Origin of the sequence: Geobacter anodireducens, from assembly GCA_001628815.1 — a bacterium.
Lineage (GTDB): Bacteria > Desulfobacterota > Desulfuromonadia > Geobacterales > Geobacteraceae > Geobacter > Geobacter anodireducens.
Window position 1 is genome coordinate 2,159,286 of record CP014963.1, and the last position, 57,671, is coordinate 2,216,956.

Annotated in this window: 42 protein-coding genes, 1 tRNA gene, 9 pseudogenes and 1 CRISPR repeat array (2 of these 53 cut by a window edge); of the genes and pseudogenes, 25 read left to right on the forward strand and 27 right to left on the reverse strand. The window is 59.6% G+C overall.

Going from position 1 to position 57,671, the window contains the following annotated elements; translation table 11 throughout:
• The 7 genes from A2G06_09865 to A2G06_09895 form a co-directional block, all read right to left on the reverse strand.
• Positions 1 to 503: the 5' portion of a prolipoprotein diacylglyceryl transferase gene (locus tag A2G06_09865; GenBank protein ANA40545.1), read on the reverse strand. The gene continues 280 nt to the left of window position 1, outside the view; only the first 503 of its 783 coding nucleotides appear in the window; the start codon lies at positions 501 to 503; its stop codon lies off the left edge, out of view.
• 648 nt (positions 504 to 1,151) lie between these two features.
• Complete coding sequence (locus A2G06_09870; protein ANA40546.1) at positions 1,152 to 1,715, reverse strand: hypothetical protein; 564 nt, start codon at positions 1,713 to 1,715, stop codon at positions 1,152 to 1,154.
• Between the two features lie 36 nt (positions 1,716 to 1,751).
• The gene (locus A2G06_09875) at positions 1,752 to 2,096 is read right to left on the reverse strand and encodes a histidine triad nucleotide-binding protein (protein ANA40547.1); all 345 of its coding nucleotides are present in this window, start codon (positions 2,094 to 2,096) and stop codon (positions 1,752 to 1,754) included.
• Positions 2,074 to 4,248, reverse strand: a complete 2,175-nt coding sequence (locus A2G06_09880) for a nuclease SbcCD subunit C (protein ANA40548.1) — start codon at positions 4,246 to 4,248, stop codon at positions 2,074 to 2,076. Before A2G06_09880 ends, A2G06_09875 begins: the two co-directional genes overlap by 23 nt.
• Positions 4,248 to 5,378 (reverse strand): nuclease SbcCD subunit D, encoded by a 1,131-nt coding sequence (locus A2G06_09885; protein ANA40549.1) that lies wholly within the window; start codon positions 5,376 to 5,378, stop codon positions 4,248 to 4,250. Before A2G06_09885 ends, A2G06_09880 begins: the two co-directional genes overlap by 1 nt.
• A gap of 13 nt (positions 5,379 to 5,391) precedes the next feature.
• Positions 5,392 to 6,183 (reverse strand): hemolysin, encoded by a 792-nt coding sequence (locus A2G06_09890; protein ID ANA40550.1) that lies wholly within the window; start codon positions 6,181 to 6,183, stop codon positions 5,392 to 5,394.
• A gap of 11 nt (positions 6,184 to 6,194) precedes the next feature.
• Positions 6,195 to 6,623 (reverse strand): transcriptional regulator, encoded by a 429-nt coding sequence (locus A2G06_09895; protein ID ANA41647.1) that lies wholly within the window; start codon positions 6,621 to 6,623, stop codon positions 6,195 to 6,197.
• A 210-nt stretch (positions 6,624 to 6,833) separates the two neighbouring features.
• Between A2G06_09895 and A2G06_09900 the strand changes: the two genes are divergently transcribed.
• The 4 genes from A2G06_09900 to A2G06_09915 all read left to right on the forward strand — a co-directional run bounded on the left by A2G06_09900 (position 6,834) and on the right by A2G06_09915 (position 9,152).
• Positions 6,834 to 7,184 carry a hypothetical protein gene (locus A2G06_09900; GenBank protein ID ANA40551.1) on the forward strand — a complete coding sequence of 117 codons (351 nt, stop codon included), beginning with the start codon at positions 6,834 to 6,836 and terminating at the stop codon, positions 7,182 to 7,184.
• Positions 7,171 to 7,614, forward strand: coding sequence for a response regulator (locus A2G06_09905; protein ID ANA40552.1), 444 nt, complete (start codon positions 7,171 to 7,173; stop codon positions 7,612 to 7,614). Before A2G06_09900 ends, A2G06_09905 begins: the two co-directional genes overlap by 14 nt.
• 82 nt (positions 7,615 to 7,696) lie before the next feature.
• Positions 7,697 to 7,783, forward strand: a tRNA-Leu gene (locus A2G06_09910).
• Positions 7,784 to 8,429: 646 nt separating this feature from the next.
• The gene (locus tag A2G06_09915; protein ID ANA40553.1) at positions 8,430 to 9,152 is read left to right on the forward strand and encodes a hypothetical protein; all 723 of its coding nucleotides are present in this window, start codon (positions 8,430 to 8,432) and stop codon (positions 9,150 to 9,152) included.
• A 157-nt stretch (positions 9,153 to 9,309) separates the two neighbouring features.
• Here A2G06_09915 and A2G06_09920 read toward each other — a convergent pair whose 3' ends face one another.
• The gene (locus A2G06_09920; GenBank protein ID ANA40554.1) at positions 9,310 to 11,097 is read right to left on the reverse strand and encodes a hypothetical protein; all 1,788 of its coding nucleotides are present in this window, start codon (positions 11,095 to 11,097) and stop codon (positions 9,310 to 9,312) included.
• A gap of 245 nt (positions 11,098 to 11,342) precedes the next feature.
• On the opposite strand from A2G06_09920, the gene A2G06_09925 reads away from it, so the two are divergent.
• Positions 11,343 to 12,032, forward strand: a complete 690-nt coding sequence (locus A2G06_09925; protein ANA40555.1) for a hypothetical protein — start codon at positions 11,343 to 11,345, stop codon at positions 12,030 to 12,032.
• 1,255 nt (positions 12,033 to 13,287) lie between these two features.
• Entirely contained in the window at positions 13,288 to 13,479 is a 192-nt protein-coding gene (locus A2G06_09930; GenBank protein ANA40556.1) for a hypothetical protein, read from the forward strand.
• Positions 13,480 to 14,672: 1,193 nt separating this feature from the next.
• Here the strand turns inward: A2G06_09930 and A2G06_09935 are convergent.
• A complete protein-coding gene (locus tag A2G06_09935; protein ANA40557.1) occupies positions 14,673 to 15,455 on the reverse strand; it encodes a FeS-binding protein in 783 nt (260 codons plus the stop codon).
• A gap of 43 nt (positions 15,456 to 15,498) precedes the next feature.
• Positions 15,499 to 15,894, reverse strand: coding sequence for a hypothetical protein (locus A2G06_09940; GenBank protein ID ANA40558.1), 396 nt, complete (start codon positions 15,892 to 15,894; stop codon positions 15,499 to 15,501).
• 504 nt (positions 15,895 to 16,398) lie between these two features.
• Between A2G06_09940 and A2G06_09945 the strand changes: the two genes are divergently transcribed.
• The 9 genes and pseudogenes from A2G06_09945 to A2G06_09985 all read left to right on the forward strand — a co-directional run bounded on the left by A2G06_09945 (position 16,399) and on the right by A2G06_09985 (position 20,689).
• On the forward strand, positions 16,399 to 16,764 hold the full coding sequence (locus A2G06_09945) for a diguanylate cyclase (protein ANA40559.1): 366 nt from the start codon (positions 16,399 to 16,401) through the stop codon (positions 16,762 to 16,764).
• 15 nt (positions 16,765 to 16,779) lie between these two features.
• On the forward strand, positions 16,780 to 17,190 hold the full coding sequence (locus A2G06_09950) for a hypothetical protein (protein ID ANA40560.1): 411 nt from the start codon (positions 16,780 to 16,782) through the stop codon (positions 17,188 to 17,190).
• 24 nt (positions 17,191 to 17,214) lie between these two features.
• Positions 17,215 to 18,209 (forward strand): annotated as a pseudogene (locus A2G06_09955) (arsenite transporter).
• A gap of 21 nt (positions 18,210 to 18,230) precedes the next feature.
• On the forward strand, positions 18,231 to 18,587 hold the full coding sequence (locus tag A2G06_09960; protein ANA40561.1) for a hypothetical protein: 357 nt from the start codon (positions 18,231 to 18,233) through the stop codon (positions 18,585 to 18,587).
• Positions 18,580 to 18,972 carry an iron-sulfur cluster assembly scaffold protein gene (locus tag A2G06_09965; protein ANA40562.1) on the forward strand — a complete coding sequence of 131 codons (393 nt, stop codon included), beginning with the start codon at positions 18,580 to 18,582 and terminating at the stop codon, positions 18,970 to 18,972. Before A2G06_09960 ends, A2G06_09965 begins: the two co-directional genes overlap by 8 nt.
• Positions 18,969 to 19,253: a hypothetical protein gene (locus A2G06_09970; protein ID ANA40563.1), complete on the forward strand. Its 285-nt coding sequence runs from the start codon at positions 18,969 to 18,971 to the stop codon at positions 19,251 to 19,253. The genes A2G06_09965 and A2G06_09970 overlap by 4 nt, the downstream gene beginning before the upstream one ends.
• Positions 19,254 to 19,429: 176 nt before the next feature.
• Complete coding sequence (locus A2G06_09975) at positions 19,430 to 20,332, forward strand: ATPase (protein ID ANA40564.1); 903 nt, start codon at positions 19,430 to 19,432, stop codon at positions 20,330 to 20,332.
• Positions 20,329 to 20,574: pseudogene (locus A2G06_09980) on the forward strand (hypothetical protein). The gene A2G06_09975 and the pseudogene A2G06_09980 overlap by 4 nt, the downstream one beginning before the upstream one ends.
• A gap of 5 nt (positions 20,575 to 20,579) precedes the next feature.
• A pseudogene (locus tag A2G06_09985) lies at positions 20,580 to 20,689 on the forward strand (hypothetical protein).
• Between the two features lie 39 nt (positions 20,690 to 20,728).
• On the opposite strand, the gene A2G06_09990 reads toward A2G06_09985, so the two are convergent.
• The 3 genes and pseudogenes from A2G06_09990 to dnaE form a co-directional block, all read right to left on the reverse strand.
• Positions 20,729 to 21,472: a pseudouridine synthase gene (locus tag A2G06_09990; GenBank protein ID ANA40565.1), complete on the reverse strand. Its 744-nt coding sequence runs from the start codon at positions 21,470 to 21,472 to the stop codon at positions 20,729 to 20,731.
• 114 nt (positions 21,473 to 21,586) lie between these two features.
• On the reverse strand, positions 21,587 to 22,546 hold the full coding sequence (locus A2G06_09995; GenBank protein ID ANA40566.1) for an acetyl-CoA carboxylase carboxyltransferase subunit alpha: 960 nt from the start codon (positions 22,544 to 22,546) through the stop codon (positions 21,587 to 21,589).
• A 37-nt stretch (positions 22,547 to 22,583) separates the two neighbouring features.
• Positions 22,584 to 26,049, reverse strand: a pseudogene (gene dnaE / locus A2G06_10000) (DNA polymerase III subunit alpha).
• 331 nt (positions 26,050 to 26,380) lie between these two features.
• On the opposite strand from dnaE, the pseudogene A2G06_10005 reads away from it, so the two are divergent.
• From A2G06_10005 to A2G06_10035, 7 genes and pseudogenes are all read left to right on the forward strand, one after another.
• Positions 26,381 to 27,282 (forward strand): annotated as a pseudogene (locus tag A2G06_10005) (diguanylate cyclase).
• Positions 27,283 to 27,285: 3 nt separating this feature from the next.
• The gene (locus A2G06_10010) at positions 27,286 to 28,350 is read left to right on the forward strand and encodes a magnesium and cobalt transport protein CorA (GenBank protein ID ANA40567.1); all 1,065 of its coding nucleotides are present in this window, start codon (positions 27,286 to 27,288) and stop codon (positions 28,348 to 28,350) included.
• 153 nt (positions 28,351 to 28,503) lie between these two features.
• On the forward strand, positions 28,504 to 29,085 hold the full coding sequence (locus A2G06_10015) for a photosynthetic protein synthase I (protein ANA40568.1): 582 nt from the start codon (positions 28,504 to 28,506) through the stop codon (positions 29,083 to 29,085).
• Positions 29,082 to 30,785: a cytochrome C gene (locus A2G06_10020; protein ID ANA40569.1), complete on the forward strand. Its 1,704-nt coding sequence runs from the start codon at positions 29,082 to 29,084 to the stop codon at positions 30,783 to 30,785. The genes A2G06_10015 and A2G06_10020 overlap by 4 nt, the downstream gene beginning before the upstream one ends.
• Positions 30,786 to 30,802: 17 nt before the next feature.
• The gene (locus tag A2G06_10025; protein ANA40570.1) at positions 30,803 to 31,156 is read left to right on the forward strand and encodes a hypothetical protein; all 354 of its coding nucleotides are present in this window, start codon (positions 30,803 to 30,805) and stop codon (positions 31,154 to 31,156) included.
• A 265-nt stretch (positions 31,157 to 31,421) separates the two neighbouring features.
• Positions 31,422 to 31,679: a hypothetical protein gene (locus A2G06_10030; protein ID ANA40571.1), complete on the forward strand. Its 258-nt coding sequence runs from the start codon at positions 31,422 to 31,424 to the stop codon at positions 31,677 to 31,679.
• A 119-nt stretch (positions 31,680 to 31,798) separates the two neighbouring features.
• Positions 31,799 to 35,710, forward strand: a complete 3,912-nt coding sequence (locus A2G06_10035) for a laccase (protein ANA40572.1) — start codon at positions 31,799 to 31,801, stop codon at positions 35,708 to 35,710.
• Positions 35,711 to 35,904: 194 nt separating this feature from the next.
• A CRISPR array of direct repeats spans positions 35,905 to 40,083; the repeat unit is 29 nt; unit sequence CGGTTCATCCCCGCGCATGCGGGGAACAC.
• Between the two features lie 74 nt (positions 40,084 to 40,157).
• On the opposite strand, the gene A2G06_10040 is transcribed toward A2G06_10035, so the two are convergent.
• The 13 genes and pseudogenes from A2G06_10040 to A2G06_10100 all read right to left on the reverse strand — a co-directional run bounded on the left by A2G06_10040 (position 40,158) and on the right by A2G06_10100 (position 52,831).
• Positions 40,158 to 40,463, reverse strand: a complete 306-nt coding sequence (locus A2G06_10040) for a type I-E CRISPR-associated endoribonuclease Cas2 (GenBank protein ID ANA40573.1) — start codon at positions 40,461 to 40,463, stop codon at positions 40,158 to 40,160.
• Complete coding sequence (locus A2G06_10045; GenBank protein ANA40574.1) at positions 40,444 to 41,364, reverse strand: subtype I-E CRISPR-associated endonuclease Cas1; 921 nt, start codon at positions 41,362 to 41,364, stop codon at positions 40,444 to 40,446. Before A2G06_10045 ends, A2G06_10040 begins: the two co-directional genes overlap by 20 nt.
• 64 nt (positions 41,365 to 41,428) lie before the next feature.
• Positions 41,429 to 42,037 carry a type I-E CRISPR-associated protein Cas6/Cse3/CasE gene (locus A2G06_10050; GenBank protein ANA40575.1) on the reverse strand — a complete coding sequence of 203 codons (609 nt, stop codon included), beginning with the start codon at positions 42,035 to 42,037 and terminating at the stop codon, positions 41,429 to 41,431.
• Positions 42,024 to 42,704: a type I-E CRISPR-associated protein Cas5/CasD gene (locus A2G06_10055; protein ANA40576.1), complete on the reverse strand. Its 681-nt coding sequence runs from the start codon at positions 42,702 to 42,704 to the stop codon at positions 42,024 to 42,026. The genes A2G06_10050 and A2G06_10055 overlap by 14 nt, the downstream gene beginning before the upstream one ends.
• Positions 42,705 to 42,706: 2 nt before the next feature.
• Positions 42,707 to 43,801, reverse strand: a complete 1,095-nt coding sequence (locus tag A2G06_10060) for a type I-E CRISPR-associated protein Cas7/Cse4/CasC (GenBank protein ID ANA40577.1) — start codon at positions 43,799 to 43,801, stop codon at positions 42,707 to 42,709.
• A 27-nt stretch (positions 43,802 to 43,828) separates the two neighbouring features.
• A complete protein-coding gene (locus A2G06_10065; protein ANA40578.1) occupies positions 43,829 to 44,272 on the reverse strand; it encodes a type I-E CRISPR-associated protein Cse2/CasB in 444 nt (147 codons plus the stop codon).
• Positions 44,256 to 45,775, reverse strand: a pseudogene (locus tag A2G06_10070) (type I-E CRISPR-associated protein Cse1/CasA). The gene A2G06_10065 and the pseudogene A2G06_10070 overlap by 17 nt, the downstream one beginning before the upstream one ends.
• Complete coding sequence (locus A2G06_10075) at positions 45,772 to 48,423, reverse strand: CRISPR-associated helicase/endonuclease Cas3 (protein ANA41648.1); 2,652 nt, start codon at positions 48,421 to 48,423, stop codon at positions 45,772 to 45,774. The pseudogene A2G06_10070 and the gene A2G06_10075 overlap by 4 nt, the downstream one beginning before the upstream one ends.
• Before the next feature lie 105 nt (positions 48,424 to 48,528).
• Positions 48,529 to 49,053 (reverse strand): DNA polymerase III subunit epsilon, encoded by a 525-nt coding sequence (locus A2G06_10080; GenBank protein ANA40579.1) that lies wholly within the window; start codon positions 49,051 to 49,053, stop codon positions 48,529 to 48,531.
• A gap of 253 nt (positions 49,054 to 49,306) precedes the next feature.
• The gene (locus A2G06_10085) at positions 49,307 to 49,951 is read right to left on the reverse strand and encodes a transcriptional regulator (GenBank protein ID ANA40580.1); all 645 of its coding nucleotides are present in this window, start codon (positions 49,949 to 49,951) and stop codon (positions 49,307 to 49,309) included.
• Positions 49,952 to 49,984: 33 nt separating this feature from the next.
• Positions 49,985 to 50,167 carry a hypothetical protein gene (locus A2G06_10090; GenBank protein ANA40581.1) on the reverse strand — a complete coding sequence of 61 codons (183 nt, stop codon included), beginning with the start codon at positions 50,165 to 50,167 and terminating at the stop codon, positions 49,985 to 49,987.
• Positions 50,164 to 52,154 (reverse strand): annotated as a pseudogene (locus A2G06_10095) (ferrous iron transporter B). Before A2G06_10095 ends, A2G06_10090 begins: the two are co-directional and overlap by 4 nt.
• 239 nt (positions 52,155 to 52,393) lie before the next feature.
• Positions 52,394 to 52,831: a transcriptional repressor gene (locus tag A2G06_10100; GenBank protein ID ANA40582.1), complete on the reverse strand. Its 438-nt coding sequence runs from the start codon at positions 52,829 to 52,831 to the stop codon at positions 52,394 to 52,396.
• A gap of 370 nt (positions 52,832 to 53,201) precedes the next feature.
• Between A2G06_10100 and A2G06_10105 the strand changes: the two genes are divergently transcribed.
• Entirely contained in the window at positions 53,202 to 54,023 is an 822-nt protein-coding gene (locus tag A2G06_10105; protein ANA40583.1) for a hypothetical protein, read from the forward strand.
• Here the strand turns inward: A2G06_10105 and A2G06_10110 are convergent.
• Positions 54,007 to 54,681 (reverse strand): methyltransferase domain-containing protein, encoded by a 675-nt coding sequence (locus tag A2G06_10110; GenBank protein ID ANA40584.1) that lies wholly within the window; start codon positions 54,679 to 54,681, stop codon positions 54,007 to 54,009. The two genes, A2G06_10105 and A2G06_10110, sit on opposite strands and share 17 nt — an antisense overlap.
• A gap of 316 nt (positions 54,682 to 54,997) precedes the next feature.
• Here A2G06_10110 and A2G06_10115 point away from each other — a divergent pair.
• A pseudogene (locus A2G06_10115) lies at positions 54,998 to 56,622 on the forward strand (chemotaxis protein).
• 414 nt (positions 56,623 to 57,036) lie between these two features.
• Positions 57,037 to 57,671, forward strand: a pseudogene (locus A2G06_10120) (3-hydroxyisobutyrate dehydrogenase); it runs 225 nt beyond the window's last position.

Consider the following 57,671-nt stretch of genomic DNA (forward strand, 5'->3'; position numbering starts at 1 on the left):
CGGGGCACTCCGCCGCCGCCGGGGAAAATGATTCCCCACGGCACGTCGGTCACCCTGCCGTAAAGCTCGCCGTTGATGAAATTGCCGAGCCTGCCGAGTCCCAGCCCAACGGGGGCCGCCGGTGCACAGATGTCGGCCAGCAGCGGAAATCCGATCTTCTTTTGCCGGGCCACGTATGCACCTGCCAGAATCACGCCCAGGAGCCCGCCGTGAAACGACATGCCCCCCTCCCACACGGCGAACAGCTTGAGCGGGTGGGAAAGGTAGTAGGACAGGTTATAGAAGAGAATGTATCCCAGGCGTCCGCCGAGGATAACGCCGATTGCCAGCGAGAAGATCACATCGGCCACGTCGTCCTGGGTCAGGGCGAGGCCACGACGGTTGGCGGCACGCCTGACAATGAAATAGGCGGCGATGAACCCGAGGATGTACATCAGGCCGTACCAGCGGAACTCCAGATGCCCGATACGGAAAAAGACCGGGTCAATATGCGGGAACTGCATGTCGCTCCTCTTGAATTCGAAGTTCACTTAACCTATCAGACGGGGGGAGTACTGTCAATTGACGCTCCACTGACAACGGCATTCCTTCACGGCAAACCGTATTCATATCATGCTGATATACTTGGATAATTTTTTACCCCCTTCCACTTGACAGCCCGGAGAAGGCGTTTACAATTCATAGTAAAAGGTCTTTGAAAATTGCTCTGGGAGGCAGGTACTGACCGGTTGAGGGACCTGACGGTTAAGCACACCATTACGCATCCGGGTTCAGACGTGTTGAGCATGCCCGCAGCACTGAGCAAGCCTGAAACGTTTCCCCGGGGGAATCTGTACTCAAGGTCAGAGGGTCCAGCGGTTTACGGCTGTCCCGGAGCAAAAAACTGATTGGCGTTCAGGGAATGGCGCCTCGCGTGTATCTCTCATCCGTCAGGCGCGTCGCAACCGCCACAAAGAGGGGAAGCACCAGCTGCAGACCGTGACGAACGGTCGCCAAAGAGCGTTCGCCACGGCGTAGCCACGGCTTTCACCGACGGACATGGGAAAGCATCCCCGCTGAACGCCAATTGCAGTGAAAAGCCCGGAGTGGTATCTCCGGGCTTTTCTTGTAGAAGGTAATTGCGTCGCCACACGGGTCTGGGTGTGGGTGGCCTATTTACGCAGTTCCAGCGGCACCCCTGCCCTGGCGGCGCTCTCTTTCAGGGCCGCGAGTTTCTCCCTGAGCCCTGCCAGCTTTTCCTCGAACCGCTTCACTTCGGTCTGGGTTCCCAGGTATTCGCCGCGGCTCATCTTGGCGGGATTGGCCAGTTTTGCCTTCCGGTCGGCGAGCTCATTCTCGTAAAGGTGGATATCGTTCCTTAGTTTGCCGAATTCGGCTTTCCAGACATCCTCCGGCGTGCCGCCGTAAACCGGTTTTTTCTCCTTTTCGGGCTGCTGAGCCGGTTTCTCCTGCGGCTCGGGCGCCCCCCGCGACGGGACGCCTTGCCCCTCCGCCGGCGCCTTCGGCTGAATGCCCTCCTCCACCGATTCGGTAACCTCGGGCGACACGGAACCGGGATCGGAGATGACCGTCACCTTCTTGCGGAACTTCTTGGGAACCTTGCCCGGATCCTCGGTGAAATTCACGGTTCCCCGCTCATCAATCCACCGGTAGGTTTCGCCCATGGCGGGCTGGGCCAGAACGGCGACAAGAAGCAGCATCATAATGCTTTTCATCAATTGTCCCCCTCTCGCGGAGCGTTTCGTGGACCGCTATCCCGGCGGCCATCCCAGGTGGCGACCGGCCAGCAGATGAAAGTGAATGTGGAAGACCGACTGACCGGCGTCAGCGTTGGAGTTCTGGACGATCCTGAAGCCCCGCTCCTCGACGCCACGCTGGCGGGCGATTTCTGCGGCAACGCGGAACACGCGGCCCACCAGCCGGTCATCCTCGGGCGCAAGGTCAAGGGCATTGACCACGTGTTTCTTCGGGATCAGGAGAAGGTGATGGGGGGCCACGGGATTGATATCCTCAATGGCGATCATGTCCTCGTCCTCATACACTTTTTTCGCGGGGATCGTCCCGTCGACGATCTTACAGAAGATGCAGTTGTCCATCCTGCTGTCCTTTCGTGTCGATCTTGATCCGGTGCCAGAGATCCGCACCCCGTGCCTTCAGGTAGCGTTCGTCGTGGACCAGGAGGATCACCTGGTGATCGGAGGCTGCGAGGTTGAGCGCCGTCAGGGCCGCGGCCCTGCGCTCTTCGTCGAAATGTACCAAAGGGTCGTCGAGAAGAAAAGGCAATTTTCGGCTGCGGGAAAGGATGCCGCCGAGGGCGAGCCGCGTGGCGAGATAGGCCTGATCCTGGGCACCGCAACTCAGGGCGCCCACCGGGCGAGGAGTTCCTTCGACGCCGATGGACAGGGTAAAGCCGTCATCCAGGATCGCCTCGCGGTATCTGCCGGCGGTGAGATTGTACAGCTTTCCGTTGATCTCGCTACCGAGGCGCGACAGATAGGTGGCGCGGTACTCGTCGAGGGTTTCGCGCAGGAGGTCGACCGCGAGCCGCAGCGCTTCCACCCGCCGCACGAGGCGGATTTCGCGGGCCTTCAGCTCCTCGCCCTCTTCCGCGATGGCCTCCGGATCGAGACTCCCCCGGCGCACCACCGCCAGTTCCTGCTCCTTGACGAGGCACAGCCTCTCCTTTTCGGCCACCTCGCTCTCAAGCCGCCGCATCTTTTCCTCAGCCCCGGCGTACTCGCGGGGGGACATGACCGGAAATCCCCGCCCGATCAAAGTCTCCATGCTTTCACGGGTCACGGCCAGTTCCCGGGCCAGTTCGGCCTCCTGGCTCCTGATGCCCTCCAGGGGCGGAAGAACCCCAAGGGCGCTCTCGATCCGGGACAGCTCCCCTCTCACCTCTGCGGCGCGGTCGATTTCGCGCAGGATATCGTCGACCCGCAGGGGGTCGAATGTTCCCAGCCGCGTTTCCAGTTCGGCCTCGGTCCGGTCGAGTTCTTCACGGAGCCTGACCGCATCGGCGGAGAGGCCGTCGATGCGCCCCTGAATGCGGGCCGTCTCGGCGGATCGAGCCTGACCGGCGCGCACCGCGCGCACAACAAGGAACACCGTAACGGCAAGGGCGCACCCGGCAAGGGGCAACCATGCCAGGGGCAGCAGAAACCACGCCCCCGCAGCAGCCCCCCAGAGAAGGAGAGCCAGGACCAGCGCCGGCGCCTGCAGGACGGGGCCGGCATGCGTCCGGTCGGCGCTCAGGCCCGCCAGCTCCCTCTCAAGTACCGCCAACCGCTCCGAACCATCGGTCCATGCTTCCAGCGTCCTGGCAAACCCGTCGGGAAGTCCGGCCGCCTCGCCCAGAGATGCAAGCCGCTCTTCAACCGATTGCCGCTTCGCAATGAGAGCCTCGACCTTTTCCCGTTCAGCCCGGATGCGGTCGTAATCCTTGCGAAGCGCCTCTTCCCGGGCGGCTGCCTCGTGATATCTGCTCACCCGCTCCAGATAGCGCTTTCCCTTGTCCAGATCCTCTCGTCCCGCTGCCACGGCGGTCCGCAACTCGGCAATCGTCCCATCCAGGGCGGCAAGCTCCGACACGGCACGACTCGCCTCGCGCCATTGCTCGGCCAGGACCGCCATGCGCGCACGGACCTCTTCAAGCTCCCGGTCCCGCGAACGGCCGCCGGGGCGCCTGGTCAACTCGAACAGTTCCTTCTCCAGGCTCTCCACCACCGCATCGTAATCGAGCTCCGCAAATCCCGACAGGAGCTGCTTGATGCGGGTGGTAAGCCCCGCGTCACCCTCGATCCGCAGGTCGCGCTGCCCGACGTAGACTGAATTGCGGAAGATGTCCCCTTCCGCAAATCCCCATACGTCCTCGATCTTCGACAGGTATTCCTCGCGCTCGCTGCTTCTGCCCAGGGGGGAGACCTTGCCTTCGAAGCGCCAGAGGGTCCTCTCCCCCCCGCGCTCGACAGCCTGAACCCGGTCGGAGAGAAAATCGCGGGCAATGGTCATTTCGCGGACGTTGTAGGCGAAGCTCACCCGGGCTTCGCACCGCTCGCCGCCTGCCCAGGGCACGAAGCGGTCCCGCTCCTTGCGAAAACCGAAGATGGTTCCGGAGATTGCCGCCACGAGCGTCGACTTGCCCGCCTCGTTGCGTCCGTAGACCAGATTCATGCCCGGCCGAAAGGTGAACGACGCACCCCTGAACCGGCCAAAGGCGGGGAGTTCGACCCGGCTGATCCAGAGCATCAGTTCCCCCCTCCGCGGCTGAACCGCCCCATGACGAGCTTGAGGGCGTCGCGGCACAGTTCGCGCTCGGCGTCGGAACCTGCGGCGTCGTACCGTTCATGGATCTTGCGGATGAACAGCCCCCGGATCGAGTCCTCCCGCTCCATCCGCTTCACGTGGCCGCTGTCGTAGAGATCGGTTTCGTCCACCAGTTCGAGCCAGGCGAAGTTTCCCTTTACCCGTCCGGACAGATTGGCCGTGTCCAGGGGCTCTTCCACGGTCCCGCACAGCCTGACGCGCCCGATGGTATCGGAAGAGCCGAGACGCGCCAGTTCCGCTTCAAGGGCTGCCGGCTCGGCAAAGAGCGAGGCGTCGACGCTGAACTCCCGGATGATCCGTGTCTGCACCTCGACCCGCTCGACCGAGGCATTGCCCGGCGCCGCCTCCACGATCAGGGCGTAACGGGGACCGTTCTCGCCGAACTTCTTCCCCTCCGGCGAGCCCGGATAGCAGGCAATGACGCGCCCCCCCTCCTCCAGGCAGGCGGCGTCATGGTAATGGCCGAGCGCGATGTAGTCCAGGCCGAGTTCGGCCAGGTCGGCAACGGAGAAAGGGATGTCCTTCTTGCGCATCTCCCACTCGGGGTTCCCCTTGAGGGAGCCATGGAGGAGCCCCACGTGGATGCCGCTGCCAGGGCGGCGGCGCATGGATTCGAGTGCCTCCCGCGAACGGTCGGAACGATAGGCGAAACCGTAGAAAAAGACCGTCTCGCCACGGATGTCCAGCCGCAACGGCTCGCCCACCACCGGTTCCCGCAGGATATGGGTGCCGGAAAACTGGTAGCGGCTGTAGACGCTGTCGGCCGAGATGATGTTGTCGTGGGTGCCGGGGATCAGGACTACCCGTACCCCGCGCCCCTCAAGCCTGGCAAAGGCGTCCTGCACGTGCCCCACCGTCTCGGCGCCCGCCGATGCTGAGTCGAACAGGTCGCCCGCCACCAGCAGGCAGTCCACCTCACGCTTGATGGCGAGATTTACGATCCGGTCGAAGGTTTTGAGGAAGTCGCGACGACGCTCACGGCTGAGATCCCCGAACGTGCGCAGGGGTGAGTCGAGATGCAGGTCGGCGGTATGGAGGAATCGGATGGGCATGGCTGATAGCGGATTACCGGTTATGGGGCGGGGCTTCCCCGGCCGCCTTTTTCAGGTGGATCAAAAACTCGCGATTTCCCTTGGGTCCGAGGATGGGAGATTCGGTCACGCCGAGAACCCGCAGGCCCAATCCTTCGGCAAGGGCCACCACGTCGGCGATCACCCGGCGATGCTTCTCCTCGCCGCGCACCACGCCTCCCTTGCCGACCTCTCCCCGTCCCACCTCGAACTGGGGCTTGATGAGGGCGACAATGGCGCCCTCATCCCCGATGAGCCGCAGGGTGGGGGGCAGGACCTTGTCGAGGGAGATGAAGGATGCATCGATCACTGCCAGGCCGGGAGTCTCCGGCAGGGAGCCGGGCTCCAGATAGCGGATGTTCGTCTTCTCAAGATTCACCACACGGGGGTCCTGACGCAGTTTCCAGGCCAGTTGCCCGTACCCCACGTCAACGGCATAGACCTTCCGGGCGCCGCGCTGGAGCAGGCAGTCGGTGAAGCCGCCGGTGGAAGCACCAACGTCAATGGCGGTCATGCCCGTCACGTCGATGCCGAACGCCTCCAATGCCCGGTCAAGTTTGAGTCCGCCCCGACTCACGAAGGGGATGTCCTCACCTTTGAGCCGGATTTCGGCGGCCACGGGAACCTGGAGCCCGGCCTTGTCCGCCAGGTGATCGTTCACCACCACCTGGCCGGCCATGATGAGCGCCCGGGCCCGCTCCCGCGACTGGACGAGCCCCCGGTCGACCAGAAGCTTGTCGAGGCGCTCCCTGTTTTTTGCGGCGTGCGTCGGTGATGAGGCTGTCATGGACTGAAGTTCTACGGCTTGCTGTACGAGGGGCAATCCTCGGCGGCCAAGGGAAGAGAGTCAGCGGGCGATTGATATGCTTTTTTCCGCTCCGCCCTCCGGTGCCGGTTGAGCAGCCGGATAATTTCCACCACGAGCGGCAGATCCTCGGGATGAAGCAGGCACAGTTCCTTTTCCAGCTCCCCAGCCATGCCGACCTGTATCGCCCGGGACCGGGCAGCTTCGGCTGACGGCTCGCCCTCGAAGAAGAGGCTCGCGGGCACGCCGAGCGCCTCGCTTATGCCGAGCAATATCTTCAACGACGGTAACTGTTCGCCTCGCTCGATCTTACCGATATAGGTATAATCGAGACCGCCGCTCACCAGCGCAGCCAGCTCCTTCTGGGTCAGCCCCCGCTCGGTCCTCAGCCTTTTCAGCGCACGTCCTATATCACAGTTCAACGGCAACTCCCACCGGTTTGCCCCGTGACCGGAACCCACGGAGAATTCCGGCCAGGCGCGGGTTTATGCCCACCCGGGCGCACGTTTGATATACCCCCTTTCACCCCCGTGTGTCAATGCGATTAACAATACGACTGCCAGTCATATTTAACATTGACATTAATGACTATTTATCGCACTATCATTCCAATCGCCGTATCCGGAGGTATCGTGGACAAACGCTTTTTGCTCAAAACCCTGTACGAGACGGGCAGTAGCGCCCTCCTCTCCGGAGAAGAGCTCAGGCTGTATGTACTGCTTCTGGCAGCAGCCGGCACCAACGGACGGGGGTTCCTTCCATACGGTGTCATTGAGGAGGCACTTGGCCCGATTCACCCGCCCGGACGGCTGACGTTCATGTGCAGGAGGCTCGAAGAGCTGGGGCTCATTCACCTCCACGGAACCTCTGCCATCACGGCCGGTGTCGGGTATTGCTTGAAAGAACCGGTCCCCGTCACCCACGACGCCCCCATGGAGCCGAAGTCCGGTGCCGGCAATGGAGACCCCCATGACACACAATGAACTACCGACGGGCAGACGTAACCTTACGGCGCACACGAGGGCTCGCGTACTTGTAGTGGACGATGATTGCGATATTCTCTTCTTCGTGAAGCTCGTTCTCGAAAACGAGGGCATCGGCGTTCTCTGCGCGGAAGACGGTCCTCAGGCACTGGAGCTGCTCGCGAACAATGCGTGCACTGTCATGATCACCGACCAGAACATGCCGCTCATGGACGGTTTCGAACTGGCACACCGGGCCCGCCGCCTCAGGCCGGGGATAGTGATTTTCATGGGCACGGGCCATATCTATCCGGGAATCCAGGCCAGAGCGCAGTCGGCTGGCATCCGACAGGTCTTCGGCAAGCCGTTCAACTTCCCGTATCTCTTTGCCGCTCTGAATGACGTATTGTCCGGAGAGACGCAGAATCAACCGGCTGACCGGGAGGAGTGATGGTACGTATGGGCGACGAAGCGTGGCACGCAAAAAAGTGCTTGCAAACCCGAATGGGGGGTGCTATAAGTTCAAGTCCAACGCCGAAGTGGTGGAATTGGTAGACACGCAAGATTCAGGATCTTGTGCGGGCAACCGTGTGCTGGTTCGAGTCCAGTCTTCGGCACCAGTCAACAAAATTAGCAACTTAGCTGGTTAGAACTGAGAGAACCCGTTTTTGTCACAGTTTTCGTGCTGTGAAGAAAGCGGGTTTTTTCATGCCTAGACACCTCTTCATCCGCAATGGCAGGTACTACTTCCGCCAATGGATACCCCTCGATCTCCGGTCCTCGTTTGGCGGTAGAACAGATGTAGCGAAGTCCCTCAAAACCAGAGACAGGAAAGAAGCGCTTGCTCTTGCCGGTGGCCTTCAGCAAAGGTACCAGCTCACATTCTCCCTTCTCAGAACCGGCTTACTGTCTCCCGAACAGGCTTCCTCCCTCCTTGACGGTACAACAGCCCAAAAACTACAGAGGCTTGCACAGGAACCGCTTCGCTCCCCCCCTCCCCCTACACCGGCCCCTTCCCTTAGTGCTTTGATTGATCTATTCACCCAAGAGCACCATCCAAAATGGACTCCCAAGACTCAACAGGAATTTTCGGGCCAGTTCAAAGTCTTGGTTAAAGTCCTCGGAGATTGCCCTGTATCGTCTTTTGACCGTCCCTCTTGCGTTTCCTGTCGGGATACCCTCAGAAAATTGCCACCGGGATTTACTAAGAAAAAACATCTCATGGATAAACCCGTGTCTGTGCTCGTCCAAGAGGAATCAGTGGGGATGCAACCCAAGACAGTCAACAAGTATATTACCCTCCTGTCTACCCTCTTCAAGTGGGGAGTCAAGCACGGGTACATGAAGAGCAATCCAGCGGAAGGATTGACCTTGGAGCTACTGCACAAACCCGATGAGGAGCGCAAAGCCTATGAAACGGAAGACATTAAACGAATCCTTGAGCATCTTCCCAATAACATCGCCAAAGAACCTGAAAAACGGTGGGTACCTCTTATTGCCCTCTATAGTGGCATGAGGCTAGAAGAAATTTGCCAGTTAACAGGAGAGGACATTAGGAATGTAGATGGAGTACTCTGCTTTGACGTGAACACCAACGGTGACAAGAGACTCAAAACCAAGGCGAGTACTAGACTTGTTCCCGTCCACCCCGCCCTCTTGAATATGGGGCTTGAGGAGTACACGAAGTCAAGGTTGCCATATGAGAACCTATGGGGACTCTCCAAAGGAAAATGGGGATACGGCAAAAAGGTAACTAACTGGTGGAGTAGCATTTTCAATCGAAAGTACGTCACCAACGACCCCCTGAAATGCTTTCATTCTTTCCGACACACCTTCGCGGATACCCTGAAACAAGCAGGAGTTGAGGAGGTCATCATATCAGAGCTAATGGGGCACGCCAACCACAGCATTACCACAGGAAGGTATGGTAAGAGATACAGGCCACAGATGTTGCTGGATACCGTATGCAAACTGGATTACAGATTGTAAAAACAGATAGTTAAATTTAGAGGCTTTTGTAGCCGAGCAAGCCCCCCCATCCCCTACAGAGTGCTCCGGTGATTTCATAGCTACTCAGTAGGAGAGGGGGATTTAAAAGTACTCAATTCCCTAAAAGAGTTTTCCTTATTAGGATTTTGATTACTTATTATAAACTTACTTGAGCGCCATAATCAAAATTATCGCTCACAAAATAGTATCTATTACTAATTCGCTCAATAAATATATTGTGCAATCCCAATATATCATTGAAATTGTTATTCTTAAGTATATCTCTCTTAAAGTTAGATTGTGGTAGTCCTAATAATTTTCTCACCTTATGAGCTGGAACTAAAACTTTACAGTGAACATTGCTATCAACAAATTTATTTTTTATCAATTCAAATGCTCTTAATCGCACGCCTTTGAGTGCATCTGGCGACGTGTTCCAAAGTTCCATTTTGCAGTGAGGAAAGACCGTCGGCAGATTACTTTCAATCTTCGTCGACGGTGAAGCAATAAGCCACACTTTAGCCGGGGGGCACCCTGCTCCTTCGGACCTCCTCACCAACCCCCTGCATACGGCCTGAAGAAGGTGATGAGCGTTCTCTCCTAGCCTCATTTGATTCAGTTGCTCGTTCGTGAGAGCCCCATCGGTGGTCTTCAGGGTTGCTGAAGCCCTTCCTGTCGCTTCATAATCTGCAAGACGGTAGTTTAGAGGGCTACTGATTATTATGTTCGGAATATGGGAAAAGTCGTTGGTCGCTGTGTGTCTTCCCCAATGAATGAATTTGACCCGATCAGGGACAGAGACTTGCTTCTTGATGTCCGTCTCCAGATCATCATGCTCTAAGTGCCGCACCACAAGAAACTCTTCGTTTGGTCGGGAGTCAATAACCTTGACAATTTCCTCAGCGTAGACCTTGTGTCCGTTCTTCTCGTAGGCACTCTTGCCACTCCCCTTTCGCCATACGGAAATGGTCAGATTGCTGTACTCCTTTGCCGCATCAGGCCGTAGTCGTATCAGATCTCCCCTGTAGTGGTGCTGAAGGTTGTATGTCTCTCTCACCCTTCCCGAAGCATCTGTAACAAGACAGGGTGCAAAATCTTCAGGGATTGCCTCACCACAATCAACCGCAACGTGTCCACGATGATCCGTTCTTACCGTGATCGCTCTCCCCAAAAACATCCCCAAGATTTCCGCAACGTCCCTCTTTTCTTTGGAGGCCCACGGGAGCGAACACATAATGTCATTCAGAGTCATTCCCATGTCAGGCATATGGAATACCTCGCCGTTATTACAGCCTTTAAGCTGACTGGCGATGTCTTCAATTTTCAAGGCTATAGAAGGATTTGTCTTTGAAACCTCTTGCGTTAACCCCAAAAGCTCAAACCTGTCGAGAGTAAGTTCCCTGCCAACTATCAAACTTTCATCCCAAATGCGGACCCGCCGGGGTCCTCCTTGGTAGTGGAACGCTGCCGTGCCCTTGAAGCCCTTTCCTTTACATTTGAGCATGATTTGCTGCTTTGTGGTAAAGAGAACAAGAGCATCGTTTACAGATTCGGTTCCGAGGCCCATGTTGTTTAGGTCACGTCCTAATTGATCAGAATTGGAAACCTTCACAGCAAAGGTGTCATATGGAATTTTGCACTCGTCCACGAATCTGTTTATTTCGTCCAATCTATCGAAGCAAATGATTATGCCATGCTTGCCGTATATCTCGCGACACTGAAGGTAAGTGTCAATCCATTTAATAATTGCTGTTGACTTCCCAACTCCGGGATCAAGAGATGACAAGTAATAAGAGCTTTCAGCCTTACCCAACACCATTTTCGTCAAAGTGTCCTGCAAGCTCCTTAACCCCTCCTGCATTGCCTCAGATGGTCGGTGATGCCGTCCATCAAAAGTTTTCATCATGCTTTCAAAAGATTGAATATTGAGCGCTCTTCCATCCATTCCTCTAATCACCCCCTAATTGTTGTAGTTCTCATTTCCGTTCAAACCCGCTCATTTTTTGTCCGAGTTCCTATCTCTATAGTACGGGTTAATTCCCGAGCGGAGTGTCTGAGTTTTTCTATCTACAGAACCACTTAATTCTATCTAGTTGAAATAGTTAATTGTTTTGCACTTGACTGAGTTACTCCGATATGTATAATATCCTTAATCGTTCAATTGGTTTTTATACAAGAGGAGGTGGGGCCATGCGGTATGTTGCTTACTACAGGGTTAGCACTCAGAAGCAGGGTAAGAGTGGTTTAGGCCTTGATGCACAGCGGAAAATGGTTCAGACTTTCGTGGCCTGCAATGGCGGGGAGTTGGTGGATGAGTTCACAGAGATTGAGAGCGGCAAGGTAAGTGGTCGCCCGGAGTTGCTGGAAGCAATGAAGCGGGCCGACCTGATAGGCGGAAGACTCCTTGTAGCCAAACTGGACCGTCTTAGCCGTGACCTGCATTTTCTCACGTCGCTACAGAAGAGCCGAGTAGATTTTGCAATCTGTGATCTTCCCGGCTGTGACAGCTTTACGATTCACCTTTACGGAGCACTAGCACAGAAGGAACGGGAGTTAATATCGGAAAGAACCAAAGCGGGTCTTGGAGCCGCCAAGGCAAGAGGAAAGAAGCTTGGGACCAACAACCTACGACCTGAGCTGATACATGAGGCAAGCGCCAAGGGCGTTAAGGTATTGAAGGAAGAAGCTGATGCCTTCTCAGCTAAGGTGGCCCCTACGATCTTAGCACTGCAAGCTCAAGGTAAGAGCCTTCGGGCCGTAGCTGCTGAACTGGAACGCTTAGGGGTTAAGACAGCAAGAGGTGGACAATGGACAGCAGCAACGGTAAAGAACGTAATCGAACGACAAAAGCAAACGGACGGCGGCAGGGAAAATCGATAACTACTCTTTTCATTTCCTATTCATTACCCTAAAAGACATAGCGCCCAGAGTCCCCAGCACCCCCGACGGGGGGAAACGCAAAAGAGGCGGACAGACAGGGCGCGCTCACACACCAACATCAATTTTTGACTTTGAGTGCAACACGCCCCAACCCTCTAGTTTCCTTTATCAAATCGCCTCACGACTACTCATTTACTTAAAAACGTGAAGCCGGACAGAAGTAAATACAACATGGTCACTCTAATGCTTGGATGACAGCCGTAAACATAACGGGAATGGGTAAATAAAGATCATCTCTAAGCAATATGAATTACAATTACCGTACATGACCTAAGCGGCTATATGTTGTAAGCTTACAATTTTTTCTCTGGTGAGAAGAGACAAGTGCCTTTTCCTTGAGTACACAAAACGTTTCGAAGAATTTTTTGGGTATAAAGCTCTATTTTTTACATATTTGAAAGAACGTTTGTCATGTGATGCGAACAACAAACAGCCAGATACTGACAAAATAGCAACAATATGCGCATCATCAAAATCAGGTTCTGACACTAAATTAACCAATCGCAATTCTTCTGAGTCCACTTTGTCTTTATCTATTTCTATTAACTTACGCATTTTTTTTAATTCAAGGAGATAGCCGTAATATTTTTTTAGGTGGCTCATTTCTTTACGAAATTTGGTGCCACCGAACACCATCTTTGGTCCAGTGTTATCATAAAGCCAGCCGTGTAATGGTTCAAAATCAGCATGGTCTTTGCAATTTGGGTCGAAAAAACTATGAAATGAGTTTACATCTAGCACAAAACACATAATTAAAATCCCAATAATTTACGTTGCTCTTCAAGGAAGAATGACCTGAAACTCTTTGGCTGCGCATCAGGGTATTCCCCATCTGGAAGTATTTGTATAGGATTGATTGTATTTACACCTTCTACACGTTCAAAATAAAGAATCTGAGCAAAGTCCTCTTTTAGTTCATTGGTCTTGTAATTTAATCTAAATCGGTCAAGCAAATAATCGCTATGCGTCTCAACAAAAAGAACTTTGTTGTGTTTAGCAGCAACTTGAAAAAACAAATCACCAAGAGCAGCTTGTGCACGAGGATGTAAATGGACTTCAGGCTGCTGGACCGTAAACCAAGTATTATCTGGTCTGGCCAACAACTCTGCAACTACAGGGAGGGCTTGTGACACACCATATCCAACACTATTCATCCGCAGTGAAGAGCTTTTAGACAAGTTAACAAGTAGCTCAAATGGAGCTGAATTATCCCGGCCGTATTTTGAAACCATTACTGATGAAAAAAGACCGCTTTCTCTACCAAATGAATCAAGAGCAGTACGGAATGGAGATGAACCTTTGTAAGCTAAATTTGCACGCAGTAGGTAAGGGGTATGATTTCCTTCTGAACTATATCTTTGAGCATAACCATCGTATGTTCGCTTAGGTTTTGTTCTAATTGGAGCTAATGACGCAATTGGTTTTATAGTTAATGCAGGGAATGGAAAATCATTATCATTTCCCTGCTTCGCCCCTTGAAATACATACTCTACTACGTTTGAAAACATCAATACAGGAGTACTTATTACCATACTAGCTAGATCATTTGGTAAAGTCTTGTAGCCGCGAGTATGGGTAGATGGCAGTTCTTTTAGAACTTTGAAGCATTTAGACACATCAGAACAATCCGTACACAAGTTTAATTTTTTAATACCTAGCGCATATACTTTATTTTTTTCAATTTTAACAGTTAATATATAATCTTTTCGAATCTGACTTAATCTAACAAGCTTAGGAAGTCCATTTTTATCTTCTCTAAAATGCATCATATAGCATGTATTATACTCATATTCATTCTGCTTTTGTTTGTGCAAACCAATTTGAAATTCTAGATTGTCAGACGATTCGACACTGACAATGTCGTTATATCCACCAAATTCGTAGTCTCCAGTATTGAAACTAAGGTTAATCCAAAAATTAGGTGACGACAACAAATTTAGAATACTCAGTACTGACGTCTTGCCAGTACTGTTTTCGCCAACAAGAAAATTTACTGGACAAAATTGAATAGTAGTATTTGAAAAGCCTCTAAAATTATTTAAATAAATTGAATCCACGACAATAGCCTCCTTTTTGACTACTCTGCCCGATCCTGTTCATAACCCGATCAACCTTTACAGGTGCAGGAATAGCGAGCAAATGCTTCATAACACATTAAATCTCCCTCAGCAATACAAATTACTAGAGCACTATCTATGTATGGACAGCGAAGAATGGTGCAGATTTATCGGTAAGAAATGGATTGACAAGGAGTCATCAGAGGGGTAATTTTGCCACAATTTTTGTCACAGTTTAGAGCCTAATAGAGGCTACGGGTTCTCTCTTGTTCACATTAAGAAGGTGCTTCACTCTCCCGTAACTATACGGAAGAACAAGACTTGGCAGTCAGGTTCGTGTAAACGCAACCCTGTGCTGGTTAGTTTCCAGTCTTCGGCACCATAACAATAAGGGGTTGGCAACTGCGGTTGCCAACCCCTTTTTCGTTCCGGTTACTGCAAAACACCACATGTCTTCTGGCTTCAATAGACACCCGGCAGTCCTGCTGCCCCTTTTCTCACCGCCCGCCAGATGTTTGTTCATTTAGAGGAACAATGCCGGTTCCTTACGCTCGCTGCACTGGTTGACCAGCATCTCGCGCCGCGCGTCAACCGTGGGGTGATGCAGCGTCCTGGCCCCTGGGGGACAGCCCTTGGTGCAGGCGCAGCACTTCAGGCACCTTTCCGCATCCGTCAGGACCCTGTCATCAACCCTGATGACAAAGGTCGGGCACAGACTGGCGCAGGTACCGCACAGGGTGCAGAGCCCGGGATCGGTCTCTGGTGCGACACCGCCCAGCGACATCCGCTCCTTGTAGGGCAGGTCGCCTGGAATCACCGGCAGTGCCGCGCCGATGCCATCACGCAGACGGCTGGCGATGAGCGATCCAAACTCCCGTGCCTTTGCCAGATCGGCCAGATCCGGACGGTGGGCGGCAACCGGCTGGGTGGTCGTCGAATATGAATGTTCACCGATGAACGCGCCGGCGGCGATCACCGCAAATCCCTTGGCAACAACCACATCCCGCAATTCGATCAGCGCATCCTCGAAGGCACGGTTACCGTACAGCACAACCAGCACAGCGGGAACACTGGAGGCTGACAGCCCGTCCAACCGCTCCAGACAGATTTCCGGCACCCGTCCCGCATAGACCGGAACGCCGATGATGGCAAGACCGTCACCAAGCCGCAGATTGAGCCCCTCTCTCAACCGGGTCAGGTCATGGTGCGTCACGCTGGTATCGCCAAAACCGACAGCAATCTGTTCGACGATTTTTTTCGTGGTACTGGTGGGAGAAAAATAGATCAGGCGGGTCATGGCCGGCATGGAAACCTTTCTTTGCGTGATTGGCGTGATTCTGCGTCGTGCTTCATGGTGTCCCGATGGCCTCGATCAGCAGTGAGATGTCATCCTCCCTGAATGGTTTCGACAGGATGCCCCGGATGCTGAGACGCTCTATCTCCACCTGATCGAGGAATTCCGGACTGCCGCTCGATATGAAGGCTATCAGGTCCGGGTCTACTTTAGATATCCGGGCAATGGCTTCGAGCCCTCCCATTCGGCCGGGAACGGATAAATCCATGATCACGGCCGCATAGCGCCTGCCCTGGGAAAGGGCAGTGCCGTACAGTTCCACGGCCTGCTTGCCGTCTTCGGCAAAGTCAGCGGAAAACCCGCACCGCTCAAGGTAAAAGCCCGCGATCATCCGTATGTTTTCGTCATCATCCATCACCAGGACCCTGCCGCGTAACTGGTCATTTTGCATAGTTCACTCCGGTAACACCAGATTAGAGCCCATCAGACCGCTCGCGTCCCCTGCGGGATGCCAGCGCGGAAATTGCGGGTGATCGCGTCCCGGCGGCACCGCTGCGAAGGGACCAACGCCGGGACTGGAATGCGAACAGGTACTGCCTGTACGGGACATCAGCTTAACTATAAATCGTTTTTTTAGTTGTTCAATCAAAGAGTCTTCCTTGCTCGCTTGCGTCCCGATTGGTTGGTTCCCTTTCGCACTTGTGACCTTTGTGACCGCTGCCGACATTGCGGCTCCCTGACCTAGCCGGGCCAGGCCTGCGTTGCCGCGCCTCGGCAGCAGCCGCAATGCCTCACGGTTCCTTCCAAGAGCTTGCCAAACGAGACACTGCATCCTGGCCTCATCATCACGCTTTGCACGAGCCTCACCGTTAATTTAATTTGTACACAAATCTATTGACATTCAAAAAACCGGATGTAATAGTGTGCATATGCACACAACAAAAAGGAGGCGCACATGAAACTCTGCTTTCCCGTGACATCTGACGATGGGCTCGACAGCAAGGTGCATGACCATTTCGGATCCGCACAGCGCTTTATCATGGTGGACACTGAGACCGGAGCAACGTTCTCCATCGACAACACCGACAAACACCACACCCACGGATCGTGCAACCCACTAAAGGCCCTGGCAGGAGCGCCGCTCGACGCGGTCGTGGTCGGAGGGATCGGCGCCGGCGCCCTCATCATGCTCAACCGCGCAAAGGTCAGGGTGTTCAGCTCCCAGGCGCCCACGGTGGGGGAAAACGTTGCCCTGTTCAGAAGCGGCGCATTCCGGGAGATCGTGCCGCCCACCTGCGGTGGCCACGGTTGCGCTCACTGACAGGAGAGATCGATCATGAACTGGGCGGAACTGTATCAGACTACCACAGACAAACCCCTCGGCGAATTCGTCGCGGCGCTGGCCAAGGCCGGCAACAGGCGCGGGTTCGTCATTCACAATGGAGAAAAGATGGCAATGGCCCATACCTTCGGTGCCCACGGTCTGGCAGTTGCTGAGGGGTTCGATCTCCACATGATCCAGATCTGCAAGCCGGAAAAGGCGGCCGCAAGCCTCCAGAAGAACCCGGAACGGGCCGCGCTGATGCCGAAATTCATCACCACGTTCACCCGCCACGGCAGGACTGAGGTCCGGATGCTCCGCTACCGCAGGCCCATGATCGAAGCCCTGGTGGATGACGCCGAGTTCGCCTCATCCCTGGAGGAGAGCTTCGATGCCATCGTGGCCATGATCGAGGAGGCGCGCTGAGGGCGCGCAGGGGGAGTCAAGGCCATGTGGCAACTTTTGATCAGACTCAACAAGAACTTGGTGCTGGCCATTCCCGCCATGATGGCCGCGGGCTTCGCCTTCGGTCTCGCGGCTGAGACCGGCTTTCTCAAGGAGCTGATCATCCCCTTCACCTTTCTCATGGTCTACCCCATGATGGTGACCCTTAAACTGAAAAAAGTACTGGAGGGGGGTGATGGCACGGCCCAACTGTTCACCCAGTTCATCAACTTCGCGGTGGTGCCCTTTGTCGCCTTCGGGCTGGGAAGGCTTTTCTTCGCCGACCATCCCTACATGGCCCTGGGCCTGCTGCTGGCGGCCCTGGTCCCCACCAGCGGCATGACCATCTCCTGGACCGGCTTTGCCAGGGGGAACCTCGAAGCGGCAGTCAAGATGACCGTGGTGGGCCTCATCCTGGGCTCGATCGCAACCCCCTTCTACGTGCAGACCCTCATGGCGCCCATGTGGAGGTGGACATGACCGGCATCATGAAGCAGATCGCAGTCATCGTCTTCCTGCCCATGGCGGTCGGGTACGCGACCCAGCGCTACCTGACAGCGAAACACGGCCAGAAGGGATTCCAGGAACAGTGGGCGCCCCGCTTTCCCTGCCTCTCCACCCTGGGCGTCCTGGGCATCGTTTTCATCGCCATCGCCCTCAAGGCCCAGGCCATCGCGGCACGGCCCCAGGATCTGCTGGCAATCCTGCTGCCCCTGGCCATTCTCTACGGCATCAACTATAGCCTCAGCACCGTTGTGGGCAGGCTTTTCCTCCCCCGGGGCGATGCCATCGCCCTGGTCTACGGCACGGTAATGCGCAACCTCTCCATTGCCCTGGCCGTGGCCATGAACGCCTTTGGCAAGGCCGGTTCCGACGCGGCATTGGTCATTGCCCTGGCCTACATCATCCAGGTACAGTCAGCCGCCTGGTACGTGAAATTCACCGGAACGCTCTTCGGAGAAGCCCCTGCGCCGTCCTGTCCCGCACCGGGGCGAGACTGACCGGCATACGGAAAGGAATCCATGTCGCCACGCAAGAAAAAACAACGCAATTGCATCTGCCCGCTCCGCGAAAAGCTGGGACTCGTCTTCAAGCCTGCGGGCACGCCGCTGAAGGAGATGGAGGTCATCATCCTGGATCACGATGAACTTGAGGCCCTGTTTCTCTGCGACAAGCAGGGCCTGAACCAGGAGGCAGCGGGCGAGCTGATGGGAGTTTCCCGGGGAACGGTCCAGCGCCTGCTGGCCCAGGGGAGGAAAAAGGTCATCGAAGCCCTTGTGGAGCAGAAAGCCCTGGCCGTGGCCGGGGATGTGACCGAACAGGGCGCACCGGATGACAACGGCGGACTCGGCGAACGGAAAGGAACCGAACATGACTGAGATCTATTCGGCAAAGGTATGGGACCACGTGCGCAACCCGCGCAATGTGGGGTCCCTTGAGGATGCCAACGTGGTGGTGCAGGCCGGCGACCCCACCTGTGGCGATGCAGTGCTCTACTTCCTCAGGATCGAAGAGGATATCGTGCGCGACATCAAATTTCTCATCAAGGGATGTGGTGCGGCCATCGCCACATCGTCAGCGGCAACGGAGCTTGCCATGGGCAAGGGGCTCGACGAGGTCATGGGTCTCACCGACCAGATCATCGCCCAGGCCCTGGACGGGCTCCCCGAAGAGAAGATGCACTGCTCGAACATGGCGGCTTCGGCGCTCCATGCGGCGGTCGAGCAATACCGCGCAACAGTGGCGGGTGAAAAACCCAGATGATACCGCGAGTGCATGCCACGCCTCAACTGACGTGGCGCCATAGCCGCCCCTCCTACGGGCGGCGGAAAGGAGAAGGCGTATGCCTGCAGGCGACAGAACAGGACCCCAGGGATTGGGACCACGGTCGGGAGGACGAAAGGGATGGTGCTTGGGCGGAGGCGGTCCGGGCTATGGTGCGGAGTGCGGCAAAAGGGGTGGATTCGGCCGTTTTTGGGGAAACCTCTGCCACCCTTTTCGGGGCGTATTGGGAGATCATGCTTTCGATGAGGCAACTGTCCTGAAGGAGAAGATAGCCGATACCGAAGGAACACTGGCCGTCATGAAAGAGCGGCTGCAAACCCTCGGCAAAGAGTGACCGCACACGGCACCACACCCCCCGGAGCGATGGGGCGCGCCCCATCCGCTCCGCCACCGGGGCAGCGATAGATAGCCGACGGCATTCGACAGGAGGAGCAAGGTGAACGGCACGCAGCAGAGTGAGAACGTGGCGCAGAAATCGTGCAACAGCAAACAGGTGGAAGAACTGCACCGGCTCAAGGAGCAGATTGAGCTGCAGGAGGCCCTTTTCAACATCAAGCACAAGATCGTGGTGCTGTCGGGCAAGGGTGGCGTGGGCAAGAGCTCGGTGGCGGTCAACCTGGCCGTGGCCCTCTCGCTCAGCGGCAAGAAGACGGGATTGCTGGATGTCGATCTGCACGGGCCGAGCATCCCGACCCTTCTCGGCATCGAGGGCCGGCTTCCGGCAACTGCCGCCGCACGGATCGAACCGGTTCCCTACAGCGACACCCTCAAAGTCATGTCGGTAGGGCTGCTGCTGCGCGACCGGGCAGAGGCGGTAGTCTGGCGGGGGCCGGCCAAGCATGGCGTCATCAGGCAGTTTCTGGCCGCCGTGGCGTGGGGCGACCTGGACTACCTGATCGTCGACTGCCCGCCAGGGACCGGTGATGAGCCTCTCTCGGTGATCCAGCTCCTGGAAGGGGCGGAGGGCGCCGTCATCGTCACCACTCCCCAGGACGTGGCGCTCACCGACGTGCGCAAGTCGGTCACCTTCTGCCGCCAGATGAAGCTGCCGGTCATCGGCGTGGTCGAGAACATGAGCGGCTTTGTCTGCCCCCACTGCGGCGAAGGGATCGACATCTTCAAGAGCGGCGGCGGCAGGCTCGTGGCCGATGAAATGAACATACCGTTCCTGGGCAGGATCCCGCTGGACCCGGCCATGGTCAGAGCCGGCGACGAGGGAGAGCCCCTGGTGGAATACCGGGCCGACTCCCCCACGGCACAAGCCTTTGCCGCTATGGTGGCGACTGTCTCGGCCCGGTGCGATGCCGCCGGCAACGCGGCACGGGAGAGTGGACAATGAAGGTCAGGATCCTGTTCTGCCCCACCTGAAGCCAGTATCCCATTGCGGCCGGTCTGGCCCGCTTGATCGAGCAGACGGAAGGGGATGTATCGGTGGAACTCGACAAACAGGCACCGCGGAGCGAGTTTGCCGTGTACCTGGACGGAGAGATAATCTTCTCCCGCCTCGAACGGGGCCGGATGCCGGAGCCGCTGGACATCATCCCGGCAATCCGCGCCCGGCGCCAGGGCACCTCGGGCTGAAAGGACTGCGTACGAACGTCTTAGAAGAACTCAGAAAAATTACCCTCCGGCAGAATGCGAAGGTGAATTCCCGGAATGGCTGCCGGTCGATGTACTGAGCATCGCCGACGCCCCGAGAGGTATAAAGCAACCCGGCAAAAGCAGCGTTGCGCGATCAGGCCTTCCGCCGGCGCTGATCGCGTTTTTCGCGGCCGGCCAGGGCCGCCACCTCCGCCGGGCTGAGGGGCCGGTACTCCCCCGGTTTCAGGTCGCCGAGCGAGACCGCGCCGTATCTCACCCGGCGCAGGCGGACCACTGACAGGCTCACGGCCTCGCACATGCGGCGCACCTGGCGGTAACGCCCCTCGTGAATCACGATGGAGAGCCAGGTGTTGTTGTCGCTCTGGCTGGACACCTCCACCTTTGCCGGCGCCGTTGGTCCGTCGTCCAGCTCCACGCCGGCAGCCAGGCGCCGGACCTGCTCCTTGGCAACCGAACCCCGCACCCGGACCAGGTATTCCTTGTCCACCTCGTGGCGGGGATGGGCGAGCCGGTTGGCCCAGGCACCGTCATTGGTGAGCAGCAGAAGCCCCTCGGTGTTGTAGTCGAGCCGTCCCACGGGAAAGACGCGGACATCGAGTCCCTTGAGGAGATCGGTGACAATGGGTCTCCCCTCCGGGTCCCTGAGGGTGGTCATGTAACCGACGGGCTTGTTGAGGATGAGATAGACCTTCTTCTCCGCCGGACGGACCGGCTGCCCGTCCACGGTTATCCGGTCCCGCTCCGGGTCGGCCTTGCTCCCCAGCTCGGTAACGACCGTGCCGTTCACCGCCACCCGCCCCTCGGTGATGAACCGTTCCGCCTCGCGCCGGGACGCGACCCCCGCCTGGGACAGCAGCTTCTGCAATCGTTCTTCCATATGCCCCTCTAAAAAGACTAAAGGCCGAAGACCGGGTAATTCCCCGCAAACGTCTCCAGCCTTCAGACTGTCAGGTTGCCCGGAGGCGGTTGCCGCCCCCGGTGCGTCTCGGCCCTACCCCTCGATGAAACGGCTCATCTTGCGGAATTTCTGGTACCGCTCCTCCACCAGCTGCTCCGGGGGGATCGCCTTCAGCTCCTTCAACTGCCGGGCGATGGCGTCGTGGAGGGTCCTGGCCATGGTCTCATGGTCGCGGTGGGCGCCGCCCAGGGGCTCGGGCACGAGCTCGTCGATAACCTCAAGCTCCTTCAGGTCCCTGGCGGTCAGTTTGAGGGCCTCGGCGGCCTGTTCACCCTTGGTGCCGTCGGACCAGAGGATGGCGGCGCACCCCTCGGGGGAGATGACGGCGTAGATGGAGTACTGGAGCATGAGGACCCGATCGCCCACGGCGATGGCCAGCGCCCCGCCGGAGCCTCCCTCGCCGGTGACCACGACAATGATCGGCACGGTGAGGGCCGCCATCTCCCTGAGGTTGCGCGCAATGGCCTCGGCCTGGCCCCGCTCCTCGGCGCCGATGCCGGGGAACGCGCCGGGTGTGTCCACGAAGGTGATGATGGGCAACCGGAACCGCTCGGCCAGCTCCATGATCCGCAGGGCCTTGCGGTACCCCTCGGGGTTGGGCATGCCGAAATTGCGGTAGACCTTCTCCTTGGTGTCGCGCCCCTTCTGGTGGCCGATGACCACCACCGGCTCGCCGTCGAGCTTTGCCAGGCCGGCGACAATGGCGTGATCGTCGCCGAACAGCCGGTCGCCATGGAGCTCGGTGAAATCGGTGAAGATCAGGTTGACGTAGTCCAGGGTGAAGGGACGCTCGATGTGACGGGCCACCTGGACCGTCTGCCAGCGGGACAGGTTGGAGAAGATCACCTCGCGCATCCGGTCGACCTTCTTCTCAAGCTTGGTCACTTCGCCCGCCAGTTCGGCGTTGGTGCCGGCCAGCTCGGCCAGTTCCTGCACTTTTTTCTCCAGCTCAACCACCGGCTTTTCGAATTCCATGAAATATTGAGCAGCCATTGAGTGTTCTCCTTTGGGTATGCGTTACCTTCTCGCTCTATTCAAACGCAACGGCATGATAGCCGAAGAGATTCTTGACCTCCACCGTCAATTCGTCGGAGGGCGCAACCATGCAGGAATCGGGCAGGGCAATGGTGGCGCGGCACTGGTCCGGGATGTCGATGGTGAGGGTGGCCTTGCAGGTACCGGGATGGCGGAGCATGATCGCCTTGAGCTCCTCCAGGCGATAGCGGTCGAGGCCGTCCCCCTGCAGGGCGAAGATCACCCGTGAGGTCTGCCGCGCGGTCACGTCCCGGAGGGGAACCACGTCGCTGGCCATGATCTTGGCGCTCTTCTCCCCCTTGTCGATGGTGCCGGTGACCAGCAGCGGATCGTCAGACTTGAGGTATTCCGACGCTTGGCAAAGACCTCGGGGAAGACCACCACCTCCACGGAGCCCACCAGGTCCTCCAGGGTGGCAAAGGCCATCCGGTCCCCCTTCTTGGTCATGAGCTCCTTCATGGTGGCCACGATGCCGCAGATTTTGACCTCGCTCTTGTCGGCCCGCTCCTCCAGGGTGGCGGTGTCAGCGGTGGTGAAACGCCGGATGTCCTTCTCGTGGCGGCCCAGGGGATGGCCGGTGATGAAGAAGCCGAGGGCCTCCTTTTCCTGGGCCAGCAGGAACTTGTCGTCCCATTCGGGCAGATCGGGGAGCTGCACCTTTCCCTTGCCGTTGCCGTTGGTCCGGACGATCTCCTCGGCACCGAAGAGCGACACCTGGGCGCTTTCCTTCTCCTGCTGGATCTTCTGGCCCAGGGACATGGCATCTTCAAGAGCTGCCGTGAGCTGGGAGCGCCGCCCGCCGGTGGAATCGAAGGCGCCGCACTTGATCAGGGATTCCACCACCCGCTTGTTGACCTTGCGCAGGTCAACCCGCTCGCAGAACTCGAAAATATCCTTGAACGGGCCGTCGCACCGGGCCTCGATGATGGCCTCGATGGCCGACTCGCCCACGTTCTTGACCGCGCCGAGACCGAAGCGGATGGAGTTGCCCAGAACCCGGAACGACAGATCCGAGGCGTTGATGTCCGGGGGCAGCACCTCGATCCCCATCTCGCGGCAGTCGGCGATGTTCTTGACCACCTTGTCGGTGTTGGCCATGTCCTCGGTCAGGAGCGCGGCCATGAACTCCACCGGATAGTGGGCCTTGAGGTAGGCGGTCTGGTAGGCCACCAGGGCATAGGCGGCCGAGTGGGACTTGTTGAACCCGTACTCGGCGAACTTGGCCATCAGGTCGAAGATGGCGCCGGCCTTCTGGAGATCGATGCCGTTGTTTTTGGCCCCTTCCAGGAAGATGTCCCGCTGCTTGGCCATCTCGGCCGGGTCCTTCTTGCCCATGGCCCGGCGCAACAGGTCGGCGCCGCCCAGGGAGTAGCCGGCCAGGGAGCGGGCGATCTGCATGACCTGCTCCTGGTAGACGATGACCCCGTAGGTGTCCTTGAGGATCGGCTCCAGTTGCGGCAGGTCGTAGACCACCTTCTTGCGGCCGTGCTTGCGGTCGATGAAGTCGTCCACCATGCCCGAGCCGAGGGGGCCGGGACGGTAGAGGGCGCAGACGGCGATGATGTCCTCGAAGCAGGAGGGCTTGAGCTTGCGGAGCAGTTCCCGCATCCCCGAGGATTCAAGCTGGAAGACGCCGGTGGTGTTGCCGGCCTGGAGCAGCTTGTAGCTCTCCTCGTCGTCGTCCCCCAGGACGGCGATGTCGAAGTCCGGCTTTTTGTCGGCTCTAATGTGCCGGACCGCGTTGAAGATGACCGTCAGGTTCTTGAGCCCCAGGAAGTCGAACTTGACCAGCCCGATCTTCTCCACGTACTTCATGGAGTACTGGGTGGTGAGCGAGCCGCTTTTCTGATCCTTGTAGACCGGGCAGAACTGCTCCAGCACATCGGGGGCCACCACCACGCCGGCCGCGTGGGTGGAGGCATGGCGGGCAAGCCCCTCCAGGCGCAGGGCCACCTCCAGCAGCTCCTTCACCCGCGGATCGGCCTCGGCGGCCTCATTGAGCTTGGGCTCCTGCGCAATGGCCTTTTCCAGCGTAATGCCCAGGACTTCCGGCACCAGCTTGGCGATCCGGTCCACCTCGCCGTAGGTCATGTCCAGGGCGCGCCCCACGTCGCGGATGACGGCCCGGGCGGACATGGTCCCGAAGGTGATGATCTGGCAGACCTTGTCACGGCCGTACTTCTCGGTGACATACTGGATCACCTCCTCGCGCCGGTCCTGGCAGAAGTCCACGTCGATATCGGGCATGGATATCCGCTCCGGGTTCAGGAAGCGCTCGAAGAGGAGGTTGTAGGGGATCGGGTCCAGGTCGGTGATCCGGATGGCATAGGCCACCAGCGAGCCGGCCGCCGAGCCCCGGCCCGGGCCCACGGGAATGCCGTGGTCCTTGGCCCAGTTGATGAAGTCGGCCACGATCAGAAAGTAGCCCGGGAAGCCCATCTGCTTGATGCAGGCGAGCTCGATGGCGAGGCGGTCCCAGTAGGCCTGCTCCTGCACGGGAGTCATGGACGGGTGCTTGACCCGGATGGCGGTCAGGCGCGACTCCAGCCCCGTGCGGGCAGCCTCCTCCAGCATCTGATCAAGCTCAGGCCAACAGGGGGCTCGAAGCGAGGGAAATGATAGGTCTTGAAGTCGAAGGAAAGATCGCACCGCTCGGCGATCTTCACGGTGTTGGAGATCGCCTCGGGCGCATAGTGGAATGCGGCGGCCATCTCCTCGGGGGTCTTCACGTAGAACTCGTCAACGGAGAAGCGCATCCGCGACGGATCGTTCATGGTCTTGCCGGTCTGGATGCAGAGGAGCACCTCGTGGGCCCGGGCATCCTCCCGGTTGAGATAGTGGCAGTCATTGGTGGCCACCAGCGGCAGACCCACCTCCCGCGCCACCTCCAGCAGCCCCCGGTTGGCCTTGTCCTGCTCAACGAGGCCGTTTTCCTGAAGCTCGATGTAGTAGCGGTCCGGAAAGAGATCGACATACCAGCGGGCCACGTCCACCGCCTCGGCGATCCGGTCGCGTTCGCACAGATAGGCAACCTCGCCCTTGAGGCAGGCGGAAAGGCAGATGAGCCCCTCGGCGTTCTCGGCCAGGACCTCCTTGTCGATGCGCGGCTTGTAGTAGAACCCTTCCTTGAAGCCGATGGAGACCAGTTTGGACAGGTTCCGGTAGCCGGTCATGTTCTCGCACAGGAGCAGCAGGTGGTAGCCGGCGCCGGCCTCCCCTCCCCGAGCCTCCTTGACGAAACGGGAGCCCGGCGCGATGTAGACCTCCGCGCCGATGACCGGCTTCACGTCCTTGTCCTTGCATTTGAGGTAGAATTCCATGGCCCCGAACATGGCGCCGTGGTCGGTGATGGCCACGGCGGGCATGTCGTGGGACTTAACCTTTTTCACCAGGTCGCCCAGGCGGATGGCGCCGTCGAGGAGGGAGTACTGGGTATGGAGATGGAGATGGACGAAGCTCATTGATATCCCTGTGGACAGGCCCCGCGGCAGCACGCGGGGCCCTGAAGCACATACAACGATGGGAGCCGCGGTACCCTGCAACTCCCATTTTTACTCCAGCTAAAAATGTTCCCGATTATGTCACGAAACACCGGACCCTGTCAACACGCCGGGACTACCGGCCCGCCGGCGCAGCGATGTGCCGGCGGCCTGAATTTACCGGCAGCGCGCTCTCTTCTCCCGCTGCTGTTTTCCCATGCCTCCCTGGCGGAAATCGCCGGCGCGTGCTATACACTTAGCATAAACGGAACAGGGGCGGACACGCTCCGCCGCCCCGGAGGAACGATAGCTGATGAATCCTGACACGGTCTTCTACAAGGAACTGATCGACAATCTGTACGACGGCGTCTACTTCGTGGACCGGGACCGGCGCATCACCTACTGGAACCGGGGGGCCGAACGGCTCACCGGCTACGGGGCCGGCGACGTGACCGGTTCCCGCTGCCGGGACAACGTCCTGTGCCACACGGACTGCGACGGGCTCAGCCTCTGCGAGGAACTCTGCCCCGTTGCCCATACCCTTGAGGACGGCGTGTGCCGGGAAGCCGAGGTTTTTCTCCATCACCGGGCCGGCCATCGCGTACCGGTCAACGTGCGGGTTTCCCCCATCAGAAACGGCGCCGGGGCAATCGTCGGAGCCGTGGAGATTTTCAGCGACAACTCCGCCCGGCTCTCGGACCTCCAGCGGATCGACGAGCTTCAGCAACTCGTCTTTCTGGACCCCCTCACCGGCGTGGCCAACCGGCGCTACATTCAGATGTACCTCCAGTCCAAATTCGACGAGATGTTCCGGTACGGCTGGCCCTTCGGGGTCATGCTCCTGGATCTGGACCACTTCAAGGAGATCAACGACAGTTTCGGGCACCAGATGGGAGACGACCTCCTCAAAATGGCGGCCAGGACCCTGCGCAATGCCGTGCGCTCCTACGATCTGATCGGTCGTTGGGGCGGCGAGGAATTCATCGCTGTCATCACCAACGTGAAAGAAGACAGGCTGCACGAGATGGCCGAGCGGTTCCGCCGCCTGGTCGAGGAGTCGAGCATGACGGCCGGCGACACCATCGTGCGGGTGACCGTCTCCATCGGCGCCACCCTGGCAACCTCGGACGACACGGTGGGGAGCTGCTCAAGCGGGCCGACGAACTCCTGTACCGGAGCAAGGGGGCAGGACGCAACTGCGTCACCTGTGCATAGAACATGAAAAAGATCATCAAGCAGCGCTCCCGCAAAGCAGGCCTTCCTCCCGGCAGCCTGGTCCACATCGGCGAGCAGACCGGCGAACCGGTCCGGATATCCATTGTCGACTATGACGAAACGAGTCTCAGCGAGCGGGAAACGAACGACATCGCCGACTGTTTTTCCCAGCGCGACCAGCCGGGGGTGCGGTGGCTCGACATGGAGGGAATCCACCGGCCCGAGTTGCTCAAGGCCCTGGGAGAATGCTACGGCATCCACCCCCTCACCCTCGAAGACATCCTCAACACCGACCAGCGCCCAAAACTGGAGGACTTCGACGACTACCTCTTCGTGGTCCTGAAGATGCTCTCCCTCCAACCGGACGGCTCCCTTGCCGCCGAGCAGGTCAGCTTCGTGCTCGGCCCCTCGTTTCTCATCTCCTTCCAGGAGGGATTCAAGGGCGACCTCTTCGACCCCATCCGCCAGCGCCTGAGGGAGAACCGGGGCAAGCTCCGCAAAGGAGGGGCCGATTTTCTCCTCTACTCGCTCATGGACGCCATCGTGGATTACTACTTCGTGATCCTCGAAGACCTGGCCGAGCGGATCGAGGTGCTGGAGGAGGAAGTCATCGCCGGCCCCGGCCGCAAGACGGTCGTGAAGATCCAGCACCTCAAGCGGGAGACCATCTTCCTGCGCAAATCCGTCTGGCCCCTGCGGGAGGTGCTGGGACGGCTGGAGCGGCGCGAATCGCCCCTCGTGCGCGGAGAAACCGTCATCTACCTGCGGGACGTCTATGATCACAGCATCCAGATCATCGAAACCGTGGAAACCTTCCGGGACCTCCTGTCGGAGGTCCTCGACATCTACCTTTCAGCCATCGGCAACCGGACCAACGAAGTAATGAAGGTGCTCACCATCATCGCCACCATCTTCATGCCACTCACCTTCATCGCCGGGGTCTACGGCATGAACTTCCGCTACATGCCCGAGCTCGAATGGCACTGGGGCTACCCGGCCGTTCTCCTGCTGATGCTCCTGGTGAGCCTGGGCATGGGGATTTTCTTTCGACGCAAGCGGTGGTTATAGCTCAGGGCTATCACAATAAATCGTCTGATAAAAATATGTCGGGCGCTTTGGACAAACCACTAGTCGTCGGCTATGCTATTACGCAATCGTGATTCTATCGCAGCCTGTCAGTAATTCTTTTGACTCCATCCATCAGGAGGTCATGACACCTGCATGCGTACCTTCAAGAGCCTGCTTCTCCGTCCCGTCCTGGCCGTTGCCGTCTGCCTGACCCTTGCAGGCCACGCCAACGGCGCCTCCCGTTCCTACCAGCGCTCCGTAGAGAGCTACAGCATGCCCGACGTAACCCTCATCAACCAGGACGGGAAAAAGGTCCGGTTCAAGGAACTCGTCGAATCGAACCGGCCCGTGGTGGTGGACTTCATCTTCGGCACCTGCACCACCATCTGCCCGGTCCTTTCCGCCACCTACACCAATCTCCAGACCAAACTGGGCGCGGACATGAAAAAGATCCACCTGGTGTCCGTCTCCATCGACCCCGAGAACGATACGCCCCAAGTCATGCGCGAGTATCTCGCGCGCTACCGGGCCAAGCCGGGGTGGGATTTCCTGTCGGGGTCGCGCAGGGACATCGACCGGGTGATGAACGCCTTCAACTCCTACTTCCGCAACAAAATGGACCACAAGCCCCTCACCTTCATCCGTTCGCCGGCCGACGGCAAATGGACGAGGATCTACGGCCTCATCAGCAACGTCGAATTAATGAATGAACTTACCAAAGCGGGGTTGAAATGATCTGCGTGACCGGTAAACGTCTTGCACTTTCCGCTGTTGCCATGCTGCTCGCGCTGCTGTGCGGGACCGCGGCAGGCCGTGCCGCGGAGCCGCCCGCCGCGTTGTCCCCCGACGAGATGCGTCTGGGCGAACGGATGTACCGGGAGGGGGTTCTCCCCTCGGGTGCCCCCATGAAGGCGTTCGTGAGCGGAGACGTGCCGGTGGACGGCACGGCATTCACCTGCGTGAGCTGCCACCTGCACAGCGGCCTCGGCTCCTTCGAGGGAGAGGTGGTGACCCCCCCCACCAACGGCCGGGTGCTCTACCAGGAGCGCAAACCGTTCATTCCCGGCTCGGAATTCATCCCTTCCATTTCCAACTATGCCAAGCACCTGCCGGTCAGGCCGGCCTACACCGACGAAACGCTGGCAAGCCTGATCGCCACGGGGATCGACCCCACCGGCCGCTCGGTGCTCTACGTGATGCCGCGCTACGAGCTGGGGGACCGGGACATGGCGATCCTCATCGCCTACCTGAAGGCGCTCTCCGACAAGCCGTCCCCGGGCGTCGGCGCTTCGGAAATCAAGTTCGCCACGGTCATCGTGGACGGCACGGACCCCGTTGCAGTGGACTCGATGCTCACCCCCATCCAGTTCAGCATCGACCGGAAGAACAGCCTCGCCCTCGCCGCCCGGAAGAATTACCGGGTGGCGCGCATGGCGTACAACATGCTCGGCGACCTCCACAGCATGACCTTTTCCCTGTCACGCTGGATCCTGAGAGGTCCGCCCGAGACCTGGCGGGCCCAGTTGGACCAGTACTATCGCAATGAACCGGTATTCGCCCTGCTGGGGGGCATCTCCGGGGGGGAATGGGAGCCGGTTCACCGGTTCTGCGAGGAGAACCGCATCCCCAGCCTCTTCCCCGTGGTCGACTACCCGGTGATTTCAGACTCCGACTGGTACACGCTCTACTTTTCACGCGGCGTCAGGCAGGAGGGAGAAGCCGCCGCCCGCTACCTCAACGGCATGGCCGGCCTCTTCAACAGCCGCCCCGTGGTCCAGATCATCAGGGAAACCCGCAAGGGCGAAACCCTGGCCGATGGGTTCCGCGCCACCTGGCAGCAGAGCGGACACGCCGCCCCCCTCGACATCCGCCTGCCCAAAGGGGAACGCCTCACGGACAAGCGGGTCCGGGAGATCCTCGACACCCACCGCCCCGCGGCACTGCTGGTCTGGGACGACGATTCGGCCCTGCCGGCCCTGGCCGGTGCTGCCGCAGGCCAGGAGGAACAGCCGACGGTCCTCCTGGCCTCCGGCACCTATCTGGGCAAGACTCTCTGGACCATCCCCGAACCGCTGCGCGAACGGCTCTACCTGACCTACCCCTACCGGCTGCCCCAGGAAGACGTCCGCTTCGACATCGCCGTCAAAAAGGTATTGCCCGGCAAGGATATCCAGTCATTCGACCAGAAGATCATCCGGGAATCGTTCATCGCCGCCGAGGTCCTGGGCAAGGCATTCATGGAGATGCGGGCGGAATACTACCGGGACTTTCTCATGGACACCATCGGCATGATGACCGACATGTACTATCCCCTCTACGAGCGGGTCAGCTTCGGTCCGGGCCAGCGCTATGCATCCAAGGGGTGCTACATCGTCCAGCTCGGCAAGGGAGAATCGCCCAAACTCGAACGACGCAGCGAATGGGTCATTCCCTGACCCCACGGGAGAACGCCATGCTGAAAAACCTGCTTGCCCCCCTGCTCCTCCTGAGCCTCGCACTCCCTCCCTGCGGCCACTGCCATGGGGATGAAGGGGAACGGGTGTTCATCGTAAAAGATTACCGCTACCAGCCCGCAGAAGGCTCCGGGGCCGACCTGCAGGTGGGCCGGGATCTTTGCGGGACCCGCTGCAACGCCCTGTCGTTCAATTATCTGAACGTAATCGAGCCGGGCGGCTGGAGGATGATCAAGATCACCGACCACAGCGAAATCACCGTTGACCTGGGCAATCCCTTTCTGGACGGAGCGTGCGTCTGCATCGGCGACGAATACGTCGTAAAGATCGATGATCTCAACAGGGTGAGATAGAACGACGCCGGATGGAAGACCACCCTCGACACCACCGGCAGCGCTGCTGCCGACGCACATCCCGATCAGCCACATCGCGTATTAACAACAAATAATTTCTCAAAAAACCTGTCACCCGTTTACACGATATATACAGAGCAGTATACTTTTCGATACACAATCCGAACACCCAACCAAGCCAAACCGTTCAAGCCGTGCCTTAAAGCCGATTCGATGACGCCACATCCGTGTTGAGTATCACCTTTTCAGAAAAGGAGAACAGGTCATGAAAAGACTGATGGGAGCAGTAACCGGATTGCTGATTTCCGGCGTTCTGGTCGCGTCGGGCATGGGAGCTGAGCCGTCCAAGGCGACCCGTCACAAGCGCGCAAAGGAGAAACAGCCTGCGCACTATGACGTGAATGCCCCTGACAGCAAGGTGCCCCAGGCCCAGAGAAACGTGGTCAAAAAGCGAGAAGATGCGAAAAAACGACGCGATGAACTGCGCAAAGTGCGTGACGCAACCATGCGTGCGACGGACTGACACCCCCAGCTCGGCAGCCTATGGCTGCTCGCTGCAGGACTGCCGCATGACTGAGTAGCCTGAAGCCAGCCACACCCGGTTTCGACGGGTTATAGCCAGCACAAAGGAGACATTCGATCATGACTTCCGCACGCATGTTATTGGCCACGGCCATAGCAATTGTCGCTCTCGGGGCCGGGACCGGCACTGCCCTGGCGTTTCTCAAGCCGGACAAGACCCCGATCGGCCCCGGCGACACACCGGACTACCTGACCACGCCCAACTGGGCCTACAGCCCGCCCATGCGGAAATTCGTCGACACCCTGCCGGGACTCGGCAGCGGCAACGCCAACAACCTGGGGCAGTTCCTGCCCGTGGCCGTTCCCGACATCACCACCTACCCCGGCTCCGATTATTACGAAATCGAACTGCGGCAGTACACGGAGCAGATGCACACGGACCTGCCGCCCACCACCCTGCGGGGCTACGTGCAGGTGAACAACGGCACGAATACAGCCGCCTGCACCGATCCGTCGCTGAATCTGGCCAACCCCTGCACGGTCGCCAACAACACCGTGGCGCCGGCACCCGGCCCGCGCCATCTGGGCCCCATCATCGTTGCCCAGAAGGACCGGCCCGTGCGGGTGAAGTTCATCAACAAGCTCCCCACCGGCGCCGGCGGCAACCTTTTCATCCCCGTCGACCAGACGGTCATGGGCTCGGGTCTCTTCCAGATCGACTACGATCCGGTCACCAAGCAGGCAACGGCCCTCAAGTCGGGCACCTTCACCCAGAACCGGGCCGAACTGCACCTGCACGGCGGCCGTACCCCCTGGATCAGTGACGGTACCCCCCACCAATGGATCACCCCCGCCGGCGAGATGACCGACTACCCCACGGGGGTCAGTGTGGAAAACGTCCCCGACATGCCCGATCCGGGGCCCGGCGCCCAGACCTACTACTGGACCAACCAGCAGAGCTCCCGCATGCTGTTTTACCATGACCACGCCTGGGGCATCACCCGCCTCAACGTCTACGTGGGCGAAGCGGCCGGCTACCTGATCAGGGACGCAGTGGAGCAGGAGCTGATCACCGCCGGAACCATCCCTTCCACGGAGCTTCCGCTGGTCATCGAAGACAAGACCTTCGTTGATCCGGCCACCATCGTCGCCACCGACCCCACCTGGGCCTGGGGTAGCCAGCCCTGGACGGGAACCGGTCCCATGACCCCGGTCAAGGGCGATCTCTGGTGGCCCCACGTCTACATGCCGGCCCAGAACCCCTTCGACATCACCGGCATCGCACCCATGGGACGCTGGGCCTACGGACCCTATTTCTGGCCCGCCACCAACAACCCGTTCCAGCCGATCCCCAACCCCTACTACAGTGCTGCGTGCGATCCGGCGGGCGACCCCGCCACCACGCCGGGCCTGCTGGGCGGCCCTTACGGCCAGTTCTGCCAGCCCCCCGAGATTCCGAGCACCCCCAACCCTTCATGGGGAGCTGAAGCGTTCATGGATACGCCGCTCGTCAACGGCACCGCCTATCCGGTCCTCGACGTGGATCCCAAGGCCTACCGGCTCCGCATCCTCAACGCGAACCATGACCGGTTCGTCAACCTGCAGCTCTACAAGGCCGATCCGGCGGTGGACCCCAACGCCACGCCGGGCTCCGACGCCAAGTGTCTGGCGCTCGGCGGTTGTGCCACCGAGACAGAAGTGAAAATGCTTCCGGCCCTGGACTACTCGACGGATCCGACCTGGCCCGCCACGTGGCCGGCCGACGGCCGTCCCGGCGGCATCCCCGACTGGACCACCCGGGGTCCCGACTGGGTCATGATCGGTACCGAGGGCGGCTTCCTGCCCAAGCCCGTGGTCATCCCCAGCCACCCGGTCACCTGGAACAACGACGTAACCACCTTTAACGCCGGTAACGTCAACGGCGGCTCGCTCATACTTGGCCCCGCCGAACGGGCCGACGTGATTGTCGACTTCTCCCAGTATGCCGGCCAGACCCTGATCCTCTACAACGACGCGCCTGCCCCCTGGCCCGCAATTGATCCCCACTACGACTACTACACCGGCGCGCCGGACAACCGCGCCATGGGCGGTGCCGACACCACGCTGGCCGGCTTCGGCCCCAACACCCGCACCATCATGAAAATTCGCGTCGCAGCCGGCGCCGGTGCTCCTTTCAACCTCACCGCGCTGCAGGCAGCCTTCACCTCGGGCAGCAACTCCGGAGGCCAGCCCAGCGTCTTCCAGCGATCACAGGACCCGATCATCGTGGGTCAGGGCAACATGAACCCCGCCGGCGACCCCGCTGTCTTCAGCGCCTTCCTGTTCCCCGAAACCTATGATGCCTACAACAAGGCCTACGACCGGGTGTTCCCCACCTCGTGGCCCAACTGGGGCGTCTCCCGCATCAACGACAAGGTCCTCAACTTCATCGGCAGCGACGGGTCCACCACCTACCAGTACAACCCTGCCGACACTACGCCCCTGCCCTGGGATCCAACCAAGACCACCAAAGGCGGCATGCCCATGAAGTTCAAGGCGATCCAGGACGAGCAGGGCGAGACCTTCGACGACTACGGCCGCATGCGCGCCGCCCTCGGCCTCGAGCTGATCACCCCCGGCGCCGGCCGCGTCAACTTCATCGTCCAGACCTACAGCGACCCGGCAACGGAAGTGCTCCAGGAAGACGGCATCCAGATCTGGAAAATCACCCACAACGGTGTGGACACGCACCCGGTCCACTTCCACCTCTTCGACGTCCAGGTGCTCAACCGGGTCGGCTGGGACGGCTTCATCCGCCTGCCCGATCCGACCGAACTGGGCTGGAAGGATACCGTCCGGATCAGTCCGCTTGAGGACACCATCGTCGCCATGAAGCCGGTCAAGCCCAAGATGCCGTTCGGCATACCCAACAGCTTCCGTCCGCTGAACCCGGCAACCCCTCTCGGCGACACCACCGAGCTCTCCATGGTCGACCCGACCACCGGCCAGGCATGGGCAACGCCCAACATCAACCGCCTCTTGAACTTTGACTGGGAATACGTCTGGCACTGCCACATCCTGAGCCATGAAGAAAACGACATGATGCGGCCCATGCAGTTCATTCCCGTCACCAACCTGCCGGACGCGCCGACCCTGAACACGGCCATCGTCACCGTCAACAGCGTGGTGCTCAACTGGACCGATCCCACGCCGCCGAGCGTCCCGTCAACCCTGGGCAACCCGAAGAACGAAATCGGCTTCCGGGTCGAGCGCTGCACCGGCAGTGCCTGCACCGATTTCGCCCCCATCGGGACGGCCCTGGCGAACGCCACCAGCTATACCGACCTGGCCATCAACTCGACCACCACCTACCGGTATCGGGTCGTCGCCTACAACGCCCTCGGCGATTCACCGGCGTCCAACATACTCTCCGCCGACACGGCCGTCATCTCCAGGCCGATAATCTCGGTATCGCCGCTGACGGCCAACTTCGGCAACGTAACCGCCGGATTTACCTCTACCCCGAGAACCTTCACCATCCAGAACACCGGCCAGTTGCCCCTTCAGGTCACCGCATTCACCCCGTCGGGTGCCAATGCGGCCCTGTTCCCGATCCAGAACGGTACCTGCGGCACCCTGCCGGCAACGCTCGCCCCCGCCAGCAGTTGCACCTTCACCGTAACGTTCTCCCCCACGGCAGCGGGCAGCGTGACGGCAAACCTGCAGATCGCCTCCAATGACGCCGCCTCCCCCGTGCCGAACATCAACCTGAGCGGCACCGGCGTCGCGGCAGCCACCAACCCGGTCCGGATCAACACCATCTACTATCCGACCCTGGCGGCTGCCTTCACTGCAGCAGCATCGGGCAACACCATCCAGGCCTTCGGGATCCTGTTCACCGAACCTGCAGTCAACCTCAACAAGACCGGCACCATAACGTTCCGCGGCGGGTACGATGCGCTCTTCGGCACCAGCACCGGCATGACGACCCTGCAAGGGGTCCTCACCATCACCAACGGCGCGCTCGTCGTCAACAACCTGACGATCAGGTAGGAAGCGACAACTCGTCCGTAGACGCGCGGACTTGAACAACAAGAAGACGGCTCCCGATGCTGGGGGCCGTCTTCTTGTTTCCAAAGAGCGCCACCGTAACTACACGTTGCAGAAATGAATGGAGCCACCAGAAGCAGACATGCATCGTCAGGCTCCAAGCCATCCCTCCCGACCTGTGGACACAAGCCCTAGAACTCCGCATCCCCGCATGTGCGGGGAACACACAACTGGCGCATGATTGATGTGGCATAACGGCGGTTCATCCCCGCGCATGCGGGGAACACCAAAGTCCTGGCTGGAAAAGCAGGGGGACAAGCGGTTCATCCCCGCGCATGCGGGGAACACCTGATGACCCCCCGGTGATCAGGCGGGGTGTTCGGTTCATCCCCGCGCATGCGGGGAACACTGTCTTTTCGTCGCTCACAGGTGCCTCCTGTACGGTTCATCCCCGCGCATGCGGGGAACACCCACTCAGCCCCGGGCACAACTTCATCCCGCACGGTTCATCCCCGCGCATGCGGGGAACACAAAACGGTTTCGGTTCTTCTCCGCTGTCCGGCCGGTTCATCCCCGCGCATGCGGGGAACACCTACCGCTCATGGTGGCTACCGGGGGAGAGAGCGGTTCATCCCCGCGCATGCGGGGAACACTTGGCGGCGGCCTTCTGCTCGGCGAGGTACTTCGGTTCATCCCCGCGCATGCGGGGAACACGATGCCTTTGCCCTTTCCGGCAACACTGATGTCGGTTCATCCCCGCGCATGCGGGGAACACCACTGACGAGCAACACGTTTCTGACATCGGGGCGGTTCATCCCCGCGCATGCGGGGAACACTCCGCCCCGGTGGCGGTCTTCTTGTCCGGAATCGGTTCATCCCCGCGCATGCGGGGAACACGGCTGCGGGCCGATGTTTACCAGAGACGTACCCGGTTCATCCCCGCGCATGCGGGGAACACGGCAGCGGTGTGGCAGATGAGCTCAACCGGCTCGGTTCATCCCCGCGCATGCGGGGAACACGTGTACTGGCCATAGACCCCGGCCATGTTGCGCGGTTCATCCCCGCGCATGCGGGGAACACCTCACAGTGAAAACCTCCACGTAACGATTTCCCGGTTCATCCCCGCGCATGCGGGGAACACAAATGCTGTCGATTAACCGGGCGTATTTCAAGCGGTTCATCCCCGCGCATGCGGGGAACACGCTGGCAATCTCATTTACCTCAAGGTTCCCAACGGTTCATCCCCGCGCATGCGGGGAACACGTTTGCCAACGGCAGTATCGTGCAGCCACACAAGGTTCATCCCCGCGCATGCGGGGAACACCCGAGTAACGATACCCGATCATCACCGCCCAGCGGTTCATCCCCGCGCATGCGGGGAACACGTGACGCCGAGCATCTGGAGTCCTTTCCAGTGCGGTTCATCCCCGCGCATGCGGGGAACACCCTTTCAATTTCAATGCGAAGCCGCTCCGACGCGGTTCATCCCCGCGCATGCGGGGAACACTGGTTGCCCCGGATGCAAACACCCAATCGGCCCGGTTCATCCCCGCGCATGCGGGGAACACGGGGAGTGTACCCCTTTATTTTGGAATCAATTCGGTTCATCCCCGCGCATGCGGGGAACACCTTGATGATTTCCGCCGCAGGCTCGAACCGACCGGTTCATCCCCGCGCATGCGGGGAACACGGGCTACCCCGCGAGACGGCCGATGAGGCAGCCGGTTCATCCCCGCGCATGCGGGGAACACGTACACCAGAACACGTCCTGGTAGCCGGGGTTCGGTTCATCCCCGCGCATGCGGGGAACACATCGGGACATCTTCAAGATTATCCAGACCTGGCGGTTCATCCCCGCGCATGCGGGGAACACTCACCGATGATGTCCGCGGGGTGCTCGATCGTCGGTTCATCCCCGCGCATGCGGGGAACACGCCGCTCTGGACCCTAAAGGCAAGGCCAGGGGCGGTTCATCCCCGCGCATGCGGGGAACACAGCTCTGGCCCAAATGGGGAAAGTTCACCGCCCGGTTCATCCCCGCGCATGCGGGGAACACCTCGCTGGTGTCTCCGCTGTCGCTGTTTCGTCCGGTTCATCCCCGCGCATGCGGGGAACACCTGCTTATTGGCAGTCAAAGCTATATGAGTTGCGGTTCATCCCCGCGCATGCGGGGAACACTGTTATTGGCGTCCTCGAACGTGTTGTTTATCCGGTTCATCCCCGCGCATGCGGGGAACACAAAGTCCCTTGTTGCTTCTGGCTATGCTGTAACGGTTCATCCCCGCGCATGCGGGGAACACAATATCAGAAAAAGATAATTCCACAGACTACCCGGTTCATCCCCGCGCATGCGGGGAACACCTTGGTGCCACGCTCATCATCGGTGATGTACGCGGTTCATCCCCGCGCATGCGGGGAACACATGAACAAGGCACCGATGCGGCTCGGGAGCATCGGTTCATCCCCGCGCATGCGGGGAACACTATGCTGATTCACACATAATCCCTCCGCTGATCGGTTCATCCCCGCGCATGCGGGGAACACTCTCCCTCCGCCACCCACTGGACCTTGTCGACCGGTTCATCCCCGCGCATGCGGGGAACACAGCCCCCAGATGGTGTCGGGTATGATATCAACCGGTTCATCCCCGCGCATGCGGGGAACACATCTCACCGCAGTAACCGCACCGATAAACCGACGGTTCATCCCCGCGCATGCGGGGAACACTCCCGGAGCGTCCGGCCAATCTCAGCGTGTGGCGGTTCATCCCCGCGCATGCGGGGAACACCTTGGTTCATCTCGGCTTTTTTCCGGATGCCCCGGTTCATCCCCGCGCATGCGGGGAACACCACGATACCCTGGAGACGGCCCACGCCAGGGCCGGTTCATCCCCGCGCATGCGGGGAACACAGGGATTGCGGAACAGCTTGAAATGCCTGAGAGCGGTTCATCCCCGCGCATGCGGGGAACACTGCGGCGACCGGTAATTACATAGGTGACGTAGACGGTTCATCCCCGCGCATGCGGGGAACACAGTGGGGACGCGACAAATAACGGTGCCGCCCACGGTTCATCCCCGCGCATGCGGGGAACACTTCCCACAGTTCCTGTACGAAGGTGGAGCAGACGGTTCATCCCCGCGCATGCGGGGAACACTCACGGGAACGCGCTCATGGGCACGGTGTTACCGGTTCATCCCCGCGCATGCGGGGAACACTGCTTGTGTATCTTGGCGGCGAACCGGGCAGCCGGTTCATCCCCGCGCATGCGGGGAACACTTCGGCAACGGCTTCGACACCCTGGTAACGCTCGGTTCATCCCCGCGCATGCGGGGAACACCACATCATGGCCCTCAAAGGCCTGCGCATCGCCGGTTCATCCCCGCGCATGCGGGGAACACGGTCTCCTTTATGGGGGGTTCGGTGTTTGACTCGGTTCATCCCCGCGCATGCGGGGAACACTCGATAAAGGAGCCGCCCAGAAGGTTGGTGCCCGGTTCATCCCCGCGCATGCGGGGAACACTCGCGGGTGAACTTATCAAGGTCTTTCTGGAGCGGTTCATCCCCGCGCATGCGGGGAACACTCCTGTTTGGTATATATCCCTTATGGAATTTGCGGTTCATCCCCGCGCATGCGAGGAACACACTCCCCTGATCGACCTGACGTCCATGTTCAGCGGTTCATCCCCGCGCATGCGGGGAACACACCGCAAAGCCCACAAGTCGGCCGAGGACGCCCGGTTCATCCCCGCGCATGCGGGGAACACCTCTTCTTCCATGATCCGTTTGATCTGGGCGCCGGTTCATCCCCGCGCATGCGGGGAACACGCAATGAAATTGACTACCCAACCCCGATATACCGGTTCATCCCCGCGCATGCGGGGAACACACGATACGACGACCTCGTATTGTGTAATCCCCCGGTTCATCCCCGCGCATGCGGGGAACACTTTCTAAGCTGTGATGGCAATGGTTTCCCCTCCGGTTCATCCCCGCGCATGCGGGGAACACGTCGTCATCGGTTTTCTGACAGTGCTGGCAATCGGTTCATCCCCGCGCATGCGGGGAACACATGATGGCGGAGAGGATCCCGTTGCTGCCGCCCGGTTCATCCCCGCGCATGCGGGGAACACGCATTTTTCGCAATTCATCTCTCTGTTACCTCCGGTTCATCCCCGCGCATGCGGGGAACACTACATTTATTATCTCTGTAGTCAGTCTATTTCCGGTTCATCCCCGCGCATGCGGGGAACACGCAAGGGTGGTGTTGTTGCCGCAAATTTTAGCCGGTTCATCCCCGCGCATGCGGGGAACACTACGTCGCTATATCGCCGGTTTTATCGCGTTTCGGTTCATCCCCGCGCATGCGGGGAACACACTTCCTCTACTTCATTGAATTCACATGCGATTTCCAAACAGCTCAAACCTACCAACTTTTCTCACCGGATTCGTCATGGTTCTGCAGCCTGCTGCGCTCCATTCTCCGGCAGGAATGACACCAGCTTGATTCCATCCATCTCCACAGGAATTCGCCGATTGGCGCCGAGGGTTAGGAAGTCGAAACCCGACTCTGTGTTGGTACTCCAAGCCATGACGGCGTTACCGTCGTCAATCCCCTGCACGATGGTATTCCAGATCATCTCCCGCACCCGACGCGAGACTTTGCCCACGTAGACTCCGGCCCGCACTTCAAGCAGCCAGAGAGCCAGCCGGCCGCGCAGCCTCGGCGGCGCATTCTCAACCACGATGACCAGCATCGCCGATCCCCTCCTTGTTCGGAATTGCGGCTTCGACCGATTCGGGCGGCGGCGTGGGCACCGCCATGCCACCGGCCGCAAGTACCTGTTCGATAGTGGGAATAATCCGGTGCAGAATTTTTGACTGGCGGAAGGCATCGCGGCAGGCGAGCCGCACCTCCCGCTCCGGGTTCCGGGGCTTTTTGGCGGCAATCCGGAAGGCCACCGGCACCACGGTTTCGAACTTGAAGATGTCGGCGATGTCGTAGACGAACGATTGGGGTTTGCCGGTATGGATGAAACCGACCGCAGGGGCATAGCCCGCCGCCAGGATCGCCGCCTCGCAGATGCCGTAGAGACAGGCAGTGGCCGATGACAGGCAACGGTTCGGCACATCGCCGCTCTCCCACTGAGTGTGGTCGTAGTTGCGGGCCTTCCACGCAACGCCGTGCTGGCGGGCGAGAAGCTCATACATCTTACGAACCCTCACCCCCTCAATGCCGCGCAGTTGTTCCACGCTCCGCCGCTCGGGAGGCTCTTCCCTGAAGCGGAGAGCGTACATCTTGCGCACAACTTTCAGCCGAGCCGAATCGTCCAGGGCCAGTTTCGCCTGATAGAGGAGCCGGTCGGCCCGCGCCCCGCCCGGCTGGCCCGAGGCGTAGAGCCTGACCCCGGCCTCGCCGATCCAGACGAGGAGGCAGCCGATCCGGGAGGCGAGCGTCACCGCTGCATGGGATACCCGCGTGCCCGGCTCCAGCATGAGACACGCCACCCCGCCGACGGGGAGATGAGTACGGACGCCGGTCTTGTCCACCACCACGAAGGCGCCGTCAAGCACATCGAGGTTTCCCTTTTCCACGTAGAGAACTGAGATGCGGTCTTTTATCGGGATGGGTTTAAGGGGAGGAAGCTGTGGCTGCATTGCTGACACCTCCTTGGTAAATCAGGGTCAATCCCCCCTTTATGAAAGGGGGGTCGGGGGGAATTTATGCCCTAGCTAGTGACAGCAATCCGCAGCCGAAGGCCTTCGCTGGGCCGATGCCGGTATTGATCAGGGATATCAACCCGACGGGGTCCGTCACTGACAACACACCATGAAAACTAACCGCCTGAACCTTGCCGACCCGTTTTTCCCTGACCTTACGAAAATTCATGGCTGGACGCTTTTCTACCTCGACCGCCTCAATGACGGCCACGCCCTCAAGTTTCCGTTTCAACCATGCACGCAGATCCTCCTCACGAATCAGCGGAACGCGGCACTTTTTTATTTCATTGGCACTATTTAGTCTCGCGCTTTCGTCATTGATCGTCTTTACCGGGTTGGCGACTAGCATGAAGCGCAGCCGCTGATCTTGCTGGAGGCTGGGAATGTACGGCTTGCTCCCCATCAACCGTACGTCGCGAGTTACAGCAGTGGCCGGTTCGCGTCGAGACAGCATCAACACCTCCACGCTCTGTTGACCGGACCGCTCAACACGAAAGAGGAAATCACGCTCGGCGTCGGCATCTTCGGGAAAGAGCTTCCACAAGACTCGATGAATTTCGTAGGGATTGCGACAGGCTGTTCCGTTTATCAAGACTTTACTCAGATACATCGTCCCCTCCGTAAACATGGACGTTGCGGCTGGCAAACTGGCGCGGCTGGCGAACCAGCGGCACGTCACGAAGCCGTATGGTTCGCGTTTCACCCGGTTCCTCACTGTAGATCACCCCGCCATCCGAAGGAATCATTCGCAAAGCGGCACAAGCATTCGCTGCAGAAAAGCTCGTCTCGAACAGCGGACGGGACAATGGACAACTGCGCCTACCAAGATAGGGGGTGAAATGGGGCGACTTTACGGCCTGTTCCAGTTCAACCAGTGACATCGTCGCAACGTCGGTATTCCATACGGCCACGGTGTAGGCAGCATCGAACAGGTATTCGCGCCAAGTTTGGATGGTCTCATGGCTTTTCAGACCGGAATAATCCTCCCGCGCATCCCTCACCGTGTGGTAATCGGTTGCCTTGATGATCGGCAGGGAAGTTTTCCGGCCGTCGTGCCTAATTCGGAAGCGTTCTTCCTTACGAACGGCAAAGACAATGCTGTCTGCCAGTTGTTGCAGGCGACCGGCCTCGTTTCGCCTGATGCCCAGGCAGGCTCCGAGCAGGCCGAGGAGGGCGCTACGTGTGGGGAAGTTGCCGGACGGTCGCTTTCCCTCGAAAGTATGCTCCCCCCATGACTGCATGGGTCCTTGCAGCTTGAGGATCAGATAATCACGCATGGTTACCCCTCTCCGTTGTTCATCACCCAAGTTTTGAGTTCTTCAATAGTACTCTTCCGGGTGATCCCTTCAGGGACGCTACTCTGACCGAGGATGAACTCGCCGCACCGCTCGGAAAGGCCGTAACCTGTATGGATCTGCTGCCAGTAGTTATGCAGTTCAGCAATGGAAGGCTCTTTGAAGCCGCTGCCATTGACGCTACGGACAGGTTTTTCGAATGCATTTGCGAGCGATACCGGGATATCGGAAAAGGAAACCAGGGCAAGGTCGGCTAGGTTGTGAGCTGCGAAGCTCTGCTGTTTGGCTGAAGGGACAATCGTTGCCAGCATGTGAAGCAGATGAGCGCCGATCTCCAGTGCCTTCTCGCGCGGGGCATTGCCCAGGTTTTCCTGCAACTGCTTCACGTTGAGGCTGGCATAACGATAAAAGACCCCGCTGGAAAATTCCTGTGTATCGAGATGACCGGAGCCCAGTTCCTGCAAGTCGTCCACGGCAGTGAACCAGTCGATATCCGCATCAACGCTGTGGGTGGTCAAGACATGGGCAACGGCCAAGGCACCATCGACCTTGCCGAGTTCACTCATGAGACCTGACGTCGCCATGCGGCCGGCAAGGGCAATATCAACACCGGATGCCAGAGCCTGCCGCATGGCAGCCGTTTCATTCTTCAACAGCTTGCCCAGAGCTTTTTCGTCCTGTCCTTGCGCCAGCGCCCTCTTGACCTGCTCGCAGAACCATGCCACCTCTTCGATTGCCCACGGCGCCACGGCATCGCCTTCTGTCGCAACTCCGACACTCGATTCCTTACCGGCCAGCAGTGCAACGGTCTTCTTCACCAGTTCGGCATCGTAACGTCCGGCCAGACGATCATTCATGATCGCGACCAGTTCGTCCAACTTCTTGGTGCGCACGCTTGCCTCGCCAAGGTGCTGACGGTAGTAATCACTCTTCCGGATGGCCCGCTTGAGGCTTTGACTGGAAACGCGCACCCGTCGCTCACCACCAAAAATGGCCGATTTCTGCATGTTCATGTCGTCGCGGTTGAGGCAAGAGGGACTGTGGGAAATCAGGATGTGAAAGTTGATGAAGTTCTTCATGTAACTATCTCCTATAGATGTTTGAAATCAGTTCGAGTGATTGAGGAAGTAATCTTCGAGCAGGTCACGCTTGCTTCGATCATTCCAGTACCAGAGCTGTCGCGCCGCCAGATCCCAGTTCACGGTCGGTTCGGCCATACGCAGAATCCGGCGTAACTGGATCATGTCGTTGGGCTCGCTGCTGCGTACAACCTGAAAAAGACGCTTTTCGCCAACTCCCCTCCCCTTGGCCAACGCTCTGCCCAGGCTGATATTCTCGCCGCTGTGCTTGATGCACGGCAGGCAAAAGATCAGTCTCTGGTAGGCTCCCTTTTCCCACTCCGTCGTTCCCCGACCGCTGAAGAGCCGATAAAAAGCAGGCACTTCCAGTAGGTCGTCCGGGCATTCGACTCGGCGCAACTCGGCTCTAGGGCCCGGAGCCAGCCGCTCCCACGCCTGATAGAGGCCCATAAAATCATGCGTTCGTTCCATCGTCCCTCCTTCCATCCCGCTGTGGTTTGAGTGCATTTAAATGCTTGTACAGTGTCTTGCGCGCCACGGCTGTGGTACGAATTAATTCCGGATCGTTGCGGTAGGGTGCGACCGATTCGTTGAAAAGTTCAACGACAATGCCGTGGAGCTCTTCCCCCATTGCCAGCAATGCCTGGGCTGCTTGTTCAAAGTCGATGCGTGCTAAGGTATCGAGAACAGTATCTTCACTACGGCGGTAGAATTGCTCCTTAGCCAATTCATGGACCTTAACGCCGGCTCCCTTGACCTCTTTGAAGCCCGTAGAAAATACAAAAAGCGCCTTATTCAGTGCATCGCGATACCCAGCCGCCTGTCCGACCAGCGTGTGAACTACGTTTGTATGCCCACTCCAGCCGTCATTGAGAAAGATCAGTTCATGCGTCGCTCAAGAATCGATGCCTGATTATTGCGGTAGCCGCCAACCGTCAGGCGTAACTTGTTGAGTAGTCCCTGCGCCTGCCACACTACAGCGGCTGGCTCCTGCCCTTCCTCTTTGCTGTTGGTCGTTTGCCGCTGCACGACAAACCGGCTCAAGTGGGTCCAAGCTGGGGCTGAAGTGGTAAAGGAGACAAATTTTTCTTCCCGCTCTCCCTTCTTCACCGAACTGATACGGGGGCCGTGGGGGTGGGGCCAGAGTCCGTCGATGGTGTAGTTAAACTTTGCCTTGTTGAATCCCGCATAAACCTGTTTCTCGACAAAACCGCAACAGATACAAGCTTGTTCTCCCTGCGGCGGCATCAGTTCAAGATGTCCCGGCTGCCAGAAGAGCCCGCGCAGCACGCCGATTGCTTGTGATGGAATCGTCTCGCCTGCCTTGATTGGTGCAACCCAGGTCGGTTGCTGACTGCGTGTTGCGTGATGCCACGGGATAATTTGTGTCAGACGCTCCTCACTCAAGACATTGAGCCAGACGGTTTGCCTCAAATGTTCACCTTGCACCAGAGTTGTCACCGGCGCGCCACCACGCAGACTCCCCTTGAACCCGCCGCCGAAACTCGGCGCATTGGATGACTGGTTGAACAGGGCGATGGCCGTGCAACCACCGCACAAGCAGGCGCCCAACCTCGGTTCGTTCACAAAGCAACTGTTTGTCGCCCCCGTCAGTCCCGCCAGCAGCTTATCCATGGGAGTCGGGTCCTTGGCGCTGACATTGCGCACCTGCATGAACGGAAAGTCGGGATGGTCGAGCCGGAACCACTCGCGATAGGGCGCACAACCGCTCTCAAACTCATCCAACGGCAACGGAGCAACGATCCGCTGTTTCAACGCGGCAGTGTTCTGCGGCGGAAAGAAAACCTGCGTCATGCAGATCAGCAATTGCAGGGCCGCCAGTTCCATGTCGTCGCGCGGTAGGCACAGCTCCCAGCGACCGTCCTCACACAACAGTTGCCGCAACGTGAGTTTGCACGCCGCACCGGCCGGTAATGGCCGCACAGGTATCCATGCATCAGTCAACAGATTCATTTCACCCTCTCCAGTCCGGTATCGCGGTGATACCTGAAAGTAACCTTGTCCCCGTCGCGCACATAGCACCCCTCTCCTTGTTCCGTCATGGTGAGCCAGTATCGTCTTTCGTCGTCAATTTCGCACAACGCTCTCAGCCAACCACTCCAGCGCGCAGGGACATTGATGCTGTTGAGAGCCAACTCCTCTGCCCTGCGGAATTCATCCAAATCACCAAGCAATCCACCATCGAGGAAGCGCTGCCCCTTTGGCGAATCGATGACCGGGATCACCGTGAGCCCCATTTCATCGTCACGGGTAACAGCAGTGACATTTTCATCTGAATCCGAAAACGGAGTCACTTCAAACGCCCTCCTGACCATGTCCATTGCCTTGTAACGTTTGACCTCCAACTCCACTTCAAACATCTCATGACCTGTAACAACCGATTCTGGCTCGTTCCCCCACGGATCTCCGGCATAGACTCTTTCGATCCATTCCCGATAGGCGGCCGGGAACGGAACCTGACCGGCGGATGCGGAAGTCAACAATTGCTCAGTGCGCCAGAGCACTCGTGTATTAGCGTAGATTTTCCCGGTATAGCCGTAATTGCATTCGCACGGGAGGAGGACGGTACAGACTGGTTTGTCGTATCCAGCAGGTCGCGATGCGCGCCGATGACGATGCAGTCTCCCCATGCGCTGAAAGAGGAGGTCGACCGGGCACAACTGGGTGACTAGCCAATCGAAATCCAGATCGAGAGATTGCTCGACAACTTGAGTGGCAACCAGAATGCGACCCTGTTCGCGTTTGCCTCTGGGGCCGAAACAGTCGATGACCTCGTTTTCTCTGATTTGCCGATCCTTGAAGCGGTAACGCGCATGGAAGAGGCCGACCGGAGCGGATGTCGTCTCTCTCAGGACAGCGGCAATTCTCTGGGCATCGTTCACCATATTGCAGATCACCGCAACCTGCGCGCCGCTCTCTGCTGCCCTGACAATTCGAGCGAGCAAGGTCTGGTCTGGCTCCATTCCCTCAAGTTTTAGGGCTTCAATTTCAACCATAACCGGTTTTGGCGTTTCATGACGAGTCAACGAAATAGACGGGAAATCCACATTTCCGAGCCAAGTCAACAACGGATAGGCTGCCGATGGGTTGCATTCGGTGCGTTTGTCTCCCCAGGCCGCTGCGAGTTGTTGCTTCAGCGTTGCGGGCAGGGTGGCCGATAACAGGATGGCCGAGCCGCCGCACTGGTGCTGCTGACGCAAGACTTCTTCAAGCAGACCGTACATGTAGGCGTCGTAGGCATGCACCTCATCCACAATCAGCACGCTTCGTCCCACCCCAAGGCCACGCACGAAGCGATGCTTGACCGGCAATACGGAAATCAGGACCTGATCGATGGTGCAGACTCCGATCTGTCCGAGAAAAACCCGTTTGCGACTCTCCGCCAGCCATTCCCCACATTGTGTCCAGCCGTCCGGGTCGGTGGCGTCGCTATGCCCTCTGCGCTTGAGGTCCGTGAAGGTCCGGTTGAACCGGGCATTGCCATGGGCCAGTAAGAGGTTCGGGCTGTTGGTAAAAATACGTTCAGCCAGCGATTCAAGTCGGCCCAGCATGGCGTTGGCAGTGGCCTGCGTGGGGAGCGCGAAGATGATCGAGTCGGCTTGCCCGGCAGCCAGCAACCGCCAGGCATGGGCGAGGGCAGCTTCGGTCTTGCCTGATCCGGTCGGGGCCTCAATGATGGTCAAACCGTCCTGAAGCGGCAACTGATCGACCTTGGTTTGCAGCGGACAAGGCGTTGCGATGGCAGGGAGAAGGTCGGATATGCCACCGTAGCTCTTGGCTGTGCCGTTAAGCCCGGAGAAGGCAAGGATGGCAGGAGCGTCCTGTGAGAATTTTTGTGTGAAATAGTCCGAGATTGACAGCGGTGACTGATGGAAGGAGAAATTGGTGTCGTCGCAGCGGGAAGCCAGCCAGTCTGACACGGAACAGAATCCGGCCAGTAGCGGCGATGGAGGAGGCGGGGCGTTATCAAGGGAAAGACCGACCGGCCACAGGAAAAGTTGCTCCAATGCTGTTAGCCACTCTTTCCGGGCTGTTTGATCGATCTCGGCGAATCTGCCGTCGACCGAAACAGAAAGAGACGCATCACTTGCATATTCCGCCTGTTTCACATGGCCATGATGCCCCGTTACCGATTCGATCCACGGCTTCCAATTCGACCACAGAGGCGGTTCATCGTCTATAAAAAGTGAGTCGCCAGCGGTTTCGAATCCGTTGAAGGCGAAAAAATCTTTCTTGAACCAGAAGAGGCCACTCTCGCCGTGCTGGTATTGGTTGATGTCAAATTGCGGAGGCAGGCTTGCCCCCTGACCTGCCAACGGATGCAGCTTCTCCCACGCCTCCCTGACCTTCAGTTGGAAGCGCAGATCAAACTTGCCGTAATCGTGCAATGCGATAAAGAAGAGCAGCCAGGCGCGGATCTGAACCTCGGAGCAACTCGCATGACTGGAGAAGCTGCGCCGGATAGTCGGACTCGCATCCCACCAGACTGCGGCCACAGCCGCGACGTCAAGGCAATGGTACGGCAAGAGATGGTAACCGCCTGCATCCTTCTCAGCCTTCCCCCAATACCAAACATACTCCGAGACAGTAAGACTTTCCATTTCCCCCTCCAACGCAACCAAGCCAAGCAAGCCACCATCAACGCGTTCAGTTAGTATCATGTCATTATGACAAATTAAGTCACGACTACCACAGAGCACCACTTTTCATAGCCTTCCCACCCTCAACTCCCCCCACACCCGCGCCGTGAGCCGCGCGTCGTCGAGCGCCCGGTGGCACCTGGCCCCTTCGGGCACGGCTCCGAACAGGTGCTGGTAGATGGTTTCCAGGCGGTGGTCCGGCAGCTCCGGCAGCCTGCGCCGGGCCAGTTCCAGGGTGCAGGCGGACCGGCTGTTCAGCGACAACCCCAGGCGGCCGAACTCGTGCCGCAGGAATGCCAGGTCGAACCGGGCGTTGTGGGCCACGAGCAGGGCCCTGCCGATGAAATCTCCGAGAGCCGGGTAGACCTCTTCCGGCAGCGGCTGGTCGGCGAGCATGTCGTTGGTGATGCCGTGAATCATGGATACGTGACGGGGAATCGCCCTCGTTACCCTGATCAGGCTGCTGAATTCGGAGACGATCTGCCCCTCCTCCACAAGGACGGCAGCCACTTCGACGACCCTGTCGCCATATCCCGGGAAAAGGCCGGTGGTTTCCACATCGATCACTGCCTGGAGATGGTGGTTTTTCATGTCGTGTCACCGCCTGTGTGCATGCGTGCCTCCCGGAAGATGCATCTTTGTGCGTCTTTCACCATGAACTATCCTTCATATCCTTACTTCCCGATACCGTCAATTCAGGAAATTCCTTGATCTCTCACGTATTTTTCCCTAGTGTGCGCCGTCTTCCCCTGCGGCACGAAAAAACCGCCCGGTCGGATGGCTCCGACACGGGCGGTCTGGTACGGCTCAAGGGATGTTTCTTCAGCGTGTTGCGGGTCTGCTCCTACTTCCTCACGAAGATCTCCCGCGCCAGGTTGGAGTCGATGGCGAATTCGGAGTACCCCACCCGGAAAATGTACGACGGAAAAACCTGCATGAGCACGATGTTGTTGCCCGGCAGGACCCCCATGGCCATGAGCTTGCGCATCTTGATGTCGTCGCCGGTGGCCAGGTAGGCGATTTCGCCTTCTTCGCCGGCCTTGAGCTCGGTGAGGGGAACTACACCCAGGTCGCCGCTCTGGCGGGCCTCGTCGCAGCAGTCGCCCGGAGGGATCGGCTTGCCGTGGGGACAGGTGGCGGGGTGGTTGAGCATGGTGCAGACCTTGGCGTCGACCCCTTCGTGGAGCAGGTGCTCGAACTCGCACGCCTTGTCCTCGGCATGGTCGCCCCGGATGTTGAGTACGTCCATCATGAGCCGCTCGGCAAGGCGGTGCCGCCGGACGGTCCGCTTCCCCTCGTCCTTCCCCTCGGGGCGGAGGTAGGCCCGCCCCTCCCGGACCTCGATGAAGGCGAGCAAGGCCAGTTCGCCATAGGCGGGGTCAGCGGCGGGGACCTTGATTTCCTCCATCTCCAGATGGCTCTTCCCCTCCTCCTCGCAGGCGATCCAGAGGGCTTCGAGGATTTCTTCTGCCTTGTCGGACAACTTCATATGGGTGCTCCTTTGCATGTATGGTTGGGCCGGTTATTTCTTCAGCAAGTCTATCATCTTCCTTACCACTTTCGGCGCCTTGGCTTCAGGCGGATTCTCGTAAAAGCATTTGGGGCAGCGCACCATCCGGCAGCCGCCCGGCTTGCCGCATTTGCCGCAGGAGCGGATTCCCTCATCCTCGGCGAATTCGTGACCGCAAAAGCCGCAGCGAATCATAGGATCCCCGTGAAAAGGATGAAACGGTTGAGCGCCCAGCCAGAGCCAACGGCCACCACAGAAACGAACAGGGCGATGAGACCGGCGGTTTTGATTCCCCGCTCCTTCTTCATCATGAGGAACTGGGCGACACAGGGGACGAACAGGGTGAGAGTCACGGCCGCCACCACCAGTTGGCGCGGGTCCATGAGCCCCTTGGCCTGGAGGTCGTAGAGGCCGGCGGCGCCGTAGTCGCGGCGGAAGAACCCGAAGATGAAGGCCACGGCCGCGTCGCGGGGAAGGCCGATGAAGGCCATGACCGGCTCCATCCAGTTGACGAGCTTGTCGAAGAAGTTGGTGATCTTGCCCAGCCAGAGCAACACCGACGCCAGGATGAAGAGCGGCAGGATCTCCATGAAGTACCACTGCATCCGGGTGTAGGTCTTGGTGATGACGTTGGAGAGCTGGGGCAGCCTCATGGGTGGAAGTTCCATGTAGAACATGGGGGTTTCGCCGGGCATCACCTTGGCCGATAAAAGCCCCACCACCAGGAAGATCAGCAGGAGACAGGCGCTCCAGACCAGCAGCGCCCCCGGGGCCTTGGAGAGGAGCGCATGATGACCCCGAGCTGGGCCGAGCAGGGGATGGCCAGGGCCAGGAGCACCGTGGCTATGATCCGCTCGCGGGTGGTTTCCAGGGTGCGGGTGACCATGGTGGCCATCGTGTCGCAGCCGAAGCCGAGCACCATGGGGATCACCGCCCGGCCGGTGAGGCCGAACTTCTTGAAGATCCGGTCCACCAGGAGGGCCAGGCGCGGGAAGTAGCCGCTGTCCTCCAGCATCGAGAAGAACAGGAAAAAGGTGGCCACGATGGGGAGGATGATCCCCACGGCGTAGCGCAGCCCCAGGGTGATGACCCCGTACTCGCCCACGATCAGCTCCCGGATGATCTCCCACGGCACGATGCCGTTGACGACGCCTATGATCCAGGGGTTGAAATACTCCTCGAACAGGGTCCCTTCCAGGAAGTCCACCAGGGTGCCGGCCCCGAAGACCCCCACGAACTGATAGAGGCCGTAGTAGAGCACCGCCAGCAGCAGCGGCACGCCGGTCAGGGGATGCACCGCCCAGGACGAAAGCCGTTCGCCCGCGGTGACCCGGCGTTTTTCAGGGGTTCTGAGCACTCCGGCCAGGAGTCCCTTGACGATCCCCTTGCGCTCCAGGGACAGGTCCAGGTGGAAGGATTCCCGGCGCTCGAAGGTCTTCTCCCTCACCTTCTCCGCAATGGACGAAGCCCTCTCCCCCTCTTTGCCGGCCACCAGGGCAGCGATCTCCTCGTCCCGCTGAAGCAGCAGAAGGGCCAGGGATTTGCCGGAAAGGGTGTAGTCCCCCCGGAGCTGCCCGGCGATCTCGGCGATGTCCCCTTCCAGGCGCCGGCTGTAGCCGAAGCTCGCATGGCGCGCGGTCTCGTAGGAGGCGATGGCCTTCCTGATCTCGGGCAGCCCCCGCTTCTTGGCCGTGGCGGCGCCGATGACCGGGATGCCGAGCTTCTCCGCCAGGAGCGGGATGTCGATCTCCAGCCCCATCCGCTCCGCCTCGTCCATGATGTTCACCACCAGGATCACCGGCAGCCCCGCCTCCACCAGTTGGAGGGTCATGACCAGCATCCGCTCCAGGTTGCGGGCGTCGAGAACGTGGAGCACCACGTCGGGGCGCTCGGTCAGGAGAATTTCACGGGCAACCCGCTCCTCTTCGGTGATGGGCAGGATGGAATACATGCCGGGGGTGTCGATGATCTCCCAGGAGCCCCCCTCGAAGGCGGCACTGCCCCGGGAGACCTCCACCGAGGTGCCCGGATAGTTGGAAACCGCCACATAGGCCCCGGTCAGGGCATTGAAGAGCACGCTCTTCCCCACGTTGGGGTTTCCCACCAGGGCCACCTTCCTGGTGCCGGCGCCGGCCGGAGTGCCGTCAGCGGGGAGAGAGCGCTTCCGCTCGAATAGTCCCATGTATCAAACTCCTCATTGAATAGTTGAGGCTCGTGCAGAACTACTGCGGGGCCGGTCTGCGGAGCTGCCGCTCGCTCAAAAGCTCAACGCACCAACGGGTACGCCTCGCTTCCTCGCTCGCTTGCGCCTGCAATCCCGGCCTCCTTCATACCGTTTTGCATGGGCCTCTTGTGTTAGTGAAAATCACTTTCAGGCATCGTCGCGGGAAAAGTGCCGGACCGTTGAACGGCGCGGCACGATCAGCCCTCTTTGCGACAGGCGGCGCAGAGGCCGTACAACTCCAACTTGTGGGTAGTGATGACGAAGCCGTGGGCCGCGGCCACATCGTTCTGCAGCTTCTCGATGGCCTCGTTCTCGAACTCGATGATGGCGCCGCACCCGGTACAGACCAGGTGGTCGTGGTGCTCCCCTTCCAACACGTGCTCGTAGCGGGTCTGGCCGTCCCCGAACTGCATCTCCCGGGCGATGCCCGATTCCGCGAACAGCTTGAGGGTGCGATAGACCGTGGCGTAGCCGATGTTCGGGTGCCTGGCCCTGAGCCTGAGGTACAGCTCCTCGATGCTCAGGTGGCGGTCGGTGGAAAGGAAGGCATCAAGAATGATATCCCGCTGGCGGGTCGACTTGAGCCCGTGCTTGGCGATGTAATCATGGAAAATTTGCTTTTTTGCCCGCTTCATGGCCGACCCTCAACTGAAAGTGAATATCATCATAAACGACGGGACGGGACGCGTCAAGACAAATATCACCGCTTCCGCGGTCAAGGCACACCTGCCCGAGAGAATTCCCTTGATATAATAACTCATTCACGGCAGCATCCCGAACATGCCATTGACGCCAAGGGCATGGTTGCCGTGGGACTCTGCAAGGAGGCGGTGAACAACGGCCTGAACACTGAGCAGGCCAGACGAGGCCGCGCTTTGTGCCCACAGCTTCTCCACGGCTGACCAGAAGGTGGGGGTGGGCGCCTTTCTGGAAAAGCGCCCTACCCTGTTCCGCGACTGCTGAAAACAACTAATCGCCCCGGGCCGCCCGGGGCCGGGAGGATCAATGGAAAGCACGATTGGAAAAGCCATTAGACTGGAAACGGAACCGGTGGCAGTGCTCTTTGCCGATGAGAAGCCGGAGGGCGCCGGACAGTTCGCCACGGGGAGTTGGGGGTGCGTCATGTTCCTCCTGGCCGCGGCCAGCCGGGGCAAGACCGGCGTCTTCGACCGGGAGACCTATGGCTGCGTCGGCGGCGGGGTCGGCCTGGGTTTCGGCAATGCCTACGAGTCGTTTCCCGGCGGCATCCCCGGCTTCTGCCGCTTCCTCTCCACCGGCAACTCCTCGGACCCGGCCGGCAGTGCCATGGCTGAGGCCATGAAGAACGCCGGAGCCCGCAGCGAATTCGTCGAGCACTTCCTGCACGGCGAACGCTACAAAAAATCCCCGGAACTGGTGGAAAAGTTCGTGGCCGCAGCGCCCATCATCGAGGTTCCCGCCCCCTACGTGGTGATGAAGCCCCTGTCCCTGGTGGACCCGGAGCGGGAATCCCCGGTCTCGGTCACCTTCCTGGTCACCCCGGACCAGCTCTCCGCCCTGGTGATCCTGGCCAACTACGACCGCCCCGGCTTCGAGAACGTGGCTGTCCCTTACTTGGCCGCCTGCCAGGTGGTGGGAATCATGTCCTACCGGGAGGCCCAATCCTCCGCGCCCCGCTGCCTGATCGGCCTGACCGACATTTCTGCCCGCAACTACCTGAAGAGCCAGGGAGCGAGCGACAAACTGACCTTCACCATCCCCTTCGCCCGGTTCAGGGAGATGGAAGCCAACGTTGCCGGGAGCTTCCTGGAGGGGGAAACCTGGGGCTCGGTCATCGGCAGGGACTGAAAGAGACAGGCTCGGCCAGCAGCAGCCGGTTTTTGGGTGAGATATCCCCCGGAATCTGCTGGGTAAAGACCCGGTAGCCCCGTTCCCGCAGGCCGGCCGCGCGCAGCACATCCATGGCCAGGGGCCCGTCCAGCCACCCCTGCAGCCCGGCCAGGTCGGCCCCGGCCAGATCGTGGCAGCAGGGGAGCACCGCCACCCGCGCCCCGGCAGCCACCGCCCGCTCCAGCACCAGGTCAGTCAGCCCCCCGCAGGCATGGGCCGAGACGACCAGATCGTCCCGGCCCAATGCCACCTCCGCCAGATCCGCCTCCAGCAACCGGACGCGCCCCCGCAGACGCGGCCAATCGTCCTCCAGGGCCGCGGCCAGTGCCGTGGCGCTCGGCGGGACACGCCGGTCCACGGCCAGGGCTACGGGTGAACTGTCGTCCAGCAGCAGCATGATCCAGGCCAGCAGGCCGTGGCCGCAGGCCAGGTCCACCACCCGCCCGCCCCGGAAGCGCCGGCGCACCCGCCGCGCCACCTCCCACGCCTCGTACAGCTCCTTGCGCGGCAGACAGCCCGCACGGCAGACTGCCCGGGCAATGCCGTCGAACAGGGTATCCCCGCTGAACCGGGGGATATGCCTTTCCGCAAGCCGATTACGGGATGATCGGTCCATAATATCAGCATCTCCTTGCGTGTTTTTTCCCAAAGCAACGGCAACGGTTGTCTCTCGCCCGTCACCCCTCTGTCCGGACAATTATCGCATACGGCTTTGCAAAAATAGGGGCGCAAATTCATGATCGCCGGTCTTCAGAGCGAAGCGGGCATCGCCGGCAGAATCACGACCGTTCAACTAGGTACAATATCGGAATCAACACCCCATATTCATTACTACTTTTAGTCACAACCGGAAAAATTTGTACTACAACCACCTCAAGTAATAGTGTTTACGTCCGATAAGCATCAAAACGTCAAACCGGAGGAGGTCAAACGTGAAATTGACAAATCTGAGCATCGGAACCCGCCTGTACGGATTGATAGGCTTCATGTCGGTCCTGTTGATCGTTATCGGCGCCCTGGGGCTCAACAGCGCGAGATTGGCCAACAGCGGCCTGGACAGGGTTTACAAGGATCGCGTCGTCCACCTTCGCGACCTGAAGGTCATCGCGGACATGTATGCGGTAAACATCGTTGATGCGTCGCACAAGGTGCGTGACAGAAACATTACCTGGGCGGAGGGCCGCACGCGAGTAGACGAGGCGAAAAAGACCATCGCCGATCAGTGGAAAACGTATCTTGCCACGAACCTGGTCGCCGAGGAAAGGGAACACGTTGAAGAGATCAAGCCGTTGATGAAAGCGGCCGATGCCGCGCTGGAGCGGCTCTCCTCGATCCTGCACGCTGAAGATGCCGACGCTTGGCAGCATTTGCGGCTTCAGAGCTCTACTCTGTCATCGATCCGGTGTCGGAAAAGTTCAGCGGGCTGGTGAACGACCAGATGAACGTGGCCAGGGACGAATACGAGCAAAGCTCCCACATGTACCGGTTAAGCAGTATGATTTCCCTTGTCGCGACGATAGTGGGGGTACTGCTCGCCGGCGCCTTCGGACTGGCCATTGCCCGCTCCATCACCACTCCCCTGGCAGAGGGGGTTCGGGTGGCCAACAGACTTGCCGCCGGTGACCTGACCGTGGAGGTCGAGGCAACCGGCAAGGACGAAACGGCACAACTGATGGCGGCCATGGGTAACATGGTGGACAGCCTGCGGCAACTGATCTCCGAAGCCATAAGCATCTCCCACGGCATCGCATCCGCATCCAACCAACTCCATGCCACCTCCGACCAGATTGCCACCGGTTCTGAAGAAGTTGCCTGCCAGGTGGGCGCCGTTGCCGCGGCCAGCGAGGAGATGTCGTCCACCAGCCGGGACATCGCGCAAAACTGCACCCTGGCCGCGGAAAGCTCCAAGGGCACCAGCATGACCGCCACAAGCGGTTCCGCAGTGGTTCAGGAAACGAACAACGGGATGGTCATCATCGCCGAGCGGGTCAAGCAGACCGCCAGCACCGTGGATGCACTGGGCCGGCGCTCCGAGCAGATCGGCGAGATCATCGGCACCATCGAGGACATCGCCGACCAGACCAACCTGCTGGCCCTCAACGCCGCCATCGAGGCGGCCCGGGCCGGCGAGCAGGGACGCGGGTTCGCCGTGGTGGCCGACGAGGTCAGGGCCCTGGCCGAGCGCACCACTGCGGCCACCAAAGAGATCAGCGGCATGATCAAGGCCATCCAGAACGAAACCAGGGCGGCGGTCCAAGCCATGGAAGAAGGTGTCAGGGAGGTCGAAAAGGGCTCCGTCACCTCCCACAAGTCGGGCCAGGCCCTGGCCGAGATCCTGGACCGGATCAACGACGTGACCATGCAGATCAATCAGATCGCCACAGCCGCCGAAGAGCAGACCGCCACCACCGGCGAGATCACCTCCAACATCCAGCAGATCTCCGACGTGGTCCAGCAGACCGCCCGAGGGGCCGAGGAGGTCTCCGCAGCGGCGGCCCAGCTTTCCCAGCAGGCCCATCAGCTCGAGAACGTGGTGGGGAACTTCAGGATCGACTGATCGCAGTGACCGGCGGATGCGGTGCGGGATTGCCGCAGCATCCGCCGGTCAGCCCCGTGCAGTGTCCCGGTTGCAACACCCTTCCCCTGCCCCCCTGCTCCTCCGGCAGCGAGGGGGCACCCCCTTCCGTCACCGCGGCGCCCCGACCACCCCGGCCAAGTGCTCCCGCTGCATCATTCCCACCGTCCTGCCGTCCATGGTTGCACCTCCTGGCGGCCACAGCGAGAACTCCGCCCGACCGAAGCAACGTAGCAGACTTCAGCCGGAAACCGGGATATTTTCCGGCCGCCGACAGAAGCGGACACTCCTTCGGCAAGAACTGCTCTTGAACTCGATGCCGCCCGGGTCTATCCTCATACTCAACGATACCCGTGCGCTGCCCGCCCATCGGCGGGGTCAGGAAAGGAGCAGCAGATGACAACATACGGCTTTCTCGGGCTCGGCATCATGGGAGGCCCCATGGCGGCCAACCTGGTGCGGGCTGGATTCGACGTTACCGTCTGGAACCGCAATCCCGCCAAGTGCGCCCCCCTGGTCGCCCTGGGCGCCCGGCAGGCGTCAAGCCCCGCAGAGGTGTGCGCCGCCTGCGACATCACCATTGCCATGCTGGCCGACCCGGCCGCGGCGAAGGAGGTCTGCTTCGGGCCCAACGGGGTGCTGGAGGGGATCGGCGGCGGCCGCGGCTACATCGACATGTCCACGGTGGACGACGAAACCAGCACCGCCATCGGCGCGGCTGTCACCGCACGCGGGGGACGGTTCCTGGAGGCCCCGGTCTCGGGCACCAAAAAGCCGGCCGAGGACGGCACCCTGATCATCCTGGCCGCGGGCGACCGGAGCCTCTTCGACGAAGCCGGGCCGGCCTTTGCCGTACTGGGCAAGACATGCCTCCACCTGGCCAGGTGGGCCAAGGGGCGCGGATGAAGCTGGTAGTCAACATGATCATGGGCCAGATGATGACGGCCCTGGGCGAGGGGATGGCCCTGGGGCGGAAATGCGGCCTCGACGGCGGCCAACTGCTGGAGGTGCTGGATGCCGGGGCAATGGCC

Bases quoted from the DNA above. Each gene is read 5' to 3' on its own strand.
- A2G06_09870 (ANA40546.1), bottom strand. From the start codon at position 1,715: ATGAAAAGCATTATGATGCTGCTTCTTGTCGCCGTTCTGGCCCAGCCC.
- A2G06_09875 (ANA40547.1), bottom strand. From the start codon at position 2,096: ATGGACAACTGCATCTTCTGTAAGATCGTCGACGGGACGATCCCCGCG.
- A2G06_09880 (ANA40548.1), bottom strand. From the start codon at position 4,248: ATGCTCTGGATCAGCCGGGTCGAACTCCCCGCCTTTGGCCGGTTCAGG.
- A2G06_09885 (ANA40549.1), bottom strand. From the start codon at position 5,378: ATGCCCATCCGATTCCTCCATACCGCCGACCTGCATCTCGACTCACCC.
- A2G06_09890 (ANA40550.1), bottom strand. From the start codon at position 6,183: ATGACAGCCTCATCACCGACGCACGCCGCAAAAAACAGGGAGCGCCTC.
- A2G06_09905 (ANA40552.1), top strand. From the start codon at position 7,171: ATGACACACAATGAACTACCGACGGGCAGACGTAACCTTACGGCGCAC.
- A2G06_09915 (ANA40553.1), top strand. From the start codon at position 8,430: ATGCAACCCAAGACAGTCAACAAGTATATTACCCTCCTGTCTACCCTC.
- A2G06_09920 (ANA40554.1), bottom strand. From the start codon at position 11,097: ATGGATGGAAGAGCGCTCAATATTCAATCTTTTGAAAGCATGATGAAA.
- A2G06_09925 (ANA40555.1), top strand. From the start codon at position 11,343: ATGCGGTATGTTGCTTACTACAGGGTTAGCACTCAGAAGCAGGGTAAG.
- A2G06_09930 (ANA40556.1), top strand. From the start codon at position 13,288: ATGGAGCTGAATTATCCCGGCCGTATTTTGAAACCATTACTGATGAAA.
- A2G06_09935 (ANA40557.1), bottom strand. From the start codon at position 15,455: ATGCCGGCCATGACCCGCCTGATCTATTTTTCTCCCACCAGTACCACG.
- A2G06_09940 (ANA40558.1), bottom strand. From the start codon at position 15,894: ATGCAAAATGACCAGTTACGCGGCAGGGTCCTGGTGATGGATGATGAC.
- A2G06_09945 (ANA40559.1), top strand. From the start codon at position 16,399: ATGAAACTCTGCTTTCCCGTGACATCTGACGATGGGCTCGACAGCAAG.
- A2G06_09950 (ANA40560.1), top strand. From the start codon at position 16,780: ATGAACTGGGCGGAACTGTATCAGACTACCACAGACAAACCCCTCGGC.
- A2G06_09960 (ANA40561.1), top strand. From the start codon at position 18,231: ATGTCGCCACGCAAGAAAAAACAACGCAATTGCATCTGCCCGCTCCGC.
- A2G06_09965 (ANA40562.1), top strand. From the start codon at position 18,580: ATGACTGAGATCTATTCGGCAAAGGTATGGGACCACGTGCGCAACCCG.
- A2G06_09970 (ANA40563.1), top strand. From the start codon at position 18,969: ATGATACCGCGAGTGCATGCCACGCCTCAACTGACGTGGCGCCATAGC.
- A2G06_09990 (ANA40565.1), bottom strand. From the start codon at position 21,472: ATGGAAGAACGATTGCAGAAGCTGCTGTCCCAGGCGGGGGTCGCGTCC.
- A2G06_09995 (ANA40566.1), bottom strand. From the start codon at position 22,546: ATGGCTGCTCAATATTTCATGGAATTCGAAAAGCCGGTGGTTGAGCTG.
- A2G06_10010 (ANA40567.1), top strand. From the start codon at position 27,286: ATGAAAAAGATCATCAAGCAGCGCTCCCGCAAAGCAGGCCTTCCTCCC.
- A2G06_10015 (ANA40568.1), top strand. From the start codon at position 28,504: ATGCGTACCTTCAAGAGCCTGCTTCTCCGTCCCGTCCTGGCCGTTGCC.
- A2G06_10020 (ANA40569.1), top strand. From the start codon at position 29,082: ATGATCTGCGTGACCGGTAAACGTCTTGCACTTTCCGCTGTTGCCATG.
- A2G06_10025 (ANA40570.1), top strand. From the start codon at position 30,803: ATGCTGAAAAACCTGCTTGCCCCCCTGCTCCTCCTGAGCCTCGCACTC.
- A2G06_10030 (ANA40571.1), top strand. From the start codon at position 31,422: ATGAAAAGACTGATGGGAGCAGTAACCGGATTGCTGATTTCCGGCGTT.
- A2G06_10035 (ANA40572.1), top strand. From the start codon at position 31,799: ATGACTTCCGCACGCATGTTATTGGCCACGGCCATAGCAATTGTCGCT.
- A2G06_10040 (ANA40573.1), bottom strand. From the start codon at position 40,463: ATGCTGGTCATCGTGGTTGAGAATGCGCCGCCGAGGCTGCGCGGCCGG.
- A2G06_10045 (ANA40574.1), bottom strand. From the start codon at position 41,364: ATGCAGCCACAGCTTCCTCCCCTTAAACCCATCCCGATAAAAGACCGC.
- A2G06_10050 (ANA40575.1), bottom strand. From the start codon at position 42,037: ATGTATCTGAGTAAAGTCTTGATAAACGGAACAGCCTGTCGCAATCCC.
- A2G06_10055 (ANA40576.1), bottom strand. From the start codon at position 42,704: ATGCGTGATTATCTGATCCTCAAGCTGCAAGGACCCATGCAGTCATGG.
- A2G06_10060 (ANA40577.1), bottom strand. From the start codon at position 43,801: ATGAAGAACTTCATCAACTTTCACATCCTGATTTCCCACAGTCCCTCT.
- A2G06_10065 (ANA40578.1), bottom strand. From the start codon at position 44,272: ATGGAACGAACGCATGATTTTATGGGCCTCTATCAGGCGTGGGAGCGG.
- A2G06_10075 (ANA41648.1), bottom strand. From the start codon at position 48,423: ATGGAAAGTCTTACTGTCTCGGAGTATGTTTGGTATTGGGGGAAGGCT.
- A2G06_10080 (ANA40579.1), bottom strand. From the start codon at position 49,053: ATGAAAAACCACCATCTCCAGGCAGTGATCGATGTGGAAACCACCGGC.
- A2G06_10085 (ANA40580.1), bottom strand. From the start codon at position 49,951: ATGAAGTTGTCCGACAAGGCAGAAGAAATCCTCGAAGCCCTCTGGATC.
- A2G06_10090 (ANA40581.1), bottom strand. From the start codon at position 50,167: ATGATTCGCTGCGGCTTTTGCGGTCACGAATTCGCCGAGGATGAGGGA.
- A2G06_10100 (ANA40582.1), bottom strand. From the start codon at position 52,831: ATGAAGCGGGCAAAAAAGCAAATTTTCCATGATTACATCGCCAAGCAC.
- A2G06_10105 (ANA40583.1), top strand. From the start codon at position 53,202: ATGGAAAGCACGATTGGAAAAGCCATTAGACTGGAAACGGAACCGGTG.
- A2G06_10110 (ANA40584.1), bottom strand. From the start codon at position 54,681: ATGGACCGATCATCCCGTAATCGGCTTGCGGAAAGGCATATCCCCCGG.